The sequence below is a fragment of the Amycolatopsis sp. NPDC089917 genome, assembly GCF_040684635.1.
Classification (GTDB): Bacteria; Actinomycetota; Actinomycetes; order Mycobacteriales; family Pseudonocardiaceae; genus Amycolatopsis.
The window spans coordinates 1-56,359 of sequence record NZ_JBFBGL010000052.1; the positions used below are offsets into that span (position 1 = coordinate 1).

Annotated in this window: 53 protein-coding genes and 1 other RNA gene (1 of these 54 cut by a window edge); 26 read left to right on the top strand and 28 right to left on the bottom strand. The window is 68.5% G+C overall.

Annotation, left to right across the window (positions count from 1 at the left end):
* Positions 1–135: 135 nt before the first annotated feature.
* Together AB0N89_RS30250 and AB0N89_RS30255 are read right to left on the bottom strand one after the other, a co-directional pair.
* Entirely contained in the window at positions 136–717 is a 582-nt protein-coding gene (locus AB0N89_RS30250; protein ID WP_364211333.1) for an FMN reductase, read from the bottom strand.
* Positions 714–1,802 (bottom strand): LLM class flavin-dependent oxidoreductase, encoded by a 1,089-nt coding sequence (locus tag AB0N89_RS30255; protein WP_364211336.1) that lies wholly within the window; start codon positions 1,800–1,802, stop codon positions 714–716. The genes AB0N89_RS30250 and AB0N89_RS30255 overlap by 4 nt, the downstream gene beginning before the upstream one ends.
* Positions 1,803–1,937: 135 nt before the next feature.
* On the opposite strand from AB0N89_RS30255, the gene AB0N89_RS30260 reads away from it, so the two are divergent.
* Positions 1,938–3,362: a glycoside hydrolase family 76 protein gene (locus tag AB0N89_RS30260; protein WP_364211339.1), complete on the top strand. Its 1,425-nt coding sequence runs from the start codon at positions 1,938–1,940 to the stop codon at positions 3,360–3,362.
* Here AB0N89_RS30260 and AB0N89_RS30265 read toward each other — a convergent pair.
* On the bottom strand, positions 3,346–4,239 hold the full coding sequence (locus AB0N89_RS30265; protein ID WP_364211342.1) for a hypothetical protein: 894 nt from the start codon (positions 4,237–4,239) through the stop codon (positions 3,346–3,348). The genes AB0N89_RS30260 and AB0N89_RS30265 overlap by 17 nt on opposite strands.
* Before the next feature lie 278 nt (positions 4,240–4,517).
* Here AB0N89_RS30265 and AB0N89_RS30270 point away from each other — a divergent pair, with 278 nt between their 5' ends.
* The 6 genes from AB0N89_RS30270 to AB0N89_RS30295 all read left to right on the top strand — a co-directional run bounded on the left by AB0N89_RS30270 (position 4,518) and on the right by AB0N89_RS30295 (position 13,881).
* Positions 4,518–6,569, top strand: a complete 2,052-nt coding sequence (locus AB0N89_RS30270; RefSeq protein ID WP_364211345.1) for a DNA topoisomerase IV subunit B — start codon at positions 4,518–4,520, stop codon at positions 6,567–6,569.
* A gap of 29 nt (positions 6,570–6,598) precedes the next feature.
* Complete coding sequence (locus AB0N89_RS30275; protein ID WP_364211348.1) at positions 6,599–9,085, top strand: DNA topoisomerase IV subunit A; 2,487 nt, start codon at positions 6,599–6,601, stop codon at positions 9,083–9,085.
* 407 nt (positions 9,086–9,492) lie between these two features.
* Positions 9,493–10,500: an FkbO/Hyg5 family chorismatase gene (locus AB0N89_RS30280; protein ID WP_364211351.1), complete on the top strand. Its 1,008-nt coding sequence runs from the start codon at positions 9,493–9,495 to the stop codon at positions 10,498–10,500.
* A complete protein-coding gene (locus AB0N89_RS30285) occupies positions 10,497–11,954 on the top strand; it encodes an AMP-binding protein (RefSeq protein WP_364211354.1) in 1,458 nt (485 codons plus the stop codon). Before AB0N89_RS30280 ends, AB0N89_RS30285 begins: the two co-directional genes overlap by 4 nt.
* Positions 11,951–12,847, top strand: coding sequence for a DMT family transporter (locus AB0N89_RS30290; protein ID WP_364211357.1), 897 nt, complete (start codon positions 11,951–11,953; stop codon positions 12,845–12,847). Before AB0N89_RS30285 ends, AB0N89_RS30290 begins: the two co-directional genes overlap by 4 nt.
* The gene (locus AB0N89_RS30295; RefSeq protein WP_364211359.1) at positions 12,844–13,881 is read left to right on the top strand and encodes a 3-deoxy-7-phosphoheptulonate synthase; all 1,038 of its coding nucleotides are present in this window, start codon (positions 12,844–12,846) and stop codon (positions 13,879–13,881) included. Before AB0N89_RS30290 ends, AB0N89_RS30295 begins: the two co-directional genes overlap by 4 nt.
* Before the next feature lie 86 nt (positions 13,882–13,967).
* Here the strand turns inward: AB0N89_RS30295 and AB0N89_RS30300 are convergent, their stop codons facing one another.
* The 5 genes from AB0N89_RS30300 to AB0N89_RS30320 are packed head-to-tail and all read right to left on the bottom strand — an operon-like array spanning position 13,968 to position 18,544.
* On the bottom strand, positions 13,968–15,179 hold the full coding sequence (locus AB0N89_RS30300) for an acyl-CoA dehydrogenase family protein (protein ID WP_364211362.1): 1,212 nt from the start codon (positions 15,177–15,179) through the stop codon (positions 13,968–13,970).
* On the bottom strand, positions 15,176–16,045 hold the full coding sequence (locus tag AB0N89_RS30305; RefSeq protein WP_364211365.1) for an SDR family oxidoreductase: 870 nt from the start codon (positions 16,043–16,045) through the stop codon (positions 15,176–15,178). Before AB0N89_RS30305 ends, AB0N89_RS30300 begins: the two co-directional genes overlap by 4 nt.
* 11 nt (positions 16,046–16,056) lie before the next feature.
* Positions 16,057–16,902 carry a MaoC/PaaZ C-terminal domain-containing protein gene (locus AB0N89_RS30310; protein WP_364211368.1) on the bottom strand — a complete coding sequence of 282 codons (846 nt, stop codon included), beginning with the start codon at positions 16,900–16,902 and terminating at the stop codon, positions 16,057–16,059.
* The gene (locus tag AB0N89_RS30315) at positions 16,899–17,330 is read right to left on the bottom strand and encodes an SRPBCC family protein (RefSeq protein WP_364211370.1); all 432 of its coding nucleotides are present in this window, start codon (positions 17,328–17,330) and stop codon (positions 16,899–16,901) included. The genes AB0N89_RS30310 and AB0N89_RS30315 overlap by 4 nt, the downstream gene beginning before the upstream one ends.
* Positions 17,331–17,350: 20 nt before the next feature.
* On the bottom strand, positions 17,351–18,544 hold the full coding sequence (locus AB0N89_RS30320) for a lipid-transfer protein (RefSeq protein WP_364211373.1): 1,194 nt from the start codon (positions 18,542–18,544) through the stop codon (positions 17,351–17,353).
* Between the two features lie 182 nt (positions 18,545–18,726).
* Here AB0N89_RS30320 and AB0N89_RS30325 point away from each other — a divergent pair, with 182 nt between their 5' ends.
* From AB0N89_RS30325 to AB0N89_RS30335, 3 genes are all read left to right on the top strand, one after another.
* Positions 18,727–19,677, top strand: a complete 951-nt coding sequence (locus tag AB0N89_RS30325) for a hypothetical protein (protein WP_364211376.1) — start codon at positions 18,727–18,729, stop codon at positions 19,675–19,677.
* A 9-nt stretch (positions 19,678–19,686) separates the two neighbouring features.
* The gene (locus tag AB0N89_RS30330) at positions 19,687–20,394 is read left to right on the top strand and encodes an RraA family protein (protein ID WP_364211379.1); all 708 of its coding nucleotides are present in this window, start codon (positions 19,687–19,689) and stop codon (positions 20,392–20,394) included.
* A 266-nt stretch (positions 20,395–20,660) separates the two neighbouring features.
* The gene (locus AB0N89_RS30335; protein WP_364211382.1) at positions 20,661–21,110 is read left to right on the top strand and encodes a DUF1772 domain-containing protein; all 450 of its coding nucleotides are present in this window, start codon (positions 20,661–20,663) and stop codon (positions 21,108–21,110) included.
* Here the strand turns inward: AB0N89_RS30335 and AB0N89_RS30340 are convergent.
* Complete coding sequence (locus tag AB0N89_RS30340) at positions 21,058–21,879, bottom strand: ThuA domain-containing protein (protein WP_364211385.1); 822 nt, start codon at positions 21,877–21,879, stop codon at positions 21,058–21,060. The genes AB0N89_RS30335 and AB0N89_RS30340 overlap by 53 nt on opposite strands.
* A gap of 3 nt (positions 21,880–21,882) precedes the next feature.
* Positions 21,883–23,712, bottom strand: coding sequence for a glycoside hydrolase family 3 N-terminal domain-containing protein (locus tag AB0N89_RS30345; RefSeq protein ID WP_364211388.1), 1,830 nt, complete (start codon positions 23,710–23,712; stop codon positions 21,883–21,885).
* 133 nt (positions 23,713–23,845) lie between these two features.
* Between AB0N89_RS30345 and AB0N89_RS30350 the strand changes: the two genes are divergently transcribed.
* Entirely contained in the window at positions 23,846–24,730 is an 885-nt protein-coding gene (locus AB0N89_RS30350; protein WP_364211391.1) for a LysR family transcriptional regulator, read from the top strand.
* A gap of 518 nt (positions 24,731–25,248) precedes the next feature.
* On the opposite strand, the gene AB0N89_RS30355 is transcribed toward AB0N89_RS30350, so the two are convergent.
* Together AB0N89_RS30355 and AB0N89_RS30360 are read right to left on the bottom strand one after the other, a co-directional pair.
* Complete coding sequence (locus AB0N89_RS30355; protein ID WP_364211394.1) at positions 25,249–26,043, bottom strand: thioredoxin domain-containing protein; 795 nt, start codon at positions 26,041–26,043, stop codon at positions 25,249–25,251.
* Between the two features lie 2 nt (positions 26,044–26,045).
* Positions 26,046–26,534, bottom strand: coding sequence for a MauE/DoxX family redox-associated membrane protein (locus AB0N89_RS30360; protein WP_364211477.1), 489 nt, complete (start codon positions 26,532–26,534; stop codon positions 26,046–26,048).
* A gap of 91 nt (positions 26,535–26,625) precedes the next feature.
* Here AB0N89_RS30360 and AB0N89_RS30365 point away from each other — a divergent pair, with 91 nt between their 5' ends.
* Both AB0N89_RS30365 and hrpB read left to right on the top strand, forming a co-directional pair.
* Positions 26,626–27,453 (top strand): glutamate ABC transporter substrate-binding protein, encoded by an 828-nt coding sequence (locus AB0N89_RS30365; protein ID WP_364211396.1) that lies wholly within the window; start codon positions 26,626–26,628, stop codon positions 27,451–27,453.
* Entirely contained in the window at positions 27,450–29,834 is a 2,385-nt protein-coding gene (gene hrpB / locus AB0N89_RS30370) for an ATP-dependent helicase HrpB (RefSeq protein ID WP_364211399.1), read from the top strand. Before AB0N89_RS30365 ends, hrpB begins: the two co-directional genes overlap by 4 nt.
* 1 nt (position 29,835) lies before the next feature.
* On the opposite strand, the gene AB0N89_RS30375 is transcribed toward hrpB, so the two are convergent.
* Positions 29,836–30,624 (bottom strand): ion transporter, encoded by a 789-nt coding sequence (locus tag AB0N89_RS30375; RefSeq protein WP_364211402.1) that lies wholly within the window; start codon positions 30,622–30,624, stop codon positions 29,836–29,838.
* Between the two features lie 135 nt (positions 30,625–30,759).
* Here AB0N89_RS30375 and AB0N89_RS30380 point away from each other — a divergent pair, with 135 nt between their 5' ends.
* From AB0N89_RS30380 to AB0N89_RS30390, 3 genes are read left to right on the top strand one after another with little or no spacing between them, the layout of a single operon-like run.
* Positions 30,760–31,677 carry an ABC transporter ATP-binding protein gene (locus tag AB0N89_RS30380; protein ID WP_364211405.1) on the top strand — a complete coding sequence of 306 codons (918 nt, stop codon included), beginning with the start codon at positions 30,760–30,762 and terminating at the stop codon, positions 31,675–31,677.
* Complete coding sequence (locus tag AB0N89_RS30385) at positions 31,674–32,717, top strand: acetylhydrolase (RefSeq protein WP_364211408.1); 1,044 nt, start codon at positions 31,674–31,676, stop codon at positions 32,715–32,717. The genes AB0N89_RS30380 and AB0N89_RS30385 overlap by 4 nt, the downstream gene beginning before the upstream one ends.
* On the top strand, positions 32,714–33,460 hold the full coding sequence (locus AB0N89_RS30390) for an ABC transporter permease (protein ID WP_364211411.1): 747 nt from the start codon (positions 32,714–32,716) through the stop codon (positions 33,458–33,460). The genes AB0N89_RS30385 and AB0N89_RS30390 overlap by 4 nt, the downstream gene beginning before the upstream one ends.
* 277 nt (positions 33,461–33,737) lie before the next feature.
* On the opposite strand, the gene AB0N89_RS30395 is transcribed toward AB0N89_RS30390, so the two are convergent.
* Positions 33,738–34,283: a TetR/AcrR family transcriptional regulator gene (locus AB0N89_RS30395; RefSeq protein WP_364211414.1), complete on the bottom strand. Its 546-nt coding sequence runs from the start codon at positions 34,281–34,283 to the stop codon at positions 33,738–33,740.
* A 43-nt stretch (positions 34,284–34,326) separates the two neighbouring features.
* Between AB0N89_RS30395 and AB0N89_RS30400 the strand changes: the two genes are divergently transcribed.
* Positions 34,327–35,448: an FAD-dependent monooxygenase gene (locus AB0N89_RS30400; RefSeq protein ID WP_364211417.1), complete on the top strand. Its 1,122-nt coding sequence runs from the start codon at positions 34,327–34,329 to the stop codon at positions 35,446–35,448.
* Here the strand turns inward: AB0N89_RS30400 and AB0N89_RS30405 are convergent.
* Both AB0N89_RS30405 and AB0N89_RS30410 read right to left on the bottom strand, forming a co-directional pair.
* Positions 35,393–36,067: a response regulator transcription factor gene (locus AB0N89_RS30405; RefSeq protein ID WP_364211420.1), complete on the bottom strand. Its 675-nt coding sequence runs from the start codon at positions 36,065–36,067 to the stop codon at positions 35,393–35,395. The two genes, AB0N89_RS30400 and AB0N89_RS30405, sit on opposite strands and share 56 nt — an antisense overlap.
* Complete coding sequence (locus AB0N89_RS30410; RefSeq protein ID WP_364211479.1) at positions 36,042–37,646, bottom strand: histidine kinase; 1,605 nt, start codon at positions 37,644–37,646, stop codon at positions 36,042–36,044. The genes AB0N89_RS30405 and AB0N89_RS30410 overlap by 26 nt, the downstream gene beginning before the upstream one ends.
* Before the next feature lie 125 nt (positions 37,647–37,771).
* On the opposite strand from AB0N89_RS30410, the gene AB0N89_RS30415 reads away from it, so the two are divergent.
* Together AB0N89_RS30415 and AB0N89_RS30420 are read left to right on the top strand one after the other, a co-directional pair.
* Entirely contained in the window at positions 37,772–37,981 is a 210-nt protein-coding gene (locus AB0N89_RS30415) for a hypothetical protein (protein ID WP_364211423.1), read from the top strand.
* Positions 37,978–38,736, top strand: a complete 759-nt coding sequence (locus AB0N89_RS30420; RefSeq protein WP_364211426.1) for a hypothetical protein — start codon at positions 37,978–37,980, stop codon at positions 38,734–38,736. The genes AB0N89_RS30415 and AB0N89_RS30420 overlap by 4 nt, the downstream gene beginning before the upstream one ends.
* Positions 38,737–38,764: 28 nt before the next feature.
* Here the strand turns inward: AB0N89_RS30420 and hutI are convergent, their stop codons facing one another.
* Genes hutI through hutH form a run of 5 tightly spaced genes read right to left on the bottom strand, consistent with a single transcriptional unit; the run spans position 38,765 to position 45,593 of the window.
* Entirely contained in the window at positions 38,765–39,928 is a 1,164-nt protein-coding gene (hutI, locus tag AB0N89_RS30425; protein WP_364211429.1) for an imidazolonepropionase, read from the bottom strand.
* Entirely contained in the window at positions 39,916–41,220 is a 1,305-nt protein-coding gene (locus tag AB0N89_RS30430; protein ID WP_364211432.1) for a formimidoylglutamate deiminase, read from the bottom strand. Before AB0N89_RS30430 ends, hutI begins: the two co-directional genes overlap by 13 nt.
* Positions 41,217–42,413 (bottom strand): allantoate amidohydrolase, encoded by a 1,197-nt coding sequence (locus AB0N89_RS30435; RefSeq protein WP_364211435.1) that lies wholly within the window; start codon positions 42,411–42,413, stop codon positions 41,217–41,219. The genes AB0N89_RS30430 and AB0N89_RS30435 overlap by 4 nt, the downstream gene beginning before the upstream one ends.
* On the bottom strand, positions 42,410–44,062 hold the full coding sequence (gene hutU / locus AB0N89_RS30440; protein WP_364211438.1) for a urocanate hydratase: 1,653 nt from the start codon (positions 44,060–44,062) through the stop codon (positions 42,410–42,412). Before hutU ends, AB0N89_RS30435 begins: the two co-directional genes overlap by 4 nt.
* 4 nt (positions 44,063–44,066) lie before the next feature.
* The gene (gene hutH / locus AB0N89_RS30445) at positions 44,067–45,593 is read right to left on the bottom strand and encodes a histidine ammonia-lyase (RefSeq protein ID WP_364211440.1); all 1,527 of its coding nucleotides are present in this window, start codon (positions 45,591–45,593) and stop codon (positions 44,067–44,069) included.
* A 176-nt stretch (positions 45,594–45,769) separates the two neighbouring features.
* On the opposite strand from hutH, the gene AB0N89_RS30450 reads away from it, so the two are divergent.
* Positions 45,770–46,555: an IclR family transcriptional regulator gene (locus AB0N89_RS30450; RefSeq protein ID WP_364211443.1), complete on the top strand. Its 786-nt coding sequence runs from the start codon at positions 45,770–45,772 to the stop codon at positions 46,553–46,555.
* Here the strand turns inward: AB0N89_RS30450 and AB0N89_RS30455 are convergent.
* Positions 46,543–46,758, bottom strand: coding sequence for a hypothetical protein (locus AB0N89_RS30455; protein ID WP_093936178.1), 216 nt, complete (start codon positions 46,756–46,758; stop codon positions 46,543–46,545). The genes AB0N89_RS30450 and AB0N89_RS30455 overlap by 13 nt on opposite strands.
* Before the next feature lie 400 nt (positions 46,759–47,158).
* On the opposite strand from AB0N89_RS30455, the gene pip reads away from it, so the two are divergent.
* Positions 47,159–48,100, top strand: coding sequence for a prolyl aminopeptidase (gene pip, locus AB0N89_RS30460; RefSeq protein ID WP_364211447.1), 942 nt, complete (start codon positions 47,159–47,161; stop codon positions 48,098–48,100).
* 46 nt (positions 48,101–48,146) lie between these two features.
* Here pip and ssrA read toward each other — a convergent pair.
* Positions 48,147–48,519, bottom strand: a transfer-messenger RNA (tmRNA) gene (gene ssrA / locus AB0N89_RS30465).
* A gap of 155 nt (positions 48,520–48,674) precedes the next feature.
* Here ssrA and AB0N89_RS30470 point away from each other — a divergent pair.
* The 5 genes from AB0N89_RS30470 to AB0N89_RS30490 all read left to right on the top strand — a co-directional run bounded on the left by AB0N89_RS30470 (position 48,675) and on the right by AB0N89_RS30490 (position 52,952).
* The gene (locus tag AB0N89_RS30470; RefSeq protein WP_364211450.1) at positions 48,675–49,370 is read left to right on the top strand and encodes a sensor domain-containing protein; all 696 of its coding nucleotides are present in this window, start codon (positions 48,675–48,677) and stop codon (positions 49,368–49,370) included.
* Positions 49,367–50,506 carry a sensor domain-containing protein gene (locus tag AB0N89_RS30475; protein WP_364211453.1) on the top strand — a complete coding sequence of 380 codons (1,140 nt, stop codon included), beginning with the start codon at positions 49,367–49,369 and terminating at the stop codon, positions 50,504–50,506. Before AB0N89_RS30470 ends, AB0N89_RS30475 begins: the two co-directional genes overlap by 4 nt.
* Positions 50,507–50,558: 52 nt before the next feature.
* Complete coding sequence (locus tag AB0N89_RS30480) at positions 50,559–51,200, top strand: response regulator transcription factor (protein WP_364211455.1); 642 nt, start codon at positions 50,559–50,561, stop codon at positions 51,198–51,200.
* Between the two features lie 81 nt (positions 51,201–51,281).
* Positions 51,282–51,533, top strand: a complete 252-nt coding sequence (locus AB0N89_RS30485; protein WP_364211458.1) for a hypothetical protein — start codon at positions 51,282–51,284, stop codon at positions 51,531–51,533.
* Positions 51,534–51,626: 93 nt separating this feature from the next.
* A complete protein-coding gene (locus AB0N89_RS30490) occupies positions 51,627–52,952 on the top strand; it encodes an acyltransferase (RefSeq protein ID WP_364211461.1) in 1,326 nt (441 codons plus the stop codon).
* On the opposite strand, the gene AB0N89_RS30495 is transcribed toward AB0N89_RS30490, so the two are convergent.
* The 5 genes from AB0N89_RS30495 to prfB form a co-directional block, all read right to left on the bottom strand.
* Positions 52,942–53,838, bottom strand: coding sequence for an amidohydrolase family protein (locus AB0N89_RS30495; protein ID WP_364211464.1), 897 nt, complete (start codon positions 53,836–53,838; stop codon positions 52,942–52,944). The two genes, AB0N89_RS30490 and AB0N89_RS30495, sit on opposite strands and share 11 nt — an antisense overlap.
* Positions 53,835–54,317 (bottom strand): SsrA-binding protein SmpB, encoded by a 483-nt coding sequence (smpB, locus tag AB0N89_RS30500; RefSeq protein ID WP_034322147.1) that lies wholly within the window; start codon positions 54,315–54,317, stop codon positions 53,835–53,837. The genes AB0N89_RS30495 and smpB overlap by 4 nt, the downstream gene beginning before the upstream one ends.
* A 51-nt stretch (positions 54,318–54,368) precedes the next feature.
* Positions 54,369–55,262: a permease-like cell division protein FtsX gene (ftsX, locus tag AB0N89_RS30505; RefSeq protein ID WP_364211468.1), complete on the bottom strand. Its 894-nt coding sequence runs from the start codon at positions 55,260–55,262 to the stop codon at positions 54,369–54,371.
* A gap of 51 nt (positions 55,263–55,313) precedes the next feature.
* Positions 55,314–56,003 carry a cell division ATP-binding protein FtsE gene (gene ftsE / locus AB0N89_RS30510; RefSeq protein WP_005168409.1) on the bottom strand — a complete coding sequence of 230 codons (690 nt, stop codon included), beginning with the start codon at positions 56,001–56,003 and terminating at the stop codon, positions 55,314–55,316.
* Positions 56,004–56,138: 135 nt separating this feature from the next.
* Positions 56,139–56,359 carry the final stretch of a peptide chain release factor 2 gene (gene prfB, locus AB0N89_RS30515; protein WP_364211471.1) on the bottom strand. The gene runs 883 nt beyond the window's last position, so 221 of the gene's 1,104 nt are visible here — the last part of the coding sequence; the start codon falls outside the window, past its right edge; the stop codon is at positions 56,139–56,141.

Below are 56,359 nucleotides of genomic sequence, written 5' to 3' on the forward strand. Positions count from 1 at the left end.
AACACCAGCCGAGTGCCTACGACGACTACTCTTCCCGAACGAAACAACCAACGTTGCAACCACCAGGTGAATCCGCCAGGCCTTCACGGACTTGCGCCAGGGCCCGGTGAGCAGGCGATAGCAAAGGTCCCTTGCTCACTCCCCGCCGGCCAGCAGCTGCTCGAAGGGCACGAATCCGCTGTTCACCGGCTCGGCAGGCACGGACGACAGCCGAGCGGCGAGCTCCCGCCCGGCCCGCGAGGCCCGCGTGTCGAGGTCCCCCGGAGAAGCCCAGTCCGACGAAGCGGCGTACACCGCCGTCGAGACAGGCTCCGCGCGGAGGTAGGCGAAGAGCGGACGCAGCGCGAAGTCGAGCACCAACGAGTGCCGTTCGGTTCCGCCGGTGGCACCGATCAGCACCGGCTTCCCGTCGAGCGCCTTCTGGTCCAGCACGTCGAAGAACGACTTGAACAGCCCGCTGTACGACGCGGTGAACACCGGTGTCACGGCGATCAGCCCGTCCGCGGCGGTCACCGTGTCGATGGCCGCGCGCAGGGCCGGGGAGGGAAACCCGGTCAGCATGTTCTTCGTGACGTCGAGGGCCAGGTCGCGGAGTTCGATCACCTCGATCTTCGCCTCCGGAAGCGCGGAAGAAACCGACAAAGCCAGCTTGTCCGCGAGCAGCCGCGTCGAGGACGGCTGACTCAACCCCGCTGTCACGACGGCGATCGTCGTCATGCCAAGACCTCCGGAGCAGAAGCCACAAGAAGCGAAGCGTGCGTAGGAGCCTCGGGCACATGCGCCGGACGAAGAGCGTCGAGTTCCTTGCGCAGCACCGGGATCACGTGCTCGCCCAGCAGGTCGAGCTGCTCCAGCACGGTCTTCAGCGGCAACCCAGCGTGGTCCATCAGGAACAGCTGGCGCTGGTAGTCGCCGAAGTGCTCGCGGAAGCTCAGCGTCTTGTCGATCACCTCTTGCGGGCTGCCGACGGTCAGCGGCGTCTGCTCGGTGAACTCCTCCAGCGACGGCCCGTGCCCGTACACCGGCGCGTTGTCGAAGTACGGCCGGAACTCCCGCACCGCGTCCTGCGACTTCGGCCGCAGGAACACCTGACCGCCGAGTCCGACGATCGCCTGGTCCGCCTTGCCGTGCCCGTAGTGCTCGTACCGCTCGCGGTACAGGTCGATCAACGCCTGGAAGTGCTCCTTCGGCCAGAAGATGTGGTTCGCGAAGAACCCGTCGCCGTAGTAGGCGGCCTGTTCCGCGATCTCCGGGCTGCGGATCGAACCGTGCCAGACGAACGGCGGGACACCGTCGAGCGGTCGCGGGGTCGAGGTGAACTCCTGCAGCGGCGTCCGGAACTTGCCGGACCAGCTGACCACGTCCTCGCGCCACAACCGGTGCAGCAGGTGGTAGTTCTCGATCGCCAGCGGGATGCCCTGGCGGATGTCCTTCCCGAACCACGGGTACACCGGGCCGGTGTTGCCGCGGCCCATCATCAGGTCGACGCGGCCGTCGGCCAGATGCTGCAGCATCGCGAAGTCCTCGGCGATCTTCACCGGGTCGTTCGTGGTGATCAGCGTGGTCGAGGTGGAAAGGATGAGTTTCGACGTCCGCGCGGCGATGTAGCCGAGCATCGTCGTCGGCGACGAAGGCACGAACGGCGGATTGTGGTGCTCACCGGTCGCGAAGACGTCGAGGCCGGCTTCTTCGGCCTTGAGCGCGATCCGCACCATCGCCTTGATCCGCTCGTACTCGCTGGGCGCCTCCCCGGTGGTCGGGTCGGTCGTCACATCGCCCACCGTGAAGATTCCGAACTGCATGACCTGCTCCCTAAGCCGGGTTGTTCTTGCTTGAGCGTTCAACCTCACGCGCGCAAGAAGTATTCCAGACCATCGGCGCGAGCTGAAAGGGTGACTTGATCGGCCCGGAAAGTGGTCGCGCTCACACTCGAATCCATGTGGCTCATTCCCCTGCTTGTGACAACGTTGACATTCGCTCTCACGCCGGCCGCCACCACTCCCGAACCCACCGTCTCGGCGACGATCTGCGCCAAGTACTGCGACAGCCGCGATCCCGCGCTGGCCGTCGGCGACAGAAGACCCGGCACGGCGACGGTCTGGGGCCGCGGCATCACGCTGCACCTGTCCGACGGCGACGACATGGGCTGGGGCAGCATCGCCGACGGCGACCCCGGCGACGAACTCTGGCTCGACCGTTCCTTCGACGGCGGCCGCACCTGGTCCGGCGACAGCCGGATCGGCGACACGAAGATCCCCGCCGGGCAACGCGGCTGGCGGACCCTGATGTACAACGTGGACGATCCCGGCGGCCACCGCTTCGGCGCCCTGCGCGCCTGCGGGAAAGCCGGCAACCGGCCGGAAATCGCCTGCACGCCGTGGTTCCGCACCACGGTCGCCGCGAACGATCGCGCCGAAGCCGCGGCCACCGCGCTCATGCAGTTCTACGACAACGGCACCGGGCTCTGGCAGACCACGGGCTGGTGGAACTCGGCGAACGCGCTCACGGCGATCCTCGACTACAGCACGCGCGCCGGCTCGCAGAACTACCGGTACGCCATCGCCAACACCTTCGACCGCAACCGTGGCAACAACTTCACGAACGAGTACATCGACGACACCGGCTGGTGGGCGCTCGCCTGGATCCGCGCCTACGACCTGACCAAGGACCGCCGCTACCTCGACACCGCCGTCATCGCGGCGGACTACATGTACTCCTACCGCGACGGGACCTGCGGCGGCGGGCTCTGGTGGTCGACGGCGAAGACGTACAAGAACGCCGTCACCAACGAGCTGTACGTCAAGGTCGCCGCGTCCCTGCACAACCGGCTCCCCGGCGACACGGTCCAGCTCGCCAGGGCGCGCGAGGTCTGGGACTGGTTCCGGGCGAGCGGCATGATCAACGGGAGCGACCTGGTCAACGACGGGCTGAACTCCTCCTGCGCCAACAACGGGCAGGCAGTCTGGAGCTACAACCAGGGCATCGTCCTCGGCGCGCTGGTCGAGCTGAACCGCGCGACCGGCGACGCCGCCCTGCTCACCCGGGCCCGTCAGCTCGCGGACGCCTCCACCACGACCCCGCAGCTTCACTCGAACGGGATCCTGCGCGACCCGTGCGAGTCCGGTGACTGCGGCGCCGACGGGCCGTCGTTCAAAGGCGCGTACGCCCGCGGTCTCGGCGAGCTGGACCGGGCGCTGACAGGCAGGCCGTACCGCGCTTACCTGACCCGCCAAGCGAATTCGACGATCGCGAACAACCGCACGTCGCTCGACCAGCACGGCCTGCGCTGGGCGGGACCGGTCGACAAGATCGACGCCGCCCGTCAGCACAGTGCGCTGGAGGTCCTCACGGCAGCCCTCTGAGCATCGGATCCGGGACGTGCAGCCAGGCGCGGACCTCGGTCTCCTTCTCGTGGACGAGCACCTGCCGGTAGCTCATCGTGTGGAGACCGGGACCGCCCTGGTCCTGGACGTCCTCGTGGAACCTGTCGGAAACGAGCACGACCATGGGCGAGCCGTCCGGCGCCTCGGCCAGCGCGTCGCGCAGCACCCGCGAATCGAGCAGCCGGGCCAGCAGCACCTTCGGCCGTCCCGTCACGCCGTACTCGTCGAGCGTGACCTCCCCGGCGTGGATCGCCACCCGCACCCGGATCCGCAGACCGGGCGCGGTGACGACGTTGTACTGGGCCAGGTCCGCGGCCAGCCGGGAAAGGAGCGGGTACAGCAGCCGGAACTTCGGGAACTGCGGCGGGACGACCACGATCATCCCGTCCCCGGTGTCGTGCTTCAGGCAGACTTCCCAGGCGATCCCACTGCCCGCGAAGGCGTTCTCCAGCAGGCCGAAGAGCATCCGCCGGACCTGGACGAAGATCTCACTGCTGCGCCCGACCAGGCCGAACCCGGCGATGTCGATCGAGAACAGCCCGCAGTGCATGCCGGTCTCCACCCAGACCGTCGGCGGCGGGTAGAGGATCTTCTTCCGCAGCAGGGCCAGGTGGACACACGACGCGGTGACGTACAGGATCGTGCCGAAGAACCAGAGAAAGCCGAAAGCGATCTCCGTGTTGTCCGCGTCGCCCGCCCGCGCGAGGGCGTAGACCATCAGTAAGGACACCGCGGCGTAAGCCAGGATGAACGGCCACAAAGACGCCCGGCGCAGCCGCAGGGCGGCGTGCATGAGCGGCAGCGGCGCGAGCACGCCGAGTGACACGACGACCGCCACGAAATACCAGAGACTCACGACGCGCTGTACGGTCGACGCGCGCTTCGGCCCGAGTCCGACGACCACTTCCTTCCCCCCGTCACCCTGTGACACCGGAAACGATAACGCCTCGTCCAAGCGGCGAGGAAGCCGCTTTCCCCAGCCGTGACCCGGCCATCGGGACGGGTGTTCCGCCACACCGTGAGGCTCGGGAAGAGGAAGCTGTCGGAGGGGACGGATATCCTCCAGTACGGTGTCGCGTTGAACGCCACCTCCACGAGCAAGTTCGCGAGCCACGACTCCAGGAGAAGTACCCAGTGACTGCTGAGACCCTGTACGGGGCCGACGACCTGACGCATCTCGAGGGTCTGGAAGCGGTCCGCAAGCGCCCCGGCATGTACATCGGCTCCACCGACAGCCGCGGCATCAACCACCTGTTCTCCGAGGTCGTGGACAACTCGACCGATGAAGGTGTGGCGGGTCACGCCGCGAAGATCGTGGTCACCCTGCACGCCGACGGCAGTGTCCAGGTGGACGACGACGGCCGCGGCATCCCCACCGGCACGCACGCCAAATCCGGTTTGTCCGGTGTCGAGCTGGTGCTGACCAGGCTGCACGCCGGCGGCAAGTTCGGCGGATCCGGCTACAAGACCTCCGGCGGTCTGCACGGCGTCGGCGCTTCGGCGGTGAACGCGCTGTCGCACCGCTTCGACGTCACGGTGAAGCAGAGCGGCAAGGTCCACCAGATGTCGTTCGCGCACGGCGTGCCCGGCGTCTTCGACGGACCCGGCCCGAAGGCCAAGTTCACCCGCCGGTCCGGGCTGAACGTCACCGGCAAGATGAAGCGCGGCGAGCGCTCCGGCACGTCGATCCGCTACTGGTACGACTCGCGCTACTTCGAGAGCGGCGCCGCGCTCGACGTCGAGGGCGTCCGCGCGAAGATGCGCAACACCGCGTTCCTGGTCCCCGGCGTCACGTACGTGCTGCGCACCGCGGTCGACGACTCGATCAGCGAAGAGACCTTCCACTTCCCCAACGGCCTCGCCGACATGGTCGACTTCCTGGCCCCGGACAGCGAAAAACCCGTCTGCGGCACGCTGATCATCAACGGCGAGGGCACGTACAAGGAGAACGCCGCCGACGCCAGCGGTGTCATGCAGTCCAATGTGGAGCGTCACGCCGAGATCGAGGTCGCGCTCCGCTGGGGCACCGGCTACGAGCGCACGGTCGAGTGCTTCACCAACACCATCCGCAACGTGCACGGCGGCACGCACCGCCGCGGCTTCGACCGCGCGGTCCTGAAAGCCTTGCAGGACGCCATTTCCAAAACCCGCGGACTCCTGAAGCCCAAGGAGGACATGCCGACCGTCGAGGACGTCCTCGAAGGCATGACGGCGGTCGTCCACGTCCGGCTGCCGGAGCCGCAGTTCACCTCGCAGACCAAGGACGAGCTGTCCACCGCCGGCATCACCCGCGTCATCCAGGGCGTCGTCGACAAGCACGTCCGGTCCTGGACCGAGGAGCGCAAGACCAAGTCCGAGGCGAAGATCGTGCTGCAGAAGGTGGTCGACGCGGCGCGCGTCCGGCTCACCCAGAAACAGCAGAAGGACGCCGCCCGGCGCAAGACCGCGCTCGAAGGCGCGGCCATGCCGCCGAAGCTGGTCGACTGCCGCACCACCGGCGTCTCCCGCAGCGAACTGTTCCTCGTCGAGGGTGACAGCGCGCTCGGTTCGGCGCGGATGGCGCGCGTGTCGGAGTACCAGGCGCTGCTTCCCTTGCGCGGCAAGATCCTCAACGTCCAGAAGGCGTCGCTCGGCGACACCTTGAAGAACGCCGAGATCGCCTCGATCGTGCAGGTGCTCGGCGCGGGCAGCGGGCGCACCTTCGACCTGTCGACCATGCGCTACGGCCGGGTGATCCTGATGGCCGACGCGGACGTCGACGGCTCGCATATCCGGACGCTGCTGATCACGCTGTTCGCCAAGTACATGCGGCCGGTGATCGAGGACGGCAGGCTCTACGCCGCGATGCCGCCGCTGCACAAACTGGTCACCAAGGGCCGCAACCCGGAGACCCACTTCACCTTCACCCAGAAGGAGATGGAGACCAAGTTCGCGGCGCTGGAGCGGGCGGGCAAGCAGATCGTCACACCGGTGCCGCGGTTCAAGGGTCTCGGCGAGATGGACGCCGACGAACTGTGGGACACCACCATGAACCCCGCCACCCGTTCGGTCCGCCGCATCACCCTCGACGACGTCGAAGCCGCGGAGACCGCGCTCGAACTGTTGATGGGCGAGAAGGTCGAACCGCGCCGCAACTGGCTGGTCGAATCCTCCGACCGGGTCGACCGCGAAGCCATCGACGCCTGATTTCGTTGCTATTCAAGGAGCTTTGAGCAATGGCACGCCGTAAGGGCACCACCACCAAGGTCGACCCGTCAGCGTTCGACCAGCCCGGCGCGAACGTCTTCGACAACTCGCTGAAGACGGAGATCGAGGATTCGTACCTGGAGTACGCCTACTCGGTCATCCACTCGCGGGCGCTCCCGGACGCGCGGGACGGGCTGAAGCCGGTGCACCGCCGGATCATGTACTCGATGAACGAGAACGGCTACCGGCCGACGCACGCGTACGTGAAGTCGTCCCGCGTGGTCGGCGACGTGATGGGCAAGTACCACCCGCACGGCGACACCGCGATCTACGACGCCATGGTCCGGCTCGCGCAGGACTTCTCGCTCAACGTCCCGCTGGTCGACGGGCACGGCAACTTCGGCTCCCCCGACGACGGTCCGGCCGCCTCCCGGTACACCGAGGCGCGGCTGTCCCCCGAAGCGATGCTGCTGGTCGGTGAGCTCGGCGAGGACACCGTCGACTTCCGGCCGAACTACGACGGTTCGCTCGAAGAGCCGTCGGTGCTGCCCGCCGCGTTCCCGAACCTGCTGGTCAACGGCACTTCCGGGATCGCGGTCGGGATGGCGACCAACATGATCCCGCACAACCTGACCGAGGTCATCGGGGCGGCGCGGTGGCTGATCAACCACCCGAACGCCACCCTCGACAAGCTGATGGAGTTCGTCCCCGGCCCCGACCTGCCGACCGGTGGTTCGCTGCTGGGGCTGGACGAGGTCCGCCGCGCGTACGAGACCGGCCGCGGTGTGGTGCGCATGCGCGCGAGCGCCGAGACCGGGCCACTGGAGGGCAGCCGCGGCCGTCAGGCGATCACCGTCACCGAACTGCCGTACGGCGTCGGCCCGGAGAAGGTGATCGAGAAGATCACCGACGAGGTCAACAAGTCCAAGCGGCTCACCGGGATCGCCGACGTCAAGGACCTCACCGACCGCGAGAACGGCACGCGGCTGGTCATCGAATGCAAGGTCGGCGTGAACCCGCAGGCGCTGCTGGCGGATCTGTACCGCCTGACGCCGCTTGAGCAGTCCTTCGGCATCAACAACCTGGTGCTGGTGGACGGGCAGCCGCAGACGCTGGGGCTCAAGGCGCTGCTGGAGGTCTTCCTCAGCCACCGCTACGAGGTCGTCACCCGCCGCACCCGGTACCGGCGCCGCAAGCGCGAAGAACGCCTGCACCTGGTCGACGGTCTGCTGATCGCCCTGCTCAACATCGACAAGGTGATCAAGCTGATCCGCGAGAGCGAGAACGCCGCGGCCGCGAAGGACGGCCTGATGACGCGGTTCAAGCTCTCCGAGATCCAGGCGACCTACATCCTGGACACCCCGCTGCGGCGACTGACGAAGTACGACCGGATCGAACTCGAAGCCGAGCAGGACAGGCTGCGCGAGGAGATCGCCGAGCTGTCGAAGATCCTCGACGACGAGTCGGTGCTGAAGAAGGTCGTCTCGGCCGAGCTGGCCAAGGTCGCCAAGGACCACCCCACCGAACGCCGCACCGCGCTGATCGACGGTGACCTCAAGGAGGTCCTCGCCGCGTCGAAGCCGTCGGGCCCGCTGGAGGTCGCCGACGACCCGTGTCAGGTGATCCTTTCGGCGACCGGACTGGTCGCGCGGACGGCCGCGGAATCGGAGGAGTCGTCGGAGGTGCGGCGCCGCAACGGCCGCGTCAAACACGACTCGGTGTCCGCGGTGGTCCACTCGACCGCACGCGGCCAGGTGCTGCTGGTGACCAACCGCGGCCGCGCGTTCAAGACCGACGTGCTGCCGCTGCCGGTGCTGCCCGACCAGGCGGGCACCGTGTCACTGCGCGGCGGGATGGCCGCGAAGGAACTGGTGCCGCTGGACAAGGGCGAGCGCGTCATCGGCCTGGCCCCGCTCGGCGAGCAGGCCGCCGGCTCCCCGGGTCTCGCGCTCGGCACGAAGCACGGCGTGGTGAAGGTGTGCGCGCCGGAATGGCCGGTCCGCTCGGACGAGTTCGACGTGATCAGCCTGAAGGACGGCGACGAGGTCGTCGGCGCCACCTGGCTCACCGACGGCAACGAGACGCTGGCGTTCCTGTCGTCCGAAGCGTCCCTGCTGCGCTACGCCGCTTCGCTGGTGCGGCCGCAGGGTCTCAAGGGCGGCGGCATGGCCGGCATCGTCGTGCGCGGCGAGGCGGAAGTGGTCTTCTTCGGCGCGATCCGGACCGACGACGCCGAACACGGCGAGCCGATGGTCGTCACCGCGACCGGCGCGAGTGTGAAGGTGACGCCGTTCAGCGAGTACCCGGCGAAGGGCCGCGCGACCGGCGGTGTCCGGGCGCAGCGGTTCCTCAAGGGCGAGACGCGGTTGGTCGTCGGCTGGATCGGGCCGCGTCCGGCCGGTGCCGGCCGCAACGGCGACCCGGTGGAACTGCCCGAGGTCGACCCGCGGCGCGACGGCTCCGGCCACGCCCACCCCGGCCCCGAGGTCGTCGGCCACCTGATCGAACGCGACTGATCCCCGATCATCGAAGGCCCCCTTGCTCACGCCGGTCGTGAGCAAGAGGGCCTTCTGTCTTCTGCCTACGGATGGCGTAAGCCAGGCGGACACCTTGCTTGCGCCTAAGGGCAACCTAAGGAGCCTGTGCGCGCTCGACCGCCTCGGACCGCGAGACGGTTTCAGCATCGTCCCCCCGGTCTCACCACTGAAATCGTAGGAGCCCCCGCGTGCGGGCCCGAGAAGATCTTCCGAGCTCCGGCGTCCCGGAATCACAAGCGTCCAATCGGGCGATTCCCATTTTCCCTATCGTCAGTTGACCTTGCGGTCGAGATGCCGATAGATTTCCCATCGGCCCGCTCGGCCCGGACACTTCACGCAAATATTCAGACAGTAGAGCTGTGACTCTAATACTGAGGGGAATCGTGATGCCGAGTTTTGTCGACCTTCTCGACTCACCGAGAGAAATACGACCGAACATTAAGTTCGAGGAATCGGAAGAAGAGTCGGACAACCAGAACATTCTCGCCCGCGTGGCGTTCGCAAAGAATGGTTTCGCCCCTGAATTGCACAAGGGCGTGCCCACGGTGGGCGTGCCGATGACCACGGACACCGAGCCGGGATTCCACGAGGTTTTCGCCGCCTCGGGACCGGTCGTGGCAGGCAGGGAAGGCGGCCTCGTCTACGCCGTGGACGGCCGTCATCTGTTCTGCGCCGTCCAGGTCACCGAACGCGACGTCTATCGCGACGCGGCCAGGATCGCCTACGACTCCGCCTTCGAACTCGCCACGCGGCTGGGCTACCCGAACATCCTTCGCATGTGGAATCTGGTCGGCGGCATCATCGACGACAACGCGGACGGCGTGGAGATCTACCGCGACTTCTGCGCGGGACGAGCCGAAGCCTTCGCCCTGTGGTCGGGCAGGATCCTCCACATCCCGGCGGCCACCGGCATCGGCACCCGGGGCGACGGCGTGTACCTGTACTTCATCTCCGGACGCGCCGACGCCGAGGTGCACCACCTGGAGAATCCCCGGCAGACCCCCGCTTACCATTACCCGGAAAGCTACGGCCCCAAAGCGCCGAGTTTCGCGCGAGCCACCTTCGCCGACGGAACCCTGTACATTTCCGGGACCGCGAGCATCATCGGTGACGAGACCGTGCACAAGGGGGACATCTCGGGCCAGGTCGACGTCACCCTGGAGAACATCACGACGCTGATCAGCACGGAAAACCTGGGGAAAGTCCGGCCCGAAGGCGGCTACAGCCTCAAAGACCTCGACTTGATCAAGGTGTACGTCAGCCGCCCCGAAGACATCCCTTTCGTCCGCTCACGGTGCGAAGAAGTCTTTTCCCCGGACGCACGGGTCGTCTATTTGAACGTCGACATCTGCCGCCCCGATCTGCTCGTCGAAATCGAGGCGATAGTCCAATGAATCTGGCCGGCCACCTTGCCTCGCTCTCAAGGAAGAACGGCTGGTCCGAGCGAACCGCATACCGTACCGACGACGTGGCGGTGTCCTACGCGGAGTTGTACGCCGGTTCGGCGCGCTACGCCGGCGGACTGGCCGCACGCGGGGTGAAAGCGGGAGACCGAGTCCTGCTGGTGCTTCCCGACAGCGTCGAACTCGTGCAGGCCGTCCTCGGCACGATCCGGCTGGGGGCCGTGGCGATCCCCGTCAACACCTTCCTCCACGAGGCGGCCGTCCGGCGTGCGGCCGAAACCGCGAGCCCCTTCCTGACCATCGCGGAACCGGGGACACCCGGCCTCGACCAGGTCGTTCCGGTCGCGCCTGCGCGACTCCTCGACCACGAGCCGGCGGCCGGGTACGCCGAGACCAGCGCGGACACGCCCGCGTTCGCCTTCTTCACCTCCGGCACGACAGGAAGCCCCCGGCTCTGCTTCCACACTCACGGCGACCCAGAGTTCTACGACCAGGCCATCGGCTCGGTGGTGGACCTGACCCCGGACGACGTCACCCTGTCCGTGTCGCGAATGTACTTCGCCTACGGATTCGGCAACTCCCTCCTCCTGCCCCTGCTTCGCGGAGGCACGACGGTGCTCAGCCGGGAACGGCTCACCGAACCCGCGGCCTTGGAGCTGATCACCCGGCACCGGGTTTCGGTCCTTTATGGACAGCCCAGCTTCTACGCCCGGCTGCTCCGGCATCCCTTCGCTGAGGCGCTCCAAAGCCTGAGGGTGGCGCTGGTCGCCGGTGAACCATTGCCCGAAAGCGTCGAAACCACGCTCCGCGAAACGCTCGGGAACAGGTTCCTCAACATCTTCGGCACCACGGAAATCGGGCACGCGTTGATCGCGAACACCCTGTCCTCGCAACGGGACGGCAGTATCGGCCGGATCCTTCCGCCGTACCGCATGCGGGTCGTCGACCAGCTGCGCCGAGAGGTGCCTGCCGGGGTGGAGGGGAAGCTGGAGGTTCGTGGCCCGACGATCGCCCCCGGAGTCGCCCACGGCTCCGACACACCCCGGCGAACGCCGGACGACTGGTACGTGACCGGGGACGCCGCCACCGTGGATCCCGACGGCTTCGTCCGCCTGCACGGCAGGCTGGACGACATCGAGATCGTCGGCGGGCAGAACGTGCATCCCGCCGAGATCGAAGATCTCCTGGTGAGCCATCCCGCCGTCCGCGCGGCCGGTGTGTGCTCGGTGCGCCGGGAGTCCGCCACGACTTCACTGCGCGCCCACGTCGAACTGGACGAGGGCGCCGAGCCCGACCGGGTGATCGCCGAGATCGGCTCCCTGACCCAGAAGAACCTGAGCTGGTACGAAATACCGGAGGACATCATCGTCGTCGAATCCCTTCCCCGCACTCCGGTCGGCAAGCTGGACCGCCGGGCGCTCCGGACACTGGCGGCCGTTCGATGAGCACCAAGGCCGAGGCCGAGGCCGGCGTCGACTTCAAGGCCGTCGCCGCGGTCAGCGTCACGTTGGTCTTGTGGGCCTCCGCCTTCGTCGGCATCCGCTTCGCCGGCGCGCACTACGAGCCCGGGTCGCTGGCACTGGGCAGGCTGCTGGTCGGCGCGCTCGCCCTCGGGGCGGTCGCGGTGGTCAAGGGCATGCCGTTCCCGCCGCGCAAGGCATGGCCCGGCATCGCCGGCGCCGGGGTCTTCTGGTTCGGCCTGTACATGGTCGCCCTGAACTGGGGTGAACGCCACACCGACGCCGGAACGGCGTCGCTCCTGGTCGGGATCGGCCCGGTCTTCGCCGCGATACTCGCCGGAATCGTCCTGAAGGAAGGACTTCCCCGCCCTCTGGTGATCGGGCTCGTCGTCGCTTTCACCGGCGCGGCGATCGTGGGCCTGTCCTCGCAGCACGGTGACTCCAGTGCCCTCGGCGTCGCGCTCTGCCTGCTGGCCGCGGCGGGGTACGCGGTGGGCGTCGTCTCCCAGAAACCGGCTTTGAGCCACGCCACCGCTTTGCAGGCCACGACCTTCGGCTGTGCCGTCGGCGCCGTCGCCTGCCTTCCGTTCAGCGGTCAGCTGATCCACGACGTGACCACCGCACCGGCCTCGGCCACCTGGTCGATGGTCTACCTGGGGTTGCTGCCCACCGCGCTCGCGTTCTACACGTGGGCCTACGCGTTGTCCCGGACTCCGGCGGGCAAGCTCGGCGTGACCACCTACGTGGTTCCGGTGATCGTGATCGCGTTGTCCTGGCTTTTCCTCGACGAGGTTCCCACTCTGCTCGCCATCCTTGGCGGGGCTCTTTGCCTTGCCGGTGTCGGCGTTTCCCGGACCAAGAAACGGAGAGCGCAGTGACCACCATCCCCAGCTACGAACTGTTGCCGAGCCCGGCGGAACTGGCCGCCGAACATCCCGTCCCCGCCCGGGTCGTCGACGAAATCCGGGAGCATCGCTCGGCGATCACCGACGTGCTCAACGGCCGCGACGGCCGGTTGATGGCCGTCGTCGGCCCGTGTTCCGTCCACGACCCGATCGCCGTCCTCGACTACGCCGCCCGGCTGGCCGAGTCGGCCGCACCGATGAAGGACCACTTGCTCGTCGTGCTCCGGGCCTACCTGGAGAAGCCGCGAACCGCGGTCGGCTGGAAGGGCCTGCTCCACGATCCCTGGCTCGACGGCTCCGAAGACATCTCCGGAGGTCTGCGAACCGGGCGCCGCTTCCTGATCATGGCCGCGGACACCGGTCTGCCGCTGGCAGGCGAGTTCGTCGAGCCGATGCTCGCCCCCTATCTGAGCGATCTCCTCAGCTACGGTGCCATCGGGGCGCGGACGGTCTCCAGCCAGTCGCACCGGGAGCTCGCGTCCCAGCTGCCGATGCCGATCGGGATCAAGAACGGCCTCGACGGCGACTTGACGGTCGCCACCGCCGCGATCCGTTGCGCCGGCACCGCGCAGCGGCACCCGGCGGTGAGCGAACACGGCGCTCTCGTCGTGCGGAGTTCACCCGGCAACTCGACGGCGCACTTGATCCTCCGCGGCACCGCGGCCGGAACCAACTACGACTCGGAGACCGTGGACGCGGCCATCGAGGGACTGCGCGCCGCGAAATCCCTCGACCGTGTCGTCATCGACGCGTCGCACGGCAACTCCCGCAAGGACCACCGTCGCCAGGCCGGTGTCGTCGCCGACATCGCCGGCCGAATCGCCTGTGGTGAGCGGGGAATCGCGGGGATCATGATGGAGTCGTTCCTCCGAGAGGGACGACAGGATCACCCGGCGCCTTACGGGGTGAGCATCACCGACGCCTGCCTCGACCTCAACAGCACCGTGTCGGTGCTGGAGTCGCTCGCCGACTCCGTGCGGTCGGGCCGGTCGGTCGTCCTCGGCTGAGCCCCGCCCCAGGTGTCATGAGGGGTCCCCATAGGACATCTTTCGTCCCATGGGGACCCCTCATGACGCTCCCGGGGGACTCACCTTCAGCGACCCAGCAGCCCCTTCGCGATGTGCGTCACCTGGATCTCGTTGCTTCCCGCGTAGATCATCAGCGACTTCGCGTCCCGCGCCAGCTGCTCCACGCGGTACTCCGCCATGTACCCGTTCCCGCCGAACAGCTGCACGGCCTCCATCGCGACCTCGGTGGCCGCCTCCGACGAGTACAGCTTCATCGCCGAAGCCTCGGCCAGCGTCGGCATCTTGCCCGCGCGCAGCGTCTCGATCAGCTGGAACACCATGTTCCGCACGTTGATCCGCGCGACCTCCATCTTCGCCAGCTTCAGCTGGATCAGCTGGAATCGCCCGATCTCCTGGCCCCACAGCTTCCGGTTCTTCGCGTAGTCCACGCACAGCCGGTGGCACTCGTCGATGATCCCGAGCGCCAGCGCCGCGACCCCGACCCTCTCGACGGCGAACCCGGACTTCACCTCGGCCTTGCTGTCACCGTCGCGACCGGTCTCGGACTCGCCGAGCAGCCTGTCCCGCCCGAGCCGGACGTCGCTGAAGAACAGCTCGCCGGTCGGCGACGACATCATGCCCATCTTCTTGAACGGCTTGCCCTGCGTGAGCCCCGGCATGCCCTTGTCCAGCACGAACGTCAGCACCTTGCGATCGCGGACATCCGAGCCGTCGTCCAGCTTCGCGTAGACGATGATCGTGTCGGCGTAGGGCCCGTTGGTGATGAACGTCTTCTGTCCATTGAGGACGTACTCGTCGCCGTCACGCCGCACAGACGTCTTCATCCCGCCGAAAGCGTCCGAGCCGGAGTCGGGTTCGGTGATCGCCCACGCGCCGACCTTCTCGAACGTCGCCAGTTCGGGCAGCCAGCGTTCCTTCTGCGCCTGCGTGCCCTTGGTCAGGATCGTCTGCGCGGTCAGCCCGATGCTCACCCCGAGCGAGGCGACGATGCCGAGGCTGACCCCGGCCAGTTCACTCACCGCGATGAGCGCCATCGCCTCCTGCCCGCCGAACGCCAGGCCTCCGCCGCCAGCGGAGCCACGCTCCTTCGACAGCAGCTTCGTCACCGATTCCCGCGCGAGCGCGTCGATGCCGAAGGAGGCGAACATCTTGCGGATGAGGTCGTACGGCGGCAGCGTCCCGCTTTCCAGCGCGTCGAGGTGCGGCCGGATCTCCTTGTCGACGAACTCGCGGATCGCGTCGCGGATCAGCAGTTCGGTCTCGGACCACTCGATCACGGCAGCCTCGCGGCGATGTCGTCGATCTCCCAGGCTTCCTCGGTTTCGATCACCTTGACGTCGTGCCAGCCGGCGAGTTCCGAGATCGCGCCGCCCTGCACCGCGAAAACCTTGCCGGTGAGCGGGCATTTCTCGGTCGCGAGGTACGCCACCAGCGGCGAGATGTTGGCCGGGGAGAACGCGTCGAACTCCCCTTCCTCGACCTCCTGCGCGAAGATCGCGCCCATCCCCGGCGTCGCCAGCGTGAGGCGCGTGCGTGCGATCGGCGCGATCGCGTTGACCCGCACGCCGTACCGCTCCAGCTCTTCGGCGGCGACCAGTGTCAGCGCGGCGATCCCCGCTTTCGCCGCGCCGTAGTTCGCCTGCCCCGCGTTCGGCAGCGTGGTCCCGGACGCCGACGCGGTGTTGATCACCGAACCCGCGACCGGCTCACCGGCCTTGCTCGCCGCCTTCCAGTACGCGGCCGCGTGCCGCAGTACCGCCGCATGCCCCTTGAGGTGCACGGCGATCACGGAATCCCACTGCGATTCCTCAAGCCCGGCAAGGAAAGCGTCTCGCAGGATGCCGGCGTTGTTCACGACGACGTCGAGCCTGCCGAACTCGCCCACCGCCTGCGCGACCAGCTCCTCGGCGCCCGCCCAGTCCGCGACATCGGCCGTGTTGGCCACGGCCTTCCCACCGGCCGCGCGGATCTCGTCGACGACCTCCTGCGCGGGGCCGACGTCGGCCCCGCTGCCGTCGTTCGCTCCGCCGAGGTCGTTGACCACGACGCTCGCGCCCTCCCGCGCGAACAGCAGCGCGTGCTCGCGGCCGATCCCGCGTCCGGCGCCGGTGATGACGGCGACGCGTCCGTCGAGTGCTCCCATGGCTTTTGCTCCTACTCCGCGAATTCCGCGAGGCCGTCCTTGATCACGACGGTGTCGCCGACGGTGGTTTCGAACGCGTAGCTCCCGGCGCCAGCGCGCCAGATGTGTGTGGTCAGGTCCTGACCGGGCAGCACCGGTTTGGCGAACCGGACGGCGAACCGCTTCAGGCTGTCCACCTCGGACCCGGCGACCTCGGTCAGCAGGGCCCACGACGTGAACGCCATGGTGCACAGCCCGTGCGCGATGATCCCCGGCAGTCCCGAATCCCTCGCGACCTCTTCGTCGAGATGGATCGGCATCGGATCACCGGCGGCGGGCGCGTACCGGTAGGTCTGGTCGTCGTCGACGTGCTGGTTCACCTTCGCGACCGGCGCCCGCGAGCGCAACGCGTCGTCGAACTTGTGGTCCGGCCCGAGCTCCCCGCGCGTCTCGCCGGTGTCGAAACCGCGCACGAACAACGTCACGTACTGCTCGTTGACCAGGTCGCCGTCCTCGGTCCGGCATTCGAGGTGGATGGTGCCGCGCGTGCCGTTCGACAGGCCTTCGTAGCCGGTCATCCGCGCCCGCGACACGAGCCTGTCGCCGGGCCGGATCGGCCGGTGGAAACGGAATTCCTGTTCCCCGTGCACGATCCGGCCGAACAAGCCGACCGGCACGACCTCCAGCGCGGGTTCCATCAGCGACTCGAACACCGGCACGATCGCGAACACGGGGCTCGCGACGTCCCCGGCGAGATGCGCCGGGATCGGGTCGTTGGTGGCCTTCGCGTACTCGATCAGCCGCTCGCGGGTCACCTCGAACCGGGACTCGTCGGTCCACTTGCCGAGCCCGCCGGGATCGAACCGCTCGTCGGTCACGCGACCAGCGCCTTGAAGTTCTCGAGGGAGGCGTCGAGGTTCTTCTTGCCGTCCTTCTCGACGGCCTTGCCGAGCGCGCCGACGATCATCTGCCCGGCGAACTCCGCGTCGATGCTGGCGAGGGAACCGTCTCCGGACGTCTCCACGGACAGCTCGAACTTGACCTTCACCCCGGCCATCCCGGTTCCGGAGATCGCCAGCTTCGACGGTGCCTCGAACTCGTCGACGGTCCAGGTGATCGTGTTCGGCATCCCGAGCATCGTGACGACCTCGGAAGCCTGCGCACCCTTGGAGAACTCGGCCGGGACCTCGCCCTTCCACTTGGTGTGGATGGTCAGCCACTTCTCGAAGTTGTTGGGGTTGGAGAACTCCGCCCAGACCTTGTCGGGGGCCGCGGGGAGTTCGACGGAGGCACTGATCTTGCCCATGGTTCTTCCTTTCGGTGAGATCAGCGCTCGGCGCGCTGGTAGGCGGTGACGACGGCGGCGCCGCCGAGTCCGATGTTGTGCTGGAGCGCGGCTTCGACGCCGTCGACCTGGCGTTTGTCGGCGGTGCCGCGCAGCTGCCAGGTCAGTTCGGCGCATTGCGCGAGGCCGGTGGCGCCGAGCGGATGCCCTTTGGAGATCAGCCCGCCGGACGGGTTGACGACCCATTTGCCGCCGTAGGTGGTGTCCTCGGAGTCGACGAGCTTCCCGGCTTCCCCTTCGGCGCAGAGCCCGAGCGCTTCGTAGAGCAGCAGTTCGTTGGCGGAGAAGCAGTCGTGCAGCTCGATGACCTGGAAGTCCTCCGCGCCGAGCCCGGCCTGGTCGTACACCTGGCGCGCGGCCTGGACGTTCATGTCGTAGCCGATGATGTTCTTCGCGGTCCCGTCGAAGGTGCTGGCGAAGTCCGTGGTCATCGCCTGCCCGACGATCTCGACGGCCTGCCCGGCGAGCCCGTGCGAGTCCACAAAGGACTCACTGGCGAGGATCGCCGCGCCCGAGCCGTCCGAGGTCGGCGAGCACTGGAGCTTGGTGAGCGGGTCGTAGATCATCCGCGAGTCGAGGATGTCCTGCAGCGAATAGCTTTCCTGGAACTGCGCGTACGGGTTGTTCACCGAGTGCCGGTGGTTCTTCTCGCCGATCTTGGCGAAGTGCTCGGCGGTGGTGCCGTAGGTCTTCATATGCTCGCGGCCCGCCGCGCCGAACATCCACGGCGCGGGCGGGAAGAGCACCTCGGAGATCTCCGCGAGCGCCTGGAGGTGCTTGCCCATCGGCTGCTCTCGGTCGTCATAGGTCGAGCCGAGCGAGCCCGGCTGCATCTTCTCGAACCCGAGCGCGAGCGCGCAGTCCGCGCGGCCGCCGCGGATCGCTTCCGCGGCCAGGTACAGCGCCGTCGATCCGGTCGAGCAGTTGTTGTTGACGTTGACCACCGGGATCCCGGTCATGCCCAGTTCGTAGACCGCGCGCTGCCCCGAGGTCGACTCGCCGTAGACGTAGCCGACGTAGGCCTGCCGCACCTCGTCGAACGAGATCCCGGCGTCTTCGAGCGCCTTCGTCCCGGATTCCTTGGCCATCTGCGGGTAGTCCCAGTCCTCGCGGCGACCGGGTTTCTCGAACTTCGTCATGCCCACGCCGACGACGTACACCTTGTTGGCCACCACGACGCTCCTTGTCGTTGCCGGGTCGCTACTGGGATTGAAGATACAGACAGGTCTGTATTTATCAACCCCTTACATACAGTACTGCACGGATGTTACTTACCTCCCGATGAGTGTCAGGTGACGCAGACGGGAGGCCCGCACCCCCGTTAAACAGGGCGTACACCACTCACAGGGGGTATTCGATGAAAAGAACGAGCTTGGTCCTGGCCGCCACCGTCACCGCCGGGCTGCTGTCGGCGGGCACCGCGTCGGCGAGCGGATGGACGATGAGCTACCTGCCGTTGCCGCCCGGCGGCAGCGGCACGGCACGGGTGGCCGGCACGAACGGTGCCGGGGGCTACTCGGGGACCGCCGACGGGAGTCTGGTCACCTGGGCAGGCGGGACCTTCGCGGACCACGGCGTCCCGGCGGGCTACACCAGGGTCGAGGCGGCGGACGAGAACGCGTCCGGTTCCGTCCTCGGCAGCGCCGTCTACTACTCGGCAGGAAGCCACTACCCGGGCAAGCACGCCTTCGTCTTCGAGAACGGCGGCTTCCAGTTCCTGGGCAAGGTTCCGGGCTACTACAACTCGCAAGCCCTCGGCACGAACGACCGCGGCGACGTCGTCGGCACGGTGTTCAACGACATTCGCTCCGGCTCCACCGCCGCTTTCTGGCCGTCCGGCGACCGCGAGCACCCGGTGAAGCTGGACGTCCCGCCGTTGCTCTCCCCCGTCGACATCGACCAGGACGGCACCATCCTGCTGAACGAGCAGTTCGGCGGCACCTGGCTCTGGAAGGACGGTGTCCTGCGGCAACTCGTCCTGCCGGAGGGTGTTCGCGAATCACGCGGCATCGCGATCCGGAACGGGAAGGTGCTGGCCTCGACCCAGCTGGGTGACCGGCTCTGGACGGCGTACGACACCTCCCAGGAGGTGCCGGGCGGCATGTCCACCATGGCGCTCAACGGGTCCGGCCTGGTCACGGGATGGATTTCGCCGAGGATCCCCACGGCGTGGTCTCCGGGTGCCCCGGTGACGGCGCTCCCCTCCCCCGGGAACGCGTACGGCACCGTCGTGGGCGACAACGGTGAGATCGCCGGAACGCTGGAGGGCGGTATCGACGGCATCCCCGTGGTGTGGCGCCGTGGCTAAAGTCGGGACATGGATCCCGAAGAGCTTCGGCAGCGGTTCACCCTGCTGACCACCGCGCACCTGACCGACGGCTGCGTCCGCGCCGGCGTCCCGGTCCGGTGCGCGCCCGCCGGCACGCACGCGGTCGTGCCCGGCAGCCGGATCGCCGGGCGGGTGACCCCCGCCCGGCACGTCGGCAGCGTCGACGTCTTCCTGGAGGCGTACGAAATCGCGAACCCCTGCGACGTCCTCGTCGTCGACAACGGCGGCAGGCTCGACGAAAGCTGCGTCGGGGACCTCGCCGTCCTCGAAGCCGAAGCGGCCGGGCTGAGCGGCGTGGTCATCTGGGGGCTGCACCGCGACACCGGCGACATCAAGAAGATCGGGCTGCCGGTGTTCAGCCTCGGCTCGATCCCGACCGGCCCGCTCTCGGTCTCCGCCCGCCCGGACGGCGCGCTCGACTCGGCCGTCGTCGGGGAGTGGACGGTGACGAGGGAGGACCTCGTGTTCGGCGACGAGGACGGGGTGCTGTTCGTCCCGGCCGACCGGGCGGACGAGGTCCTGGACCGCGCCGAGGCCATCCGCGACACCGAACGGCTCCAGGCCGAGCGGATCCGCGCCGGAGAGTCCCTTCGCGAGCAAGTCCGCTTCGCCGACTTCCTCGCTGCGCGCGCGACGCTGCCTTCGCTGACGTTCCGGGAGCACCTGCGCTCGGTCGGCGGCGCCATCGAGGAGTAGCAAGGGACCTTTGCTCTCGCCCGGCGGCCTGGGTGCGCGGAGGCACCGGGCCGGCCTGTCCGTGAAGGCCCCCTTGAGAGACCCAGAGTCCGTGAAGGCCTCCTTTACTACCTTCAGGGTAGGCAAGGAGGCCTTCACGACGCACGAGGCCAGGCCACGGGGGAGCAAGGGACCTTTGCTCTCGCCGAGGCCCCTGACCTGCGAAAAGAGAGCAAGGGACCTTTGCTGTCGCGTCGCCGGGGCCGCCGCTGTGGCAATCTGGGTTCATGCAGGTCAAGACCGGCCGCTGGGCCCGGATCGCCACGGTCGGCCAGGCCCACTGGTTCTTCGGGAACCTCTACGAAGCCGTCGTCGACGTTCCCAGCCTCACCGGCGACCGCTCCCCCGGGCTCCTCACCTCCGGCAGCCCCGCGCGCTACTTCATCCCGGCAGCGCCGGTGACGATCACGTCGACGGCGCTCGCCCTCACCGGCAGCTGGCACGACGGCGGCGATCGGCGCGCGATCGTCACCGCCGCCGCGGGCACGGCCGTCGCCACCGGCATCACGGTCCACCTCGTCCGCTCGGTCAACCTGCCGCTGCTGAAGGAACAGCCGGACCGGATCCGCCGCGAGGAACTCGCCGAGAAATGGCATCGCGCGAACCTGGCCCGGCTGGCCCTGCTCATTCTCGTGCGGTTCGCTTTCCGCCGAGCCACAGCAGACCGTCGACGGTGAAGCGGTTCTGCACCTCGCTCCCGAAGGTCGACGAGAGCGGCTGGTTGGTCTCGTAGTTCATCTTGTTGTGCCCGAAGTTGGCGTACAGCATCTTGTACTTGTTGTTCGTCCAGAGGATCGGGTAGTACCCGCTGTACCAGGACTGGTTCGGGTCGGTCCCGAGCGGGAAGCTCACCGGATCCACCGACGCGAGGATCTTGATGTCCGGGTTCTTGCGCAGGTCGTTGTTCCAGGCGTACCACTCGCTCACCGAAGAGGTGAACGTCGCGGGCAGCCGCGTGGTCGACGGATGCGTCCGGTTCTCCACCTTGAGCGTCGCCGTCGTCGGCCCCCAGGTGTTGGACTTGAAGCCACCCGTGCCGAGGAACCTGTTGTGGTACCAGTCCCAAGCCGACGGATCGGTGGTGAAAGCCGCCACGTGGAAGCCGAAGAACGCCCCGCCCGCGTTCATGTATCGCTCGAAGCCCGAGCGCTGCGCCGAGGTCTGCGGCAGGTCGTCCAGGAACAGCACGACCTGGTACTGCGAGGGCTGAAGCGAGTTCAGCTGGTTCCAGTTGCTGGTCGCGGTGTAGCTGAAGTTGTTCTGTGACGCGGTTTTCGGGAACCACTGGTTGGCTTCCTTGACGAAGCTGATGTGCGCCGCGTCGTAGGTCCCGTTGTAGAAGGCGAGCACTTTGAACGCGGGTGCCGCCTGTGCCGTGACCGGCGCCAGAGCCAGCGCGAGACACGAAACGAACAGCAGAGCGAGCCGGACCGCGAATCTCCTCATACCTCACCACCCATGCCGATAGCGAAGGCCGAACCCGAACGGGAACAGCCCGGACTTTCCATCACCGACGTTGATCGGCTGCTGGTCAGCGCTGTGCATCCACGTCACCGGCAACTTGCCGGTGGGGTTGTAATCACCGAAGAGGACGTCCGCGACGCCTTGACCTTCCGAACCCGGCAGCCACGACGCGATCAGCCCGTCCCAGTCCGGCAGCTGCGCGGCGATGTCCAGCGGCCGCCCGGAAACGAGCACCACCACGGTCGGGACACCGCTGTCCTTGAGCCGCCGCAGAGTCGCGAGATCTTCGGCGTCGAGCCCCATTCCCTCCGGTTTGTCGCCGCGGCCCTCGGCGTACGGCGTCTCCCCGACCACCGCGACCGCGACGTCGTAGGACTCGTCGATCCCGTTCGCGTCCTTGTCGAAGGTGACCGTGGACGAGGCCTTCGCGGTGTGCCGGATCCCTTGCAGGATGGTCGTTCCCTCGGTGACCGGACCGCTCTTGCCCTGCCACCCGACGGTCCAGCCGCCGCTCTGGTTGCCGATGTCGTCGGCGCTCTTGCCCGCGACGAAGATCCGGTTGCGCGACTTGTCGAGCGGCAGCACGCGGTTCTCGTTCTTCAGCAACACCTGCGATGCGCGGACGGCCTTCCGCGCGAGGGCGCGGTGCTCGTCGCTGCCGATGGTCCCGAGGAAGCGGCGATCGGTCAGCGGCCGTTCGAACAGGCCCAGTTCGAACTTCTTCGTGAGGATGCGCCGGTTCGCGTCGTCGATCCGCGCCCGCGTGACCCGCCCGGCGAGGACTTCGGCCTTCAGCGTGTCCATGAACTTCTGGTACTCGAAGGGGACCATGACCATGTCGATGCCGGCGTTGATCGACGCGGTGACCTCGGCCGGCGTGAAGCCCGGTTGCCGGTCGATCTGGTCGATGCCGTTGTAGTCCGAGATGACGATGCCGGAGAACTTCAGTTCGCCCTTGAGCACGTCGTTGATCAGGTAGGAACCGGCGTGCATCTTGAGCCCGTTCCAGCTGCTGTAGGAGATCATCACCGAACCGACCCCGCGGCGGACGGCCTCGCGGAACGGCGGCAGATGCACCGCGCGGAGTTCGGCTTCACTGATGTCGGTCTCGCCCTGATCGTCGCCGCCGGTCGTACCGCCGTCGCCGATGTAGTGCTTCGCCGTCGCGAGGACCGAGCCCGGCGCGGACAGCGAACGGCCCTGCAGGCCGTCGATGGCCGTCGTCATCGCGGAGGCGATTTCCGGTGCCTCGCCGAAGGATTCGTACGTCCGGCCCCACCGGTCATTACGCGCGACGCACAGGCACGGCGCGAAGTTCCAGTCGATCCCGGTGCCCGACACCTCTTCCGCGGTCGCGCGGCCGATCTTCTCGACCAGTGCGGGATCGCGCGTCGCGCCGAGGCCGATGTTGTGCGGGAAGACGGTGGCTCCGTAGAGCCCATTGTGACCGTGGACGGCGTCGACGCCGTAGATCAGCGGAATGCCGAGCCGGGTGGCGAGCGCTTCTTTCTGGAAACCGTCGTACATGTCGGCCCAGGTGACCGCGTTGTTCGGGGTCGGCTGGGAGCTGCCGCCGGAGAGCAGCGAGCCGAGCATTCCCTTGGTGACGTCGCCGGGCGCCTTGACGCCGAGGCGTTCGGCCTGCGTCATCTGGCCGATCTTCTCTTCCAGGGTCATCCGCGAGAGCAGATCGGCCACGCGGACCTTCACCGGCCGCCAGGCGTCCCGGTAAGCGGGGCCGTTTCCGGCCAGTGCCGGGGTGTGCGACCCGAGCACGAGCGCGGCGGCCAGTATCCCCAGGGTGAATCTCCGCATCCGGGTCCTCCTCGACACACGGGGCGTAAGTTCAAGGCTTGAATTAACGCATGATGAAGCTTCCGTGGTCTAGACCTGCGAAAAAGACGGTTCCCACTGACCGGCATCGGCCCGAATCGATAACCTGGGGATTATGGAACTGCGGGACATCGAGATCTTCCTGGCGCTGGCCGACGAGCTGCATTTCGGCCACACCGCGGAACGGCTGCACGTCTCGCAGGCCCGGGTGAGCCAGTCGATCAAGCAGGTCGAGCGCCGGATCGGCGCGCCGCTGTTCGCCCGCACCAGCAGGCGGGTCCGGCTCACGCCGATCGGCGAACGGCTACGGGACGACCTCGGTCCCGCCTATCGTGCGCTGCACGAGGGCATCGATCGCGCGGTCGCCGCCGGGCGCGGGACCGGCGGCGTGCTGCGGCTGGGCTTCGAGGCGCCCGGCGTCGCCGATCTGACCGAAGACCTGCTGGACCGTTTCCGGCGGCGCTACCCGGACACGGAACTGCTCATCCGGGAGGCCGATTTCGCCGATCCGTTCGCGATGCTGCGCTCGGGTGAGATCGACGTCCTGGTGACGCTGCTCCCGGTCGACGAACCCGATCTCGCGACCGGACCGGCCGTGCACACCGAACCGATGGTGCTCGCGGTGTCGTCGAAACACCCTTTCGCGCGACGGAAGTCGGTCACCCTGGACGACCTCGCCCGCGACACCGTCCTCCGCGCGGCGCATCCGCCGGAGCCGTACTGGATCGAGGAACCGCGGCGATGGCTGACGCCTGCCGGGCACCCGGTGACCCGGGGCAAGCCCTTCGCGACGTTCCAGGAGTTGCTCGCCGCGATCGCCACCGGCGCCGGCATCTGCCCGCTCGCCGCGCACGCGCGGGAGTACTTCAGCCATCCGCGAATCCGCTTCGTGCCCTTCGCCGGCGCGCCCGACGTCGAGTGGGGGCTCGTCTGGCCGCGCTCCGCGGAGACAGCCCGCGTACAGGCCTTCGCGGCCGTCGCCTCCGCTTCGCTCCCCTGACTCCCGCATTTCGCCCTCTAAATGCGGTCCATGCACACGCAACTACCGCATTTCGCCCACTAACGCGATCCTTGCGCGCGCAACTACCGCGTTTCGTCCTCTGAATGCGGCGGGAGAGCACACGAATCGCCGCTCACGCCCCCTCTGTACCGAAGCGGCGCTGGCTCGTGGTCGCCGGTGTCGCGAAAGCCACTTTCGGGACGTCTGATGTCGCGAAAGTGGCTTTCGCGACATCCGAGGCCAGGGGTGAGCGGGTGCGAGGGGTTCGCCGCCCACGATCGCCCCACCCCTGCTACCGATGACCCCCACAGGAACGCGTTGCGAAAGTGGCTTTCGCAACGCGTCCTCGCCGCCAGACAGCACTGGGTGGTGCGAGTCCCGAGCGGTAAGCCGGGAGAGCAAGGGACCTTTGCTATCGCCCTGCCGCACCCCAGCCCCGACCAGCCCCGACCAGCGTGAAGGCCCCCTTCCCTCGGCTCAGCCGAGGGAAGGGGGCCTTCACGCGAGTCCCGAAAGAACTAGCCGAGGGCCTTCTCCAGCCAGTTCTGCTCCAGCTTCACGACCTGACCGTTCGCGGTCACGGTCGGCGTCCCGAAACCGGGGCCGTTGCCGAAGTCCTGCTGCAACGACGGATCCGTCGAGATCTTCTTGTACGCGTCCTGGATCTGCTGCTCGTAGACGCCGGTGTTGATCGCCGTCGCGAACGCGGGGTCGGTGATGCCGACGTCCTGCCCGAGCTTGATCAGCTGCGCCTTGTCGAACCCGCGCGCGCCTTCCTGCGGCTGATCCTTGAACAGCGCGTCGTGGAAGGCGAGGAACTTGCCCGCGTCGGCCGCGGCGAGCGAGGCGTTGGCCGAGTCCAGCGAGTAGCCCGGCGGGTCGGAACGCTGGTTCAGCATCGGCAGCATGTGGTACCGGACCTGGATGGTCCCGTTGTTCACCTGCTCGTGGATCTGGTCCTTGAACGACTCTTCGAACTGCTTGCAGATCGGGCACAGGAAGTCGGCGTAGACGTCGATCGTCTTCTTGGCCTCCGGCTTGCCGGCGGTCACGACGGCTCCGTCGCGCTTCTCGACGACACCGGGCGCCCAGGTGCCCGATTGCGCCGTGATGTCCTTGCCCTCGGTGGTGTTCTTGCTGGACGTCGTCCAGATCACGCCACCGATCACCAGCGCGGCGAGCACGACCACCGCGACGGTGATCGCGACGACCTTCTTCTTGTCGCCGCCCGCGACGCCCCTGGCCTGTGCCACCGAGCGCGCCGCCGTCTGCTGCTGCTTGCGTTTCCGAGCGTTGCGCTCAGCTCCACCCACGATTATTCGTTCCCTTCAGCGATACCCACATAGTCGTCGTCGGCGGGGCCCCCGGAGTTCCCGAGCCAGCCGTCCACCGACAGCCAGGTCCGCGGCCGCACGATCAGCCAGACACCGAGGAGCGCGAATCCGAGGTCCCTGGCGATCTCCTGCGGATACTGCGTCTGATCCGCGGCGATCTGACCGCCACCGCCGAAGCAGCCGCAATCGATGCTCAGCCCGCGCGCCCAGGATTGGGCGATCGCGGCGATGAGCACCGCGAGCAGCAGCACCGACAGCACCGAAACCCAGCGGGTCACGAACCCGGCGAGCAGGAGCAGGCCGAGCGCCAGTTCGACGATCGGCATCCCGACGGCGACAGGGCGCACGAGCCCGTCCGGCAGGACGTCGAAGGCCTGCACCGCAATGTAGGTCTGTCCCGGATCGCTGATCTTCAGCGCTCCGGAAACCAACCAGACGGCGGCGAGTCCGAGCCGGGCGAGTGTGCCCACGGCGTCGAGTACGACTTGGGGCGGTCTACGCACGGGCCTAGGCTAGCCGTCGACCCTGAGAACAACGTGAGGCGGCGGACGGAGGCACCCGATGAGGGGACGCGCCCTGCTGATGGCTTGCTTGATGCTGGTCACAGCGGCGGCCTGCGGCAAAGAGGCGGGCCCGTCGGATTCCCTGGTCGCCCGTGCCGTCGCGTTCAACAAACTCACCATCGGAATCCGCTTCGACCAGCCGGGGCTCTCCCAGCAGACGGTCGACGGCCGGTACGTCGGGTTCGACGTCGACGTGGCGAAGTACATCGCGAGCGAATTGGGCGTCGACGAGGATCACATCACCTGGCACGACAGCAGGCCGTCGTCACGCGAGACGGACATCACCTCCGGGATCACGGACCTGATGGTGGCGACCTACTCGATCACCGAGAAACGCAAACAGGCCGTCGCCTTCGCCGGGCCGTATTTCGACACCGGCCAGGACCTGCTCGTCCGTCTCAGGTCGACCGACATCACCGGCCCCGAGAACCTCAACGGCCGCAAGCTGTGCGCCGTGGGCGGCACCACCTCGGCCGAGCAGGTGCGCGACAAGTTCGCGCAGGCCGTCCAGCTCGTCGAGTACCCGCGCTACCAGGACTGCGTCACGGCGCTGCTCGCGGGACAGGTGGACGCGGTGACCACCGACGACGTCATCCTGGCCGGTTACGTGGCGCAGAACCCGGAGTTGCTGAGAGTCGTCGGCAAGCCGTTCTCGAAGGAGAAATACGGCGTCGGCCTGCGCAAGGACGACATCGAAGGGCGGGCGGCGGTGGCCAAGGCCATCCGGAAGATGATCTCGTCCGGGGAATGGCTCGAATCGCTGAACCGCAACATTGGCCCGTCCGGCTACCGGATCCCGCCTCCGCCGCAGGTCACCGAGCAGTGAGCCTTCCCGATCTGCCGGTTCGCGCCGTCCTGCCCGAACTCGAAGCCGCGCTCGACGCCCATGGCACCGCGGTCCTCGTCGCGCCTCCGGGCACCGGCAAGACCACGCTGGTGCCGCTCGCTTTGGACACCGGCGAAGGCCGGGTGATCGTCGCCGAACCGAGGCGGCTGGCCGCGCGAGCCGCGGCGGCGCGGATGGCGTCGCTGCTGGGCGAACGCGTCGGCGAGACGGTCGGCTATTCGGTGCGCGGAGACCGGAAGGTTTCGTCTTCGACGCGGATCGAAGTGGTCACCTCGGGGCTGCTCGTCCGGCGGGTGCAGGGCGATCCCGAACTGGCCGGGGTGTCGACCGTCCTGCTCGACGAATGCCACGAACGCCATCTCGACGCGGACCTGCTGCTCGCGCTGCTGCTGGACGTCCGCGCCGGGCTGCGGGACGACCTGCGCCTGCTCGCGACGTCCGCCACCGTCGCGGCGGGACGGCTGGCGGCCCTGCTCGGGGACGCTCCGGTGATCACCGCCCAGGCGCGGACCTATCCGGTCGACGTCGCGTACTCCCCGCCCGTGCGCGGCGAGCGGATCGAGGCGACCGTGGTCCGCGCGATCCACAAAGCACTGTCCGAAGGAGACGGTGACGTCCTCGCTTTCCTGCCGGGAGCGGGTGAGATCGCCAGGGTGAGCGGAATGCTCGACGGCCTGGACGCCGACGTGCTGCCGCTGCACGGCCGGCTGCCGGCGGCGAGCCAGGACGACGCGCTGCGCCCGCGCGCCCGCCGCCGGGTGGTGCTCTCGACGTCGGTCGCCGAGTCGAGCCTGACCGTGCCGGGCGTTCGCGCGGTGGTGGACTGCGGGCTGTCCCGGGTGCCACGGGTCGATCACCGGCGCGGCCTGCCGGGACTGGCGACGGTCCGGGTTTCGGCCGCGGTCGCGGAACAGCGCGCCGGACGAGCCGGACGCGAGGCGCCGGGACGCGCTTACCGCTGCTGGGCGGCGCACGAGCAGGGTTCCCTTCCCGCGTACCCCGAACCCGAGATCAGGACGGCGGAACTGGCGCGGTTCGCGCTCGAACTCGCGTGCTGGTCCACTCCGGACGGTTCCGGCCTCGCCTGGTGGGATCCGCCCGGCGAAGGCGCGCTGGCCGCCGGTCGCGCGCTGCTGACCACGCTCGGCGCGACCACGGAAGACGGAACGGTGACCGAACGCGGCCGGAAGATGGCCGGACTGGGCCTGCATCCGCGGCTGGCGCGGGCGTTGCTCGACGGCGCGGCGAGGACCAACGCGCGTTCGGCGGCCGAGGTCGTCGCGCTGCTGGACAGCGGCGGCACGCTCACCGACCTCGAAGCCGAACTGCGGCGCGTGCGGGGCGACGAGCGCTGGAAATCCGACGTGCGACGGCTTTCCAAGCTGGTACCCGACGGTGGCGGCGCGGCCGATCCGGCACTGGTCGTGGCGTTGGCGCACCCCGAACGGCTCGCGCGACGGCGTTCCTCGGGCACGCCGGTGTATCTGATGGCCGGTGGGACGGCGGCGGAACTGCCACGCGGCAGCGGGCTGGCCGACGTCGAATGGCTGGCGGTGGCCGAAGCGACCCGGGATCCCGGCCGCGCGCAGGGCGTCATCCGGCTGGCCGCGCCCGCGGGCGAAGACCTCGCGGTGCGCGCGGCGCCGAATCTGATGTCGGCGGAGGACGAGGTGCGCTGGTCCTCGGGTGACGTCGTGGCGCGTTCGGTGCGGCGGCTCGGGGCGATCGTGCTGTCGGAGAAGCCGTTGCGCTCGCCCGCGCCGGACGCGATCCGCGCCGCGTTGCTGGACGGTTTGCGCGCCGAAGGGCTCGGGCTGCTGCGATGGCCGGAAGACGGGCGACGGCTGCGCGAACGTTTGTCCTTCCTGCATCGGGTGCTGGGCTCGCCTTGGCCCGCGGTCTCCGATTCGGCTTTGCTGTCCACTTTGGACAATTGGCTCGATCTCGGCTCGGCGCGGCGCCGATCGGACCTGGCGTCGCTGGACGCGGGCGCCGCGTTGCGTGGGCTGTTGCCCTGGCCCGAAGCGTCGCGCCTGGACGAGCTGGCGCCGGACCGGCTGGAGGTGCCGACGGGTTCACGGATCCGGGTCGACTACTCGGGCGAGCAGCCGGTGCTGGCCGTGAAACTGCAGGAGACCTTCGGCTGGCTCACGACGCCGGAACTGGCGGGGGTGCCCGTCGTGCTGCACCTGCTCTCGCCCGCCGGACGGCCGGCCGCCGTCACCGCCGATCTGGAGTCGTTCTGGCGCAACGGTTACGCGGCCGTGCGCGCCGACCTCCGCGGGCGCTACCCGAAGCATCCCTGGCCGGAAGACCCGCTGAGCGCCGCGCCCACCCGGCGGGCCCAGCGCCGGGCGTGACTCAGTCCATCAGCTGGTGCTGAGGCCGGGTCGGCAGCCGCGACGCCAGTTCCTCGTCGTCTTCGCGCTCGTTCAGCCCGAGCTGCACCGCGCTCCGGATCTGCTCGCGGTTCTCCCGGACCACATGCGCGAAGAACTCGTCGATGCGCGGATCCGTCAGCACCTCGAGGATCACGCGCATCGCGGTGTCGATCACCGAACGCACCACCTCGTCGTGGAACGGCAGCTTGGAAAGCCGTCCCGCCTGCGGGTCGTTCTTGAGTTTCTCGGCGATGATCCCGCGCAGCAGCGTCTGGTTGTCGCCGAGTGAGCGCGCGAGGTTCTGCGGGTAGTTCCCGGTCTCCAGCACCTTGACGACCTCGTCGAGCACCGCGATCGTGATCGGCTTCTTGATCGCCAGCACGATCGGCCGCGAAAGCCGTTCGACCAGCCGCTGGGTGAACCGCTCCCCGAAAGCGCGGTCGGCCGTGCGCGCGAGGCGGACGAGCACGACCAGGACCCGCAGCAGCCGGAACCCGCGCAGTGCCGGATGCGCGATGGGGATCATGCCGAGGATCTCGTACCAGTTGCGCAGCGGGAACCACTTCTCCCAGCCGTGACGCCGCCATCGCCACAGGAATTCCAGCGCGAAGATCCCGCACACCGTCGTGTCGATGACGAAGACAATGTGCGCCGTCTCCGCCGAATGCGGGAAGAACGTCACGTAGACGAGCAGCCCGACGGAGAACACGGCGAGGACGAGCATCACCAGGTCTAGCGGATTCACGCGCCGTTGTTCGCGGGTGGTCATGCCGCCGATTCTGCCTTTCCTCCGTGACTCGTGCCGAGCGGCACCTGCCGAAAGTAAGGGGTGGCCGATGACTTCGGGGCAATGCCCTCGGGTGCCTCCGCGCTGAAGACTTCAAGGACACGAAGGAGGGCGCGGATGATCACGCTTCGAGGACTCACGAAGCGCTATGGCGAAAAGACGGTGGTCGACGGGCTGACCTTCGCCGTCGAGCCGGGCAAGGTGACCGGCTTCCTCGGTCCCAACGGCGCGGGCAAGTCGACGACCATGCGGATGACACTCGGCCTCGACACGCCGAGCGCGGGCGATGTCCGCATCGACGGCAAGCGGTACGCGGACCTGCCGTATCCGCTGCGCGAGGTCGGCGCTCTGCTGGAGGCCAAGGCACTGCACCCCGGCCGGAGCGCGGGCAAGCACCTGCTCGCGATGGCGCGCAGCAACGGGATCCCGGAGAGCCGGGTGGACGAGGTGCTCGCGACGGTCGGCCTCACCGACGTCGCGGGCAAGCGGGCCGGGACGTTCTCCCTCGGCATGGGCCAGCGGCTCGGGATCGCCGGCGCGCTGCTGGGCGATCCACGCGTGCTGATGTTCGACGAGCCGGTCAACGGCCTCGACCCCGACGGCGTCCGCTGGGTGCGGCATCTGATGCGTTCGCTCGCGGCGGAGGGCCGCACGGTGTTCGTGTCGAGCCATCTGATGAGCGAAATGCAGCTGACCGCGGACAGGCTGGTCATCATCGGCAAGGGAAAACTGCTCGCCGACGCCCCGGTCGACGAATTCATCGCGGGCAATTCGCGGACTTCGGTCGCGGTGCGGGTACCCGTTCCCGCCGAACTGCGCGCGCTCGAACAGCGTCTGCGCGCGCTCGGCGCGACCACGGAAACCGACCGGGACGAACTGCTCGTGCACGAACTGCCGGTGCACCGCGTCGGCGACGCCGTGCACGAACTCGGGATCCGCGTGCACGAACTCGCCGAGCGGACCGCGTCACTCGAACAGGCCTACATGGAATTGACCGCGTCGTCGGTCGAATACGGAACAGGAGTAGCGGCATGAAGTCACTCGTGGTCACGGTGGCGGTGATCGCCGGCCTGCTGGGGGTGCCGGCGGCCGCGTCGGCGGCACCTGCGAAGCCGGAGTTGTCGCTGCCCGCGCCGGGCGGTCCGCTCCCGATCGGGTTGCGCACGCTGCATCTCACCGATCAGCAGCGAGCCGATCCCTGGGTGCCGGAGAAACGGCGTGAGCTGATGGTCAACGTCTGGTACCCGGCCGTCCCGATCGGGCGCGCGCCGTCGTACATGACGACGGCGGAGTCGGCGGCCGCGGTCGCCGGGCGGAAACTCGATCTGCCGCCGGACGCGCTGAGCAAGATCCGCGTCCACTCGCGGGAGAACGCGCCTTCCCTGCCCGGACGGCGTCCGCTGGTGGTGCTGTCGCCGGGTGCGGGCAACAACCGGATGACGCTGACCTCGGTGGCGGAACACCTTGCTTCCCAGGGTTTCGTGGTCGCCGGGATCGACCACGCCTACGAAGCCTGGGCGACGGAGTTCCCCGACGGACTGCGCCAGTGTGTCGCTTGTGGACAGCAGCCCGACCCTTGGCCCGCCGCGATCGCGAACCGCGCGATCGACACGTCGTTCGTCGTCGACACCCTGCTGAAGGACCGGCGCTGGTCGATCGACGCCGGGAAGATCGGGATGGCCGGTCACTCGGCGGGCGGTTCGGCGACCGCCGCCGCGATGGTCGCGGACCGGCGGATCAAGACGGGCGTGGACGTCGACGGCCCGTTCTACGGCACCGTTTCCCTCGACCGGCCGCTGCTTCTCCTCGCGAGCCCGATCGGCGAGAAGCATTTCGGCCCGACCTGGGACGAGACCTGGCCGCGGCTCACCGGGCCGAAGGAACGGTTCCTGGTCAAGGACAGCGGCCATTCGTCGGTGACGGACGCGGCGATCCTGATCGACCAGCTGGGGCTGCGGCCGCAACTGCCTCCTGCCGAAGTCGAGAACCAGTACGGCTCGATCGACTCGGGGAAGGCGCTGGACTTCTTCCGCGCCAAGCTGACCGGCTTCTTCAAGCAGTGGAGCGCACGATGAACGCGATCTCTTCGGAATGGACGAAGTTCTGGTCGGTCCGGTCGACCTGGTGGTGCCTGATCAGCGGACTCCTGCTGATGCTCGCCTATTCCGGTGCGCTGGGCATGGCCGCGAACGCGGGCGTCGAACGCTCGATGGCACCGCACGCCGTGGTGACCGGGGCGGCTTTCTACCTCACCCAGTTCGCCGTGGTCGCGCTGGCGACACTGTTCATCACGAGCGAGTACGCCAGCGGCAGCATCCGCTCGACGTTGCAGTGGGTCCCGGTGCGGAACCGGGTCCTCGCCGCGAAATCGGCCGTACTGGTGCCGGTGCTGTTCGGTTACGGCGTCCTGAACACCCTCGCCGGGGTGGCGATCTCGGCACCGCTGATCCCGGCACGGGATTCTTCGGTGGGCGACGTCCTCGCGACGTCGGCGAGTATGGGCGGCTACTTCGCGCTGCTGGGCCTGCTCTGCCTCGGCCTGGGAACGGCGCTGCGGAGCACGGCGGGGACGATCGTGACGGTGTTCGTGCTGCTGGTGATGATCCCGATGTTCGCCGGCTCGCTGGGCGGAGAGGACATCGTGAACTACTTCCCCGGCTTCGCGGGTGTCAGCGCGATGGTCACTTCAGGGGAGCCGAACCCGATCTTCGGCGGCGTCGCGCCCTACGCGCCCTGGGTCGGCATCGCGCTCTGTACGGCGTGGGCGGCGGCCGGTCTCGTCACCGGTTCCACCGTCCTGCGGCGCCGCGACGCCTGACAGGGAGCAAGGGGCCTTTGCTCTCGCTTGTCTCAACATCGAGAGAAGTGAGAGCAAAGGTCCCTTGCTCTCTTTGCGCAGGTGGGCGCTGTGACTGTGTGGATTTCTGCTCATCCAACGCACCAAAATCCACACGGTCACCGGGCATCGAGGGTGTGTGGAGACAGGGACACTCAACGTCCCTATCTCCACACACCCCTCGCGACAGCAAAGGTCCCTTGCTTCTTCCGCACCCAAACCGCAGGTCAGCACCCCCGGCGATACCAAAGGTCCCCTGCTACCCCGCGACCCCGAGCCCCGCCAGCACCTCCCGCGCCCCCGCCGTCAGCTCCGCCAGCCCCGGCGGCCGCAGCGACCCGGTCCCGGCCAGCGCGTCGAAGATCGTCCCGTCCAGCCACGCGACGAGCACCCGCGCGTGCCGCTCCGGCTCCGCCGATTCGCGGTCGGCCAGCACCTCGGCGCACCGCCGCCGGATCACCAGCCCGCCGCGGTCGTAGGCCTCGCGCAGCTCCGGCCGCCGCGTCGCCTCCAGCGCGAACTCGTACCGCGCGAGCATCCGCGTCCGCCCGCCCGTGATCGCCGCGTGCGCGAACCCCGCCACGTACTCGGCCAGCCCACCGGGTGGCAGGTCGAGGGTGACCTCGTCGAGTTCGACCATCCGCGAGATCGCCAGCTCCAGCAGCGCCGCCCGCGTCCGCGCGTAGTACGACGTCGACCCCGGCGGCAGTCCGGCGAACCGGTCGACCGCGCGATGCGTCAGCCCTCGCATCCCTTCGGCCGCGATCACCTCGATGGCCGCGTCCCCGATCGTCGCCTTTCGCACTCTACAAGTGTAGTAGTACTCTACACATGTAGAGGAGGTCGACATGCCCAAAGCGATCGTGGTCGGCGGAGGAATCGGCGGACTGACAGCCGCCATCGGACTGCGCGGCATCGGCTGGGAGGTCACCGTCCTGGAACGCGCCCCGGAGCTCACCGCCGTCGGCGCCGGCATCTCCCTGTGGCCGAACGCCCTGCGCTCACTCGAAACACTGGACATCCACCTCGGCGACCTGCGGGAACAGTCGTCGGGCGGCCTCCACGACCGCGAAGGCCGTCGCATCACCCGCTGGGACGCCGAGGCGTTCCGCCGTCACCACGGCCGCCCGCTCGCCGCCATCCACCGCGCCGACCTCATCGGCGCGCTCCGCGACGCTCTGCCCGCGAACCGCGTCCGCACCGGCTTCGAGGTCGCAAGCCTCGACGATCTCGACACGGACGTCATCATCGCCGCCGACGGCATCCACAGCGGGATCCGGAAACAGCTGTGGCCGCGCCATCCCGAACCGGTCTACAGCGGCAGCACCGCCTTCCGCGCGGTGACCGCCCCTCCCCGGCCGGTCGAGCTCAGCACGAGCTGGGACGACGGCGCCGAGATCGGCGTCCTCCCGCTGCACGACGGCCGCGTCTACTGGTGGGCGAGCTACGTCGCCGAAGCGGGTATCCGCCACGAAGACCCGAAGTCGTACCTGAAGAACCGCTTCGGCGGCTGGCACGCGCCCATTCCCGGGCTCATCGACGCGACCGACCCCGAAACGCTGCTGCACCACGATCTCTACCTGCTCGGCACTCCCCTGCCCTCCTACGTGAAGGGCCGCGTCGCCCTCCTCGGCGACGCGGCCCACGCGATGCCGCCGTTCCTCGGGCAGGGCGGCTGCCAGGCGATCGAAGACGCCGTCGTGCTCGCCGCGGCGCTCAGCACCACCGAAGATATCGACACGGCGCTGAAGAGCTACGACGAGCAACGCCGGCCACGCGCCCAAGGCGTCGTCAAAGCCTCGGTTCAGGCCGGGAAAGCCGGACCACAGCTGCGCAATCCGCTCGCCGTGGCCGTCCGCAACGGCGTGCTCCGCCTGCTCCCCGGCGCGCTCACCGCCCGCATCGGCGCGAGCGTCAGCGGCTGGACTCCTCCCGTTCCCCGCCGACCAGTCCCGCCTCGTACGCCGTGATCGCCGCCTGCACCCGGTTCCGGGCGCCGAGCCGGTTCAGGATCGTGCTCACGTAAGCCTTCACGGTGCCTTCGACGACGAACAGCTTCGCCGCGATGTCCGCATTGGACAGTCCGGAACCCAGCAGCGCCAGCACTTCCTGCTCACGCGGCGTCAGTTTGCCGACCATCTCCTTGGCCTCTTCGGCACGGGAGACCTGGTAGCCGGAGAACCGGGCGATGACCCGCTGCGCGACCTTCGGCGAGAGGAAGGCCGCGCCACCGGCGACGGCGTGGATCCCCGCGAGCAATTCGCGGGGATCGCCGGATTTCACCAGGAATCCACTCGCGCCGAGACCCAGTGCGCGCTCGATGTAGGAGTCTTCGCCGAACGTGGTCAGCATGATCACGCCGACCTCCGGTAGCAGCCGCCGGATCTCTTCGGCGGCCTTGAGCCCGTCCATGACCGGCATCCGGATGTCCAGCAGCACGACATCAGGCCTGGTCGCGCGCGTCTGCTCGACGGCGGCGCTGCCGTTCTCGGCCTCCGCGACCACCTCGATCCCGGCGTCCGCCGCCAGAATCGCCGACACCCCGGCGCGGATCATCGCCTCGTCATCGGCCAGCACCACCCGGATCATCCGGGTTCCCCCTTTGCTCGTCTTCACTGATCACGTCCTTCGCCACGAGTTTCCCGTCGGCGAAGCACAACCGGTAGGCCTCGTAGCTGGAGTTGAACAAGCTGCGCTCGGTGCCGTAGTACTCGCAGATCGCTCCGGCGGGCACCGGCGATTCCACCCCCCGTGGCCTCGCGATCCGCTGGCTGCCGGGCAGCGCCGACGCGATCTCCGCCCGCGTCTGGCCCAGCCGGATGCGATCGTAGTCGCCGCCGGGGAGGACCGAGCCGTACCACTGGACGAGGAACACGGCCCCGCTGATCGCGACCACCACGCCGAAGAGCCCGATCGGCACGACGATCGCCTGGATCAGGCTGCGCCGGACGTCGCGGCGCGCACGCTCCAGTTCTCTGGCCGAAACGGACTGTCCCACCTCGGCGTCCATCGCCGCCTGGCTCTCCGGCGATTCCTCCGACGGCGCCGCGTCGTGCGGCAAGGTCGCGCTGACCTCGAATCCGCCTTCGTGGGGTCCGGCCCGCAGAGTCCCGCCGACCAGCCGGACCCGCTCCCGAAGTCCGATCAGGCCGCGTTTGCCCGAAGTCCTGCCCGGCAGCGGCCCCGCGGGGGGCGCGGCGTTCGTGACCACGACGTCCGTCCGCCCCGCCGAACGCACGACCCGGACGGTGACGGCGGCCCCCGGCGCGTGTTTCACCACGTTCGTGACCGATTCCTGGACCACGCGATACGCGCCGCGGTCGACCATCCGCGGCTCACCGTCCACCGGGCCGTCCACGGAGGACTCGATCAGCACGCCCGACGCCCGGGCACGGTCGAGCAGGTCGTCGATGCTCTCGTCCACCGGTTCGGTCGGCGCGTCGTCCTCGCGCAGGACCCCGATGATCTCGCGCAGCCGTTCGGTCGCCGTCGCGGCGCTCTGCCGCAGTTCGCCCGCGGCCTGCCGCTGGGGCTCGTCGAGCCCGCCCGCGACCTCCAAAGCCGCCGCGCGCACCGCGATGAGGCTCAGCTCGTGGCCCAGCGAGTCGTGCATGTCGCTGGCGATCCGGGTGCGCTCGCGCAGCCGCGCGCGGTCGGCGACGAGCCGCTGACGGCTTTCCATCTCCTCGGCGCGGCGCCAGCCGTCGCGCGACATGTCCTCGCGCTGCCGGATGTACCGGCCCATCAGCCACGGCGTCACCGACGCGAAGACCAGGACACCGAGCAGGGCACCCCAGGACGCGAACCCGTCCTTGCTCCACACCAGCGCGACGGGGACCGCGATCAAGGAAACGACGGTGAAGAGGCGCAACATCGGCTTCGCGACCGGTTGCCGGTAGCCGGCGAGGTAGCTCACCGCGACCAGGACGAACCCTTCCCAGACCGGCACCCGGCCGCCGAAGCTGCCCATGACCACGAAACTGGCGACCATCGCGATCCCGAGCGAGACCAGCGGATACCGGCGCGACACCGCGATCGCGGCGGTGGTCGCGGCGAGCCCGCCGAACAGTTCCCACTGCTTCGTGCTGGATCCGGCGTCGATGACCACCCAGCCGCAGAGCCCGAGCCACAGGGCGACGTCCATGATCAGCCGTCGCGCGCGCCGCACCGGCGCCTCTGCGTCCTTCACAGGCCTGGACGCTACAAGTCGCGCCGAGCCGTCCGCCATGGACGAAAGTAAAGGTCCCCAGATCATCCGGTCTCCGCCCGATTCATGAGGCATGATGATCGACCATGGCCGAGCGCACACTCACCGGCCAGCTAGGCGGTCCTGTCCCGGCAGGCATCGAAGCGCTGGCCGACAACAAAAAGCAGGACCTCTCCGACGCGTTGCGCGACGCGCGCCACCGTCAGGCCAAGGCCTTGGCCGAGGCGGGCGAAGAGGGCCTGAAGTACGTACCCGCCCTCCTGCGCGGCACCATCCGCAAGGTGGTGGGCCTGTGACCACCGGAAACTTCGCCGCGCAGGCGGAGATCCTCAAGCTCGCCCGCGTCCTCGGCACCGATCCCGAACGACTGTCCTACCTGGAGAGCGTGGACGCGGCGGAGCTCCAGGCGTTCCGCGAGCAGGTCACGGACACCCTGTTCGACGCCAACCTCGCCGCCCTCGAACGGATGGCGATGGCGAGCAAGCTCGTCCCGAGCCCGATCCTCGCGAAGATCGCCGAGAAGGTCTTCGGCCCGCTTCTGTGCGCGCGGATCGCCGGACTCGTGGACGCCTCCAGGGGCGTCGACGTCGCGAAGCGCCTGAAGCCGCAGTTCCTGTCCGACGTCGCGGCCGAATTGGATCCGCGCCGGGCGAGCGCGATCATCGCGCGCATCCCGCTCGACACCGTCGTCGCGGTCGCCGGCGAACTGGTGCGCCGCGAGGACTGGATCACCGTCGGCCGCTTCGTCGGACATCTGCCCGATCCGACCGTGCGCCGGGCTCTCGGCGTCATCGGCGACGAGGCGTTGATCCGCATCGCGTTCGTCCTCGACGACAAGAGCCGGATCGATCACGTCCTCGGGCTGCTCTCCGAAGCCCGGTTCCGCGGTCTCCTGCAGGTCGCGGCCGCCGACGAGGATCTGTGGGCGCCGGTGCTCGACCTGCTCACCCACCTGAGTGAGAAGCGCGTCGAGCAGTGGTCCCACCTGCTCGACGAGCTTCCGCCCGCGTTGCGTGAACGGGTTCAGGAGACCCTCGACCAGGCCTCCTGACCGCAGGGGGAGCAAGGGACCTTTGCTATCACTTTGACGCGAAAACGCTGGTCAGCAGCTCCCCACGGCGCCACACAGCGGCCGTCAGCGGCACTCCGGGCCGGTACGCCAGATGCGTCGCCGAAGGCGCCTCCAGCACCTGAAGGTCGGCACGTGCCCCAGGCCGCGCGAAGCCCACATCGTCGCGCCGAAGCGCGCGAGCGCCGCCCGCCGTCGCCGACCACACCGCCTCGTCGATCGTCATCCGCATCTGCAGCACCGCGGTCGTTACGCAGAACGCCATCGAAGTCGTGTACGAACTGCCCGGATTCGCGTTGCTGGCCAGCGCGACAGTCGCCCCCGCGTCCAGCAGCCGCCGCGCCGGCGCCAACGGCTGCCGGGTCGACAGGTCGCACGCCGGCAACAGGGTCGCGACGGTGTCCGAAGCGGCGAGAGCCTCGACGTCCGCTTCGCTCAGGTACGTGCAGTGATCGACACTCGCCGCCCCCAGCTCGACAGCGAGCCGCACACCGGGCCCCTCCCCCAGCTGGTTTCCGTGCACCCGCAGCCCGAGGCCGCGTTCCCGCGCCGCCTTCAGCACCCGCCCGGACTGCGCCTCGTCGAACGCGCCGGTCTCGCAGAACACATCCGCCCACCGCACGAGCGGCGCGACGGCGTCGAGCATGTCGCCGCACACCAGGTCCACGTAGGATTCCGCGTCGGCGCCCGGCGGCACCAGATGCGCGCCCAGGAACGTGACCTCGTCGGCCACGTCGGCGGCGATCCGTGCCGAGCGCGCCTCGTCTTCGACGTTGAGCCCGTACCCGGTCTTCGTCTCCAGGCAGGTCGTGCCCTGCTTCGCCGCTTCGTCGACGTGACGTCGCAGGTTCGCCGCCAGCTGCTCGTCGGACGCCGACCGCGTCGCATCGACGGTGACCGCGATCCCCCCGGCGCTGTACGCCTTCCCGGCCATCCGCGCCTCGAACTCGGCGGTGCGGTCTCCCGCGAACACGAGGTGCGTATGGCTGTCCACCCAGCCCGGCAGCACCGCGCGGCCGTCGACGTCGATCCGCTCGTCCGCCTCGGGCGCGTCCGCCGCCGAGCCGACCCACGCGATCGCTTCTCCATCGACGACGACGGCCGCGTCGCGGAGCTTGCCCAGCTCGGCGTCGTTCGTGGTGAGCTCGCCGATACCCGTGATCAGTACTGCCACAATGCCTCGATCTCCTTGGCCAAGACCGTTTCCGGCCGGTCGATCAGCTGGTGTGCGCCATCGCGGACGATCTCGCGCCCGGCGACGACGACGTTCCGGACATCCGCGCCGGAAGCGGCGAAGACCACCCCGGACGGCTCGATCCCGGCGGTCCGCACCGACCCGAGGCCGACCGTGACCAGGTCCGCGCCCGCTCCCGGAGCCAGCTCGCCGACTTCGTCCCAGCCGACGGCGCCGTGATCCGTAGCCGCCGCGAGCAGTTCCTCCGCGGTGAACCGGCCGCGCCGCTCACTCGCGAGCCGTTCGTTCAGTTCCAGCGCCCTGGTCTCCTCGAACGCGTCGACGACCGCGTTGCTGTCGCTGCCGAGGGACAGCCTCACCCCCGCGTCCAGCAGCGTCCGCGCCGGGCCGATCCCGTCGCCGAGATCCCGCTCGGTCGTCGGGCAGAAACACGCGCGGCTCCGCGCCTCCCCGAGCCATTTGATGTCGCCCGCCGTCAGGTGCGTCGCGTGCACCGCGGTGAGCCGCTCGTCCAGCACTCCGTTGTCCCAGAGCAGTCCCGTCGGCGTCCAGTGATAAGCCGCTTGACATTGCTCGTTTTCCGCCCGCTGCTCGGAAAGGTGGATGTGCAGCGGACGATCCGCGGGCGTCCCGTTGTCCACTTCGGACAGTTGTTCTTCGGGGACCGCGCGCACCGAATGGATCGCGCCGCCCACCCGGAACGTCTCCCCTTCACGCATTTCGCCGACTCGTTGCGCCCAGTTCGCAGCCGAACCGTCGGAGAAGCGCTGCTGCACCTCGTCCGGCTCGATGCCGATACCACCCGCCAGATAGCAGGCGTCGAGGAGAGTGAGCCGGATCCCGGCGTCCGCGGCGGCCTCACGCAGCGCCTCACCCATCGCGTTCGGCTCGGCGTAAGGCTTTCCGCCCGGCGCGTGGTGCAGATAGTGGAACTCTCCGACACTCGTGTACCCGGCCAGCACCATCTCGGCGTAGACCCCGCGCGCCAAACGGTAGTACGAGTCCGGCTCCAGCCGGGACGCGAGCGAATACATCCGCTCGCGCCACGTCCAGAACGTCCCGCGGTCGTGATGCGTCCGGCCGCGCAGCGCGCGATGGAACGCGTGTGAGTGCCCGTTGGCGAAACCCGGTAAGGTCAGTCCACTCAGGACAGTTCCTTCGCGAGGCGCGTTCGCCGTCACGGAAGTGATCTTCCCGCCGTCGACCTCGATCCGGACGGCATCGGCGATCCCGTCCGGCAACCAGGCCCGTTCACACCAATATGTCGTCATGTCGACAGTTTTTTCAGGACGTCGGCAAGGGCGTGGGCACCGTGGTCGACGTCGTCGGCCTCGGAGAACTCTTCCGGGGAATGACTGATGCCGGTCGGATTGCGCACGTAGAGCATCCCGGACGGGACGAATCCGGCGAGGATCGCCGCGTCGTGCCCGGCCCCGGTCGGCAGCTCCGGCGGTCCCCCCAGCCAAGTGCCCAGGTCGCGGCGCAGCGCGTCGTCGAAGATCACGTCGTCCGAGTACGACTCCCTGGTGACCTCAACCCTGCACCCTTCCTGACCTGCAGCCTCTTCGGCCAGCTTCGCGATTTCCGCGACCAGCTCGGGCGTCGCCGTGCCCGGCACCCGCGCGTCCAGCCACAGGTCCACAGTGGACGCGATGACGTTGGTCCCACCCGGGACCGGGACGAGCCTGCCGACCGTGGCCCGGGCGTCGGACGTCGCCTTCGCCAGCTTCCGCACGGCGAGGACGGTCTCGGCCGCCGGGATCATCGGGTCGCGGCGATCGCCGATCAGCGTCGCCCCGGCGTGGTTTCCCTTTCCCTGGAAGGAGAATCGCCAGCGGCCGTGAGCGATCACCGTGTTGCCGACGGCGACCGGCGAGCCGAGGTCGATCAGTCCGCGTCCCTGCTCGACGTGCAGTTCGAGGAACCGTCCGATCAGGCCGAGACGCTCGGAATCCCTGCCGACGCGTTCGGGATCGAGGCCGGATTTCGCCGCGGCTTCGGCGAACGTGACGCCGTCAGGGTCACGAAGGCCGCGTGCCTTGTCCGCGTCGATGGTCCCGGTCAGCAACCGTGAGCCGAGGCAGGGCACACCGAACCGGCCGCCTTCCTCCTCGGCGAAGACCACGACGGCGAACGGCTTGGCGGGGCGGAAACCCTTGGCCTGCAGGATCTCCACCGCGTCGAGCGCGCTCGCGACGCCGAGCGGGCCGTCGAAGGCGCCACCGCCGGGCACCGAGTCGAGATGGCTCCCAGTGACGACCGCGTCCGGGCCGGGGGTTCCCCACCAGGCCCAGATGTTGCCGTTGCGATCGGTCTCGACGCCCAGGCCCAGCCGCCCGGCACGTTCGACGAACCACGCGCGGAGCTCGGTTTCGGCCGCGTCGAAGGCGTGACGGGAATAGCCGCCGCGCTTCGGGTCGCGGCCGACGTCCGAAATCTCCGCCAGCAGCGAGGACGCGGTCACTCGGCGTCCCGCATCGGCACGCGCACGCCGCGCTCGCCGGCCACGTCGGCGGCACGGTCGTAACCGGCGTCGACGTGCCGGATGACGCCCATGCCCGGGTCGTTGGTGAGCACCCGCTCGAGTTTCTGCGCGGCCAGCGGGGTTCCGTCGGCCACACTGACCTGGCCCGCGTGGATGGAGCGGCCCATGCCGACGCCGCCGCCGTGGTGGATCGACACCCAGCTCGCGCCCGAGGAAGTGTTGACCAGCGCGTTCAGCAACGGCCAGTCGGCGATCGCGTCGGAACCGTCGGCCATGCCCTCGGTCTCGCGGTACGGCGAGGCGACGCTGCCCGAGTCGAGGTGGTCGCGGCCGATGACGACCGGCGCCTTCAGCTCGCCGCTGGCGACCATCTCGTTGAAGCGCAGGCCCGCCAGATGCCGCTCGCCGTAGCCGAGCCAGCAGATCCGCGACGGAAGCCCCTGGAAGGCGACGCGTTCCCCGGCGAGCCGGATCCAGCGCGCGAGGGATTCGTTCTCCGGGAACAGTTCCAGCATCGCGCGGTCGGTCGCCGCGATGTCCTCGGGGTCACCCGACAGCGCCGCCCAGCGGAACGGGCCGTTGCCCTCGCAGAACAGCGGCCGGATGTAGGCGGGCACGAACCCCGGGAAGTCGAACGCGCGCTCGCAGCCGCCGAGTTTCGCCTCGCCGCGCAGGGAGTTGCCGTAGTCGAAGACCTCGGCGCCCTTGTCGAGGAAACCGAGCATCGCCTCGACGTGCTCCGCCATCGACTCGCGGGCGCGTTCGGTGAACTCGTCGGGCTTCTTGTCCGCGTAGTCCTGCCACTCGTCGACGCCGATCCCCTTGGGGAGGTACGAAAGCGGGTCGTGCGCTGAGGTCTGGTCGGTGACGATGTCGACCTCGACGCCGCGGCGCAGCAGTTCGGGCAGCACCTCGGCGGCGTTGCCGACGACGCCGACGGACAGCGCGCGCTTCTCCTTCTTGGCGGCCTCCACTCGGCGGATCGCGTCGTCGAGGTCGTCGGCGACCTCGTCGAGGTAGCGGGTCTCGACGCGGCGGTGGGCGCGCTGCGGGTCGCATTCGATGACGAGCGCGACGCCGTCGTTCATCGTGACGGCCAGCGGCTGCGCGCCGCCCATGCCGCCGAGGCCCGCGGTCACGGTGAGCGTGCCCTTGAGGGTCCCGCCGAAGCGCTTCTTGGCGACGGCGGCGAACGTTTCGTAGGTGCCCTGCAGGATTCCCTGCGTGCCGATGTAGATCCAGGACCCGGCGGTCATCTGGCCGTACATGGTCAGGCCTTGCGCTTCCAGGCGGCGGAATTCCGGCCACGTCGCCCAGTCGCCGACGAGGTTGGAGTTCGCGATGAGCACGCGCGGCGCCCATTCGTGCGTGCGGAACACGCCGACCGGCTTGCCGGACTGGACGAGCAGCGTCTCGTCGGCGTCCAAAGTGGTCAGCTCGCGGGTGATCGCGTCGAAGCTGGCCCAGTTGCGGGCGGCCTTGCCGGTGCCGCCGTAGACGACCAGGTCCTCCGGTCGCTCGGCGACGTCGGGGTCGAGGTTGTTGTGGAACATCCGCAGCGCGGCTTCGGTCTGCCAGTTCTTCGCGGTGAGCGTGGTACCTCGGGCGGCACGGACCGTGCGGGTCATGGGCTCAGACCTCCAGTTGGGCCGCGGCGAGGACGGCACCCGACGCGACGAGTTTTTCGGCGGCGGCGATCTCCGGCGCCAGGTGACGGTCGGGGCCGGGGCCCTCGACCTTGGTACGGACGAGATCCCGGACCCGGCCGGTGATCGGCGACGGGACCAAGGGCGCGCGCATGTCGAGCGCCCGCGCGGCGGTGAGCAGCTCGACGGCGAGGACGGTGTTGAGGCCCTCGACGGCCTTGCGCAGCTTGCGCGCGGCGGACCAGCCCATGGAGACGTGGTCCTCCTGCATGGCGCTGCTCGGGATCGAGTCGACCGACGCCGGCACCGCGAGACGCTTGAGTTCGCTGACGACGGCGGCCTGCGTGTACTGGGCGATCATGTGGCCGGAGTCGACGCCGGGATCGAACGCGAGGAAGGGCGGCAGGCCGTGCGAGCGGGCCTTGTCGAGCATCCGGTCGGTGCGGCGCTCGGCGATGCTGGCGACGTCCGCGAGCGGGATGGCGAGGAAGTCGAGCACGTACGCGACCGGGGCGCCGTGGAAGTTGCCGTTCGACTCGACGCGGCCGTCGGACAGCACGACCGGGTTGTCGACCGCGGAGTGGAGCTCACGCTCGGCGACGAGTTCGGCGTGCGTGAGGCTGTCGCGTGCGCCGCCGTGCACCTGGGGCGCGCAGCGGAGGGAGTACGCGTCCTGGACGCGGTTGCAGTCCGGGCCGCGGTGACTCTCGACGATCTTCGAGTCCTGCAGCGCCGTCCACATGCGCAGGGCGCTCCGCGCCTGTCCGGGGTGCGGGCGCAGGGCCTGGAGGTCGGCGGCGAAGGCGCGATCGGTGCCGAGGAGCGCTTCGACGCTCATCGCCGCGGTGATGTCGGCCGTGTCAAGAAGCTTGCGCAGGTCCGCGGCGGCCAGCAGGAGCATGCCGAGCATGCCGTCGGTCCCGTTCGTGAGGGCGAGGCCCTCCTTCTCCGCGAGAACGACCGGCTCGATCCCAGCGTGCTTCAGCGCTACGCCGGCCTGGACGACTTCGCCGTTGTACTCGACCTCGCCCTCCCCCATCAGCGCGAGCGCGACGGCGGCCAGGGGCGCGAGGTCGCCCGAGCAGCCGAGGGAGCCGTACTCGTGGACGAGCGGGGTGATCCCGGCGTTGAGCAGGGCCGCAAGCGCTTGCGCGGTCCCCGGGCGGATGCCGGTGTAGCCGCTGGTGAGGGTGCGGAGGCGCAGCAGCATCAGCGCGCGCACGACCTCGGTCTCGACGACCGGCCCCGCACCCGCCGCGTGCGAACGGATCAGCGACCGCTGCAGGGCGGTGCGGCTCTCCAGCGGGATGTGCCTGGTGGCGAGCGCGCCGAAGCCCGTCGAGACGCCGTACGTCGGCGTCTCGGCGTGGGAGAGGTTGTCGATGTGCTGCCGCGTCGCGGCGAGGTTCTTCTCGGCCGCTTCGCTGACCGCGACGGGCGAGTGGTCACGGGCGACCGCGACGACCTGTTCGGGCCGAAGCGGTTCGGACCCCAGAAGTACGGTTTCCGGCATAGGCCCATTGGACAACGCCATGCCCGCTGGTGGGCGGCCCCAACCGGTGGTTGTGTCTGGTATTCAAGACACACCCGGCGGGAGCAAGGGACCTTTGCTACCGCTTCTCTCAACGTTGAGACAGGCGGTAGCAAAGGTCCCTTGCTACCGCTCGCGGGACGAATCAGGAGGTCGACGTGGGTGACAGCAGCGAGGTACCGGCACTCAGACGCGGCCTCGGCATCCTTCGCGCGCTCGCCGCCCGCCCGGGCCCGGTGTCGGCGGCCGCGATCGCACGCGAACTCGGCCTGCCGCGCTCGACGACGTATCACCTGCTCGCCGAACTGGAGGCCGCCGGCTTCGTGACGCACCTGCCGGCCGAGCGCCGGTACGGCCTCGGCATCGCCGCCTTCGAACTCGGCTCGGCCTACCTGCGGCACGACCCACTGGAACGGCTCGCGGTCCCGCTGCTACGCAAACTCGCCGATCGGGTCGGCCACACCGCGCACCTCGGCGTCCTGCACGGCAACGAGTCGCTCTACCTGGTGAAGGAGCGCCCCACCCGCCCGGAAACCCTGGTCACCGAGGTCGGCGTCCGGCTGCCGGGGCAGCTCACGGCATCAGGCAGGGCGATACTGCGCCACCTGCCGTCGCCGCACGTGCGCGCGCTCTTCCCGGCCGCGTCGGCGTTCGTCCTGCGCACCGGCCGCGGCCCGCGCACTCTCGCCGAACTGCGCCGCACACTGAACGCGGAAGGCAGACTGGGCTGGGCGGTCGAAGACGGCCACGTCACCGAGGGATTCGCGTCGGTGGCGTGCCCGGTCTTCGACCACGGCGGACGGCCGATGGCCGCGATCAGCGTGACCCTCCGCCACCTTTGCCCAGGCAGTGAAGGCTGCGAGGAAACTTGGCCCGACCTCGCCGAAGAGGTCCGGCTGACCGCGGCCGAACTGACCACCCGGATCGGGGGTCAGGTCCGCTGAACGTGCTTCTTCTGGACTCCCTCGAGACCGAGCATGGCCAATAGTTCCGCACAGTCGATGGCGTCCGAGGCATGCCCGGCGACAGTCCTGGCGGCTCTGCCGTTCTGCAGGGTGAGGCGGACTTCTTCCTCCGCGCGCACGCCGGCCATCCGGCTCTGGTCTTCTGCGGGATCGGGACGACTGGAGTGCCTAGCCCAGGTCATCTGCCACCTTCTTCCGGCCCTCCGGCGACACGGGGTCGTTTCGTTAGAGAGCCATGGTCGGACACTCAGCATGACACCTCACCCAACCAAGATCACCATTGAGGGTGAATCGAGATGAAATCGACCTTGATTTAGCTACCCTCCGTGATTCACAGAAATCTTTCAAAGCTTCGGTCGCGACATTCGTGGGATCGCACGTTTCTGCGGGAAATATTCAGACTGCTTGGTCGGCGTCGAGGAACGGCGTCACGAGACGGAGCAGTTCCCGAGGCTGGCCTGTCGCTGGAGGTCCCGCTGGCGGCGTTGCGGGCCTGGGCCGAGCAGCACATGGCCGAGATCGATCGCGCCAACGCCGTCGCCGACGATGCGTAAGCCGGCCCTTTTGTCAGACGATGGGCTCATGTATCCGGAGATTGAGCCCCACGCGTCTGGTCACCTGGACACCGGTGACGGCAACCTCGTGTACTGGGAAGAATGCGGAAACCCCGACGGCAAACCCGTGGTGTTCCTGCACGGCGGCCCCGGTGGCGGCTGCTCACCGTCGCACCGACGGCTGTTCGACCCGTCCGCCTATCGGATCGTCCTGTTCGACCAGCGCGGGTGCGGCCGGTCGCTGCCGCACGCGTCGGCGTCGGGTGATCTTTCGTCGAACACGACCTGGCATCTCGTCGACGACATGGAACGCCTTCGGGAGTCTCTGGACGTCTCGCGGTGGCAGCTCTTCGGCGGGTCATGGGGGTCGACGCTGGCCTTGGCGTACGCCGAGAAGTACCCGGAACGCGTCTCGGAGTTGGTGCTGCGCGGGGTCTTCACCCTGCGTTCGTCCGAAGTGGACTGGTACTACCGGGGTGGCACGGCGCGCGTCTTCCCAGACCTGTGGGAGAAATTCACGGCGCCGATCGCCGGGCTCGACGGCGATCCCGTCGAGCTGTACGCGAAGCTGCTCGCCGATCCCGACCCCGAGGTGCACGGCCCGGCCGCTGTCGCGTGGAGTACCTGGGAGGGCGCGACGGTGACACTGCTTCCCCAGCCCGATTTCGTGGCGAAGTTCGCCGTGCCGGAGTTCGCGCTGGCGTTCGCGCGGATCGAGAACCACTACTTCGTGAACAACGGGTGGTTCGAGGAGGGGCAGCTGATCCGGGACGCCGCCGTCTTGAAGGACATTCCCGGCGTGATCGTGCAGGGACGGTACGACCTCGCCACGCCCGCGGTTTCGGCGTGGGACCTGCACAAGACCTGGCCGCGATCGGAACTGGTGATCGTTCCGGACGCCGGGCACGCGTACGACGAGCCCGGCGTACTGGCCGCGTTGCTGGAGGCGACTGATCGGTTCCGCGACTAAACAGAAGCGGCCCCACCCCGCGAGGGGTGGAGCCGCTTCGGCGAACCAGTGGAGGTGCCGGGAATTGAACCCGGGTCCTCTGGCGCATCACCAGGACTTCTCCGTGCGCAGTCCGCTCTGTCTCTACTTGGCCCCTTCAGTCACGCGAACAAGCTGAAGTGACGAGCCCAGCCACTGTTTGATTCCCAACCACACCCCGTAGCCGAGTGTGACGGTAAGCCTCCTAGCTGATGCCGGTGACCGGGTCGGAGGCGACCCCGGACCGACAGAGTTGCTCTACTGCTTAGGCAGCAAGAGCGAACTCGCGCTGGCTCTTAGGCTCGGCGCTTATTGGTTTGCGATGACGCTTACGGTGGTCTCTCGCCTGCACCGGCACGCTTCTCCTGATTCAACGTCCAAAGTCGAAACCGTTCACCCCCTTGGTGGGACACAACCTGTACATCATAACGCGGTCGGCAACCGGGTTAATCCCGCAGGTGGGGCTAGCCCCACCGGGCAGATGCCCGTGAGCACCATGTCGGCGGGCGCCCGCGAGCGCGATGCTTGTCTCCTCGACCAGGAGAGGAGCACGACCATGAGTTCGCTGGCGGCCGAGCGGGAGCTGAGCAGGTCCGATCCGTCGTTCGGCGGCTCGCTGGTCTACCTGCTGATGAACCTGCCGATGGGCATCCTTGCCTTCGCGCTCCTGATGGCGTTCATCTGGGCGGGGATCGGCACGGCGATCGTCTGGATCGGGCTGCCCATCCTCGCGCTGGTGATCCTGACGGTCCGCGGCGCGGCCCGGATGGAGCGCGCCCGGGTGTACGCGCTGCTCGACCGCTACATCGACCTGCCGTACCTCCCGCTGCCCGCCGGCAGCCAGTCCGTGCGGTGGAAGGCGCGGCTGAAGGACGCCTCGACCTGGCGCGACCTCGGCTACTTCTTCCTGCTCTTCCCGCTCGGGGTCATCGAGTTCGTGCTGGTCACGGTGTTCTGGTCGACCAGCCTCGGCCTCGCCGGCCTGCCGATCTACTACCGCTTCCTGCCCGGCGGCGAGTATCGCTTCCCGAACTGGGAACACGCGTGGTTCACCGTCGACTCGACGGTCTCGGCGCTGCCTTGGGCGGCTCTCGGCGTGTTGTGCGCCGCCCTGTCGGTAGCGTTGACGAAGGCGCTGGCGGGGCTGCATGCCCGGCTGGCCACGGCGTTGCTCGGGCCCACTCACGCCCAGCGTCGTCGTCTGGAGGATTCATGGGGCGAGGTTCCGACGATGAGCACGGTGAACGGATGACGATCGATCAGCAGATCCGGCAAGTCGACATTCCGCGGCCCAGGCCGTTGAGGTCGATCGTCTACATGCTCGTCAGCTTCGTGTTCCGGCTGATCCAGTTCATCTTGATCATCGTGGGCCTGGCGGTCGGCATCGGGACGGCGGTGGTGTGGATCGGCTTCCCGATCCTCATGGCCACGACCAACTTCATCCGCTGGTCCGGCGACCGCGAACGCGGCTGGGCTCGGAAGATGCTCGAAACTCCGCTGGAGCCGGTCGAGCGCCTCCCCACCGAAGGGCTTTCGCTGGTCAAGCGCTGGCTGACCCGGCTGACCGATCCGACGACATGGCGCGACTTCGCCTACCTGATGGTCGCGCTCCCGATCGCCTGCGTGGAACTCCCGATCGCGATCGCGTCGATCGTGCTGCTGCCGATGGCGATCTGGGTGACCCCGTGGATCGGGTGGCTGCACGGCAACCTCGCCCACTCCCTGCTCGGCCCGAACCGCACCCAGCGGCTGGAGCAGAAGGCCGAGCGGCTGCAGGCGTCGCGGGCTCGCGGTGTCGACGCCGCCGAGGCCGAACGCCGTCGCATCGAACGCGATTTGCACGACGGCGCCCAGCAGCGTCTCGTGGCGGTCGCGATGAGCCTGGGCCGCGCGAAGTCGAAGTTCGACCAGGACCCGGACGCCGTGCGCGAACTCATCGACGAGGCACATCTCGACGCCAAGCTGGCGGTGTCGGAATTGCGCGATCTCGCCCGGGGCATCTACCCGGCCGTGCTCGGCGACCGCGGCCTCGACGCGGCGTTGTCCGCGCAGGCCGCGAAATCCCCGATCCACGTCGACGTGGAGGTGGACGTCGAACCGCGCCCGCCCGCCGCGGTCGAGACGACGGCGTACTTCATCGTCGGCGAGACGCTGACGAACATCGCGAAGCATTCGGGCGCGACCGAAGCGGGTGTGAAGGTGTGGCGCACCGAATCGATGGTGATCGTCGAGATCACCGACAACGGGCACGGCGGCGCCGAAGTCCGGCCAGGTGGCGGGCTCGCGGGCCTCGCCGACAGGGCGGCCACGATCGACGGCGTGATCACGGTCGTCAGCCCGCCCGGCGGCCCGACGGTGATTCGCGCGGACCTGCCGTGCCAGTGGTGACCGGTTCGTGAGTGAATAGGCCCTGCCGTTCACTCACGAACCTGGGGGCAGGATGCGGGTTGTCATCGCCGAAGACGCTGTGCTGTTGCGCGCGGGGGTGATCCGCCTGCTCGCCGACGAGAACATCGAGACGGTCGCCGCCGTGGACAACGGCGACGACCTGCTCGGCGCGGTCAAGGAGCACCGGCCGGACCTCGCGATCGTCGACGTGCGCATGCCGCCCACCTTCACCGACGAAGGCCTGCGCGCGGCTCTGGGAGCCCGTGAAGCCGTTCCCGGCCTGCCCGTTCTCGTGCTTTCCCAGTACGTCGAGGAGAGCTACGCCGTCGAGCTGCTGTCCGGCGGCGCGGGCGGAGTCGGTTACCTGCTCAAGGAACGCGTCGCCGACGTCGGAGATTTCCTGGACGCGGTCAAACGTGTCGCCGACGGTGGCACGGCCATCGACCCGGACGTCATCGCGCAGCTGATGGCGCGGGGCCGCAAGAACCCGCTCGACGCGCTCACCGCCCGCGAATCCGAGGTGCTCGGACTGATGGCGCAGGGCCTGTCGAACACCGCCATCGCGAACTCGCTCGTCGTCTCGCACGGCGCGGTCGAGAAGCACATCGGCAACATCTTCTCGAAGCTCGGCCTCGAAGCGAGTTCGGTGGAACACCGCCGGGTCCGCGCGGTGCTCACTTACTTAGGACGCTGAAGTAGCTCTTGGTGGCGAAGCAGTCACTCACCTAACATGGGCAGACTGATGGTGAGAGACGAGCCGAACCAAGGAGGACCCATGACCGACCGGCCCTCCCACAGCGCCCGTTTCTTCGGCGGTCCCCTGGACGGACGAGTCCAGGAACTCGGCGACACCGAACCGATCGCGGGCACCGTCCTCAAGCACGTCCATCTGCACGACGGGCCGAAGATCGAAACCCGCTACGAACTCGGCCTCGCCGAGGACGACTGCTGGGAATTCCGGCTGTGCCAGGCACCGATCCCGGAGCCCGCGCCGCGGTCCGAGCCCGAAGCCGACGGTGTGGGGTAGGGAAAACTCCACCTTCGAAGGACGAAAACAGGAAGGCCGATACGGCGGCCCGCACTGCTGTTTCCCGGCATGGAAAGCACCAGGCTTCTTTCCATGCACACAAGCCGGAAACAGGGCCGGGACAGGTTCCTGGACATCGTCCGAGCGGTCGCGATCCTCGCGGTCGTGGTCCAGCACTGGGGTATGCCGGTGCTCTCCTACGCGGACGGCGAACTGTCCACCGGGAACGCCCTCGCGACCCCGGACTGGTGGGTCGTCACCTGGCTCAGCCAGGTCATGCCGCTCGTCTTCTTCGCCGGCGGCGCGGCGAACCTGATCTCGTTGAGCCGCGCGGAAAGTTCCCGTTCCTGGCTCGCGGCCCGCCTCAAGCGGCTGATGATCCCGGTGCTGCCACTGGTGGCCGTCTGGCTGTTCGTCCCGGACATCCTGCGCGGGATGGGCATCCCGGAGCAGCCGTTGCAGGTCGGCGGCGCGATCGCCGCCCAGCTCCTCTGGTTCCTGGCCGTGTACGTGCTCACCGTGCTGCTCACCCCGCTGATGGTGACCGCGCACCGCCGCTGGGGCCTCAAGGTCCCGCTCGTGATGCTGGCCGCCGCCGTCCTCGTCGACGTCGCCCGCTTCAACGACCTGGGCCTGATCGGTTTCGCCAACGCCATCTTCGTCTGGGTCGCCGTGCACCAGCTCGGTTTCCACTACGCACAGGGTCGTCTCGGCTCGCTGAGCCGCAACGCCGCGCTGGGCATGTCCGCAGCCGGATTCGGCATCACCGCGCTGATGGTCGCCTTCGGTCCGTACCCGGCCAGCATGATCGGCATGCCGGGTGCGCCGGTTTCGAACATGAGCCCGCCGACCGTGCTGCTGGCGTTCCTCGCGATCGGGCAGATCGGTCTCCTGCTGGCCTTCAAACCGCAGCTGAACGCTCTGGCCGCCCGGCCGGCCCTCGACGCCGCTCTGAAGTGGATCGGCCCGAAGTTCATGAGCGTCTACCTGTGGCACATGCCGGCGCTGATCGTCGTCTCCGGTGTCGCGGTCTACGGCCTGGGTTACGAAACCCCCGAACCGGGTTCCGTGCTGTGGCTGACGATGGTCCCGGCCTGGCTCGGCGCCTGCGGGCTGGTGCTCCTCGGTCTCCTGCGACTGTTCGCCCGCTTCGAAACGCAGTCCTCCGGCCCGGCCTCGACCGCGCAGACGCCTCAGCTCGTCCTGGCCGGGCTGGCGATCGCCGGTGGCCTGCTCGGGCTGGCCGCGCACGGTTTCGCCCCGCTCAGCGACGGTCTCGCCCAGGGCCCGGCGCCGTGGGTGGCGCTGGCGACGGCCGGTTTCCTCTTGGCGGGCAAGCAGGTCCCGGTCACGGAGCTGGGGACGCGCCTGCTCGGCCGCGCGGTCTCGGTCACCGAAGTGGCGCAGCTCAAACGCTGAGCAGTTTCGCGGGGGTGTCGTGCAGCACCGCCCGCAGGAAAGGCTCACCCAGGCGATCGTCGGCCGCCCAGCCGGCGATCGCCTGCAGCTGTGTGGCGTACGGGTACGGGATGTTGGGGAAGTCGGTGCCGAACACGACGCGATCCGGGAACTCCGCCAGCAGATCCGTCCAGTCCGGCGGGAGCGGGTTGCCGCGCAAGGAGAACTCGACCCCGACCATCGTGGTGTCGAGGTGCACGCGCGGATACTTCCGGGCCAGCTCGAACGCGAAATCGATCTCCGGCATCCCGGCGTGCGCGAGCACCAGCGTCAGGTTCGGATGCCGCACCAGGATCTCTTCGAACAACCGTAGCCCGGTGTAAGCGCCCTTCAACGGACCGTGTCCACAGTGGACGACCACCGGGACACCCGCGTCCGCCAGGGCGCCCCAGACGCCGTCCAGCAGTTCGTCACGTGGGTCGTAGGCGCCGACCTGGACGTGTGCCTTGAAACAGCGTGCGCCCGCGCGCAGTGCACCGTCCACAACGGACAGCGCGGACGGCTCGGGGTAGAACGTGCCGGTCGGGACGGCGTCCGGGACGCGTTCGGCGAACTCCAGCGCCCAGGACGTCAGCCATTCGGCCATTCCCGGCTTGTGCGGATAGACCAGCGGCGCGAACTTGCGCACGCCGAACGAACGCAGCGTTTCGATCCGCTCCGCTTCCGACGTGCGGTAATGCACCGGCCAGGCCGTGCCGTAGTGCTCCTCGGCCTGGTCGAAATAGGCCCACACCTTGTCCATGACCGGTTTCGGCAGGAAGTGCACGTGGATGTCCACGAGCCCGTCGATGCCCAGCGCCGAGATCCAGCCGGGGATCTCGGCGTCCGACGCGGGCCCGTGGATCAATCGTTGTACCGGCCCTTCAGCGCCCGGCCCATGGCCCGGCTGATGGTGCGGTCCGCGTCCCGCTTGGCGATGTCCTGCCGCTTGTCGTAGGACTTCTTGCCCTTGGCCAAGGCGATCTCGACCTTGACCTTGCCGTCCTTGAAGTACATCGACAGCGGGACCAGGGAAAGGCCGCTCTCCTTGGTCTTGCCGATGAGCTTCTCGATCTCCTGGCGGTGCAGCAGCAGTTTCCGGGTGCGCCGCGGCGTGTGGTTCGTCCACGTGCCCTGCACGTACTCCGGGATGTGCACGTTGCGCAGCCAGACCTCGCCGTCGTCCACCGTGGCGAACGCGTCGGCCAGTGATGCCCGTCCTTCACGCAGGCTCTTCACCTCGGTACCGACGAGCACGAGACCGGCTTCGTAGGTGTCGAGGATGGAGTAATCGTGGCGAGCCTTGCGGTTCGACACGATCACCTTGTGTCCACGTTCCTTGGGCATAGCGGCGACTCTACGTGATTTCCTGTGTTCGGGCAGGTGGTTATCGGGCGGCTAGTGGCGCACGTACAGACGCAGCGTCACGTAGCCGGTGATCGCCGAGATGATGACCGAGACGGCGATCAGGATCGGCGCCACCGGGAACAGCAATTCGAGCATGCCGACCGCGGGGAACACGTCACCGGTGAGCACCAGGTCGAGCAACAGCACCTTGGTGAGCACCAGGAAAACGATACCGATGAGCGCGCCGACAAGGCCGGCGACCACCGCCTCCAGGAGGAACGGCAGCTGGGTGTACCACCGGGTCGCGCCGACCAGTCGCATGATGCCGACCTCGGTGCGCCGGGTGAACGCCGACACCTGGATCGTGTTGGCGATCAGCAGCAGCGCGGCGATGGCCATGATCAGCGCGGCCCCGAACGCCAGGTTCCGCACACCGTTGAGCGCGTTGAACACGCGGTCCAGTGCCTTCTGCTGGTCGTCGACCTTGCTGACGCCGGGTTTGCCGGTGTACTCCTGGATGATCGCCTGGCTGCGCTCGGGGTTCTTCAGCTTGACGTGGAGCGACGCGGGCAGCGCCTCCGGCCCGGTCAGCGCGAGCAGTTCCGGCTGGCTCTCGAACATCTTCTTGAACCGCTCGTAGGACTGCTCGCGGTTCTCGAACACGACCGACTCGACACCGTCGTTGGCCTGCAGATTCTGCCGCAGCGACTGGCAGGCGGACTGCGAGCAGTTCGGGTCACCCGAGCTGATGTCGTTGACCAGATAGACCGAAACCTCGACGTCGGCGAGGAAGTTGGCCTTCATCTTGTCGATCGTTCCGACGGCCAGCAGACCGAAGCCGAGCATGGCGAGGGAGACCGCGGTGGTGAGGATCATCGCGATGGTCATCGTGACGTTCCGGCGCAAGCCGGTGACTACCTCGCTGAAGACGAAACTGGCGCGCATCGGGGTTGATGTCCCTTGGAAGTCGTGGGTTACGGAGGAGGGCGGGGCCGGTCAGCGGCCGATGCCGTAGACGCCTCGGGCGTCGTCACGGATGACCTTGCCGAGCTGGAGCTCGACGACCCTTCGCCGCATCGAGTCCACGATCGAATGGTCGTGGGTGGCCATGAGCACCGTGGTGCCGGTGCGGTTGATCCGCTCCAGCAGCAACATGATGTCCTGGCTGGTGTCGGGGTCCAGGTTCCCGGTCGGTTCGTCGGCGAGCAGCACGAGCGGGCGGTTCACGAACGCACGGGCGATCGCGACACGCTGCTGCTCACCACCGGAGAGTTCGTTGGGCAGGCGGTCGGCCTTGCCGTCGAGCCCGACGAGTTCGAGGACCTCGGGGACGACCTTGCGGATCGTGGGGCGCGGCTTGCCGATGACTTCGAGCGCGAACGCGACGTTTTCGGCGACGGTCTTGTTCGACAGCAGGCGGAAGTCCTGGAACACGCAGCCGATGGTCTGCCGCAGCCGCGGCACCCGGCGACGGGCGAGCTTGGCGACGTCGAAGTTGGAGACCATGACGCGACCCTTGCTCGGCACCTCTTCGCGCAGCAGGAGACGCAGGAAGGTCGACTTCCCGGATCCCGAGGGACCGATCAGGAAGACGAACTCGCCTTTGTCGATCTCGACCGACACCCTTTCGAGGGCGGGACGGGTCGAGGTCTTGTAGACCTTGGAAACCTCTTCGAGCCGGATCACGGTTCGGCATACTACCCATGCCCGTCGTTAAGCCCGGGTAGCCCGGTCCCGGCGGCCAAGCGAGCAAGGGACCTTTGCTGTCACTCTCTCCCGGAAAGTGACAGCAAAGGTCCCTTGGTCTCTCACGCAGGGTTGTTACGCGGCTCCGGACTGCTTGCGCCAGCGGATGCCCGCCTCCAGGAAGCCGTCGATCTCGCCGTCGAGCACGGACGACGGGTTGCCGACCTCGAACTCGGTCCGCAGATCCTTGACCATCTGGTACGGGTGCAGCACGTAGGAACGCATCTGGTTGCCCCAGCTGGAGCCGCCGTCCTTGAGCGCGTCCATCTCGGCGCGCTCCTCTTCCTTCTTCCGCT

Coding starts and splice junctions, on each gene's coding strand:
- AB0N89_RS30250 (WP_364211333.1), bottom strand. CDS start 717: ATGACGACGATCGCCGTCGTGACAGCGGGGTTGAGTCAGCCGTCCTCG.
- AB0N89_RS30255 (WP_364211336.1), bottom strand. CDS start 1,802: ATGCAGTTCGGAATCTTCACGGTGGGCGATGTGACGACCGACCCGACC.
- AB0N89_RS30260 (WP_364211339.1), top strand. CDS start 1,938: ATGTGGCTCATTCCCCTGCTTGTGACAACGTTGACATTCGCTCTCACG.
- AB0N89_RS30275 (WP_364211348.1), top strand. CDS start 6,599: ATGGCACGCCGTAAGGGCACCACCACCAAGGTCGACCCGTCAGCGTTC.
- AB0N89_RS30280 (WP_364211351.1), top strand. CDS start 9,493: ATGCCGAGTTTTGTCGACCTTCTCGACTCACCGAGAGAAATACGACCG.
- AB0N89_RS30285 (WP_364211354.1), top strand. CDS start 10,497: ATGAATCTGGCCGGCCACCTTGCCTCGCTCTCAAGGAAGAACGGCTGG.
- AB0N89_RS30290 (WP_364211357.1), top strand. CDS start 11,951: ATGAGCACCAAGGCCGAGGCCGAGGCCGGCGTCGACTTCAAGGCCGTC.
- AB0N89_RS30305 (WP_364211365.1), bottom strand. CDS start 16,045: ATGGGAGCACTCGACGGACGCGTCGCCGTCATCACCGGCGCCGGACGC.
- AB0N89_RS30315 (WP_364211370.1), bottom strand. CDS start 17,330: ATGGGCAAGATCAGTGCCTCCGTCGAACTCCCCGCGGCCCCCGACAAG.
- AB0N89_RS30325 (WP_364211376.1), top strand. CDS start 18,727: ATGAAAAGAACGAGCTTGGTCCTGGCCGCCACCGTCACCGCCGGGCTG.
- AB0N89_RS30330 (WP_364211379.1), top strand. CDS start 19,687: ATGGATCCCGAAGAGCTTCGGCAGCGGTTCACCCTGCTGACCACCGCG.
- AB0N89_RS30335 (WP_364211382.1), top strand. CDS start 20,661: ATGCAGGTCAAGACCGGCCGCTGGGCCCGGATCGCCACGGTCGGCCAG.
- AB0N89_RS30340 (WP_364211385.1), bottom strand. CDS start 21,879: ATGAGGAGATTCGCGGTCCGGCTCGCTCTGCTGTTCGTTTCGTGTCTC.
- AB0N89_RS30345 (WP_364211388.1), bottom strand. CDS start 23,712: ATGCGGAGATTCACCCTGGGGATACTGGCCGCCGCGCTCGTGCTCGGG.
- AB0N89_RS30350 (WP_364211391.1), top strand. CDS start 23,846: ATGGAACTGCGGGACATCGAGATCTTCCTGGCGCTGGCCGACGAGCTG.
- AB0N89_RS30365 (WP_364211396.1), top strand. CDS start 26,626: ATGAGGGGACGCGCCCTGCTGATGGCTTGCTTGATGCTGGTCACAGCG.
- AB0N89_RS30375 (WP_364211402.1), bottom strand. CDS start 30,624: ATGACCACCCGCGAACAACGGCGCGTGAATCCGCTAGACCTGGTGATG.
- AB0N89_RS30380 (WP_364211405.1), top strand. CDS start 30,760: ATGATCACGCTTCGAGGACTCACGAAGCGCTATGGCGAAAAGACGGTG.
- AB0N89_RS30385 (WP_364211408.1), top strand. CDS start 31,674: ATGAAGTCACTCGTGGTCACGGTGGCGGTGATCGCCGGCCTGCTGGGG.
- AB0N89_RS30390 (WP_364211411.1), top strand. CDS start 32,714: ATGAACGCGATCTCTTCGGAATGGACGAAGTTCTGGTCGGTCCGGTCG.
- AB0N89_RS30400 (WP_364211417.1), top strand. CDS start 34,327: ATGCCCAAAGCGATCGTGGTCGGCGGAGGAATCGGCGGACTGACAGCC.
- AB0N89_RS30405 (WP_364211420.1), bottom strand. CDS start 36,067: ATGATCCGGGTGGTGCTGGCCGATGACGAGGCGATGATCCGCGCCGGG.
- AB0N89_RS30415 (WP_364211423.1), top strand. CDS start 37,772: ATGGCCGAGCGCACACTCACCGGCCAGCTAGGCGGTCCTGTCCCGGCA.
- AB0N89_RS30430 (WP_364211432.1), bottom strand. CDS start 41,220: ATGACGACATATTGGTGTGAACGGGCCTGGTTGCCGGACGGGATCGCC.
- hutU (WP_364211438.1), bottom strand. CDS start 44,062: ATGACCCGCACGGTCCGTGCCGCCCGAGGTACCACGCTCACCGCGAAG.
- hutH (WP_364211440.1), bottom strand. CDS start 45,593: ATGCCGGAAACCGTACTTCTGGGGTCCGAACCGCTTCGGCCCGAACAG.
- AB0N89_RS30455 (WP_093936178.1), bottom strand. CDS start 46,758: ATGACCTGGGCTAGGCACTCCAGTCGTCCCGATCCCGCAGAAGACCAG.
- pip (WP_364211447.1), top strand. CDS start 47,159: ATGTATCCGGAGATTGAGCCCCACGCGTCTGGTCACCTGGACACCGGT.
- AB0N89_RS30470 (WP_364211450.1), top strand. CDS start 48,675: ATGAGTTCGCTGGCGGCCGAGCGGGAGCTGAGCAGGTCCGATCCGTCG.
- AB0N89_RS30475 (WP_364211453.1), top strand. CDS start 49,367: ATGACGATCGATCAGCAGATCCGGCAAGTCGACATTCCGCGGCCCAGG.
- AB0N89_RS30480 (WP_364211455.1), top strand. CDS start 50,559: ATGCGGGTTGTCATCGCCGAAGACGCTGTGCTGTTGCGCGCGGGGGTG.
- AB0N89_RS30485 (WP_364211458.1), top strand. CDS start 51,282: ATGACCGACCGGCCCTCCCACAGCGCCCGTTTCTTCGGCGGTCCCCTG.
- AB0N89_RS30490 (WP_364211461.1), top strand. CDS start 51,627: ATGCACACAAGCCGGAAACAGGGCCGGGACAGGTTCCTGGACATCGTC.
- smpB (WP_034322147.1), bottom strand. CDS start 54,317: ATGCCCAAGGAACGTGGACACAAGGTGATCGTGTCGAACCGCAAGGCT.
- ftsX (WP_364211468.1), bottom strand. CDS start 55,262: ATGCGCGCCAGTTTCGTCTTCAGCGAGGTAGTCACCGGCTTGCGCCGG.